Origin of the sequence: Roseateles sp., assembly GCF_039929605.1 — a bacterium.
Taxonomy (GTDB): Bacteria; Pseudomonadota; Gammaproteobacteria; order Burkholderiales; family Burkholderiaceae_C; genus Pelomonas.
Map to the genome: position 1 here is coordinate 1 of NZ_JBDSQX010000002.1, position 50,112 is coordinate 50,112.

Sequence of the window (50,112 nt, forward strand, 5' to 3'; positions counted from 1 at the left end):
GCCGTGCAGGTGCCGCCGCCGCCGCCGCCGCCACCGCCACCGCCACCGCCACCGCCACCGCCAGGCAAGGGGAAAGGGCTGCCGCCGGGCGGGTCGATGCAGGTCGCCTTCGTCGGGTCGCATTTGCTGCCGCCGCCGGGGAACAGGCTGGCGGACTGCGCGGCCGGCGCGGGCAGCAGGGCCGCGCAGGCCAGCAGCGCGGCGCCGAAGAGGGAGGGAGAAGGTCGCTGCATGAGGAGCCGATAGCAGAGCGGAAGGGGAGTAGTCACCGCCCCGAGGGCGTGCAGTCGGCCGCTGCGAGCGCGGGCCGGGAGGCGGCGGGGGCTGCGCACAGGCGCCGGATCTCGTCCATCTCTACGCGCGCATCGAAACCACTGGCGGCGCCGCCGGCCTTGAAGGCCTGGTAGACCTCCCGGCCCTTGCCCGCCCAGCGGTCCAGCGGCCGCAGCCGAGCCTCGCGGCGGTCCAGCAGGAAGACGCGGTAGCCGTCGAAGCCGTTGGCGATGCGTTCGCCATGCCAGGCGACGAGGTAGACCGTGGCATCGCCGGGCAGCGTGACGCGGCGGAACTCGGAGAACGCGAACTGCGCGTCCTCGCCATGGCCGACGAGTTCCAGCGAGGCCGGGCGGTCGTCACGGCGGGCGCTGACCGCGCCGACCCGCTGCCAGCCCGACGGCGGCTTGGCCAGATAGATCGTCGTCAGCACGTCGCTGTCACCGCCGCTGCTGAGCGGGTCGCGCACGGTGGCGACGAGGTCGCAAGCGCCGCTGCCGGACAGGTCGATCTCCTGCAGCGACACCTCCACGCCTTCAGCGCCCTTGGCCGCCAGCTGGCGCAGGTGCAGGCGCTCGTCGGCCGGCAGCGGTGGCTTGGTGGCGGCCTTGGCGTACAGCGGCGGCAGGCGCGTGGCCTGGGGCCTGCAGGCCGGCTCCGCTGCTGCGGCCACGGCGTTGCCGCCGAGCAGGGCTGCGGCGAGAAGGAGGGCGGAGTGGCGGGCGATGGGCATGGTCATGCGGTCAGGGAATCGTGAGGGTCTTCATTTCAAGGCCGCCGACGCCGCTGCCGGCGGTGCCGGGCGCGACGGTGGTGACGCCGGTGCCGAAGTCCTCGACACAGCGCAGCGACCGCCACTCGCCTTCGCCGTGGATGTCGCCGAGGAAGCGCTTGACGTAGTTGAAGCTGTCGCCGGCGCCCTTCAGCGTGGCCAGTGGTGCCTGCCAGTTGCCGCCGTTGTGCAGGCGGGCCACGCGCGCGGCGACCTCCTCGTCGTCGGCGGTCGGGTACCGGGCCAGCACACGGGTGAGGTTGTTCTGCATCAGCTTGCGACCCATGACCGTGAAGCGGTCGAAGTCCTGGAAGATGCCCATCAGCAGCGTGTTCATGGTGGCGTCGCTCAGGATGGCCGCAGTGACCATGGCCTGGCGCGCGTCGCCCAGCAGGCTGGTGCCGTTGGAGTTGGTGGGCGGCGAGGTCTTCAGGCGCACGATGTCCTCGTAGCCCCGCTCGCCCAGGCCGGTCTCGGCCGTGAAGAGGGCGCGGCGCGGCGCGGGCAGGTTGTCCCAGGCGGTGCCCGCCGCGGCGTAGGTGGGGGCCGCGGCGATCTGCGTGTTGAACCAGCGCAGCAGGTTGCGCCCGCGCGTGTCGGCGGCGTTCAGGTCGGCCAGCGACGTCGGCCCCATGCCGAGCTGGGTGCGCTCGGCGGCCGTGAAGGTGGCGTAGGCATTGACGAGTTCCGACACCAGCGTCGCACCGATGAACTGCGAGCGCCCGTAGGAGGCCACATAGGACGTGCCGCCACCGGCCGGCGCCCCGTTCGTGCCGACGCAGCGCGTCGCGTTGCAGGAGTAGTAGACGCCCGGACAGCCGTCGGCCGAGCAGTCCTTGTTGATGCGCTTGGGGCGGCCGGTTTCGTTCAGCTCGGCGGCGGCCTCGTAGGTGGAGATGCGCCGCTGCTCCAGCGAGGCGGCGCTACCGGCGCCGCAGGCCAGGATGCGCTGCTTACGCGCGGGGTCGGTGCGCGTCACGTCGATGTCGGTCTGCTCGGCGGCGAAGTGGATGGGCGGCAGCAGCAGCGAGTAGGCCGGGCAGGCGCCGGGGAAGACCGTGGCGCGGTCGGCGGGGATCAGGCTGGCGATCACGCTGGCCGCGCGGTCGTCGTCGAAGTTGGTGATCGTGAAGGCCGGCACGCTGATGCGGTGGTTGCCGTAGTGGTCGGTGAACAGGTCCGGCACACCGGCGCTGCCGCCCGTCCAGGTCTCGCTGGACTTGCTGGCGGTCAGGAAGTCGCCGTCCTTGTCGAACAGCAGGCCGGTGCCGTTGGCAGCGTACTCGTTGCGCTTGCGGCCCAGCGCGGTCGAGGCGTCGCCGCCGGCGCCGACCTGGTCGATGATGAAAGCCCAGCGCCCCTTCGTGAACCCCTGGTTGTCGCCCAGCGCGCGGCCGTTGGCGCCGGTCGTGATGGCGAAGTAGCGGATGCGCGCGGCGCCGTCCGGGTCGATGTAGAGGTCGGGCCGGCCGCCGGCATAGGCGTAGGTGTCCAGCAGATGGGCGCGGGTGACGCCGCGGACGGCGTCGGCGATGCCCTGCGGGTCGGGGCTGAGGAAGCGCCCGGTGCGCGGGTTCAGGAAGCGCGCGCCGTGATAGGCCAGCCCGGTGTCGTCGTCGTGCCGCTGGCCCACGTCGCGCAGCGGTTGTGACGCGGCGGCCAGCGCCTGCCCGTCGCGGGACGCCGACACCACACGGCCGGCCGGGTCGGTGTGCAGCTGCAGCACCGGCGCGCCGCGCCATGTCGCCAGCAGGCCCGCCCAGCCGCCCTGCGGCGCCAGGTCAAGCTGCGCCACCGGGCGCAGGCCGAGGTAGACATAGGCCCGCTGCGCGTGGCCGGCAGCGTCGGCCTGCGCGATGAGGCGGTGCTCCTCGTAGACGCTGACCTCCACGGTCGCGCGGCCATCGCGGCTGCGGCCGTCGTGCCGCCGCCGTAGTAGCTCAGCATGCCCTTCTGAAAGGCGGCCGTGATGCTGGCGATGCTGGCGTTGTTGACCGAGCCGGCGCGCGCCGCCTCGAAGGGGCCATGATCAGTTCACCTTGGCTGTGAAGCCCGCCGGGATGTCGACCGCTCCGGCGGGCAGGGGCTTGTTGCTTTCCAGGGCCACGGCGATGACGCGCACTTCCTGCGCGGCGCCGCCGGTCGACTCGAGGGCCCAGGGCAGGTTGAGCCAGTTCTTCGCGGGGAAGCGGTCCCACACGCAGCTGACGAGGTTGGCCGCGATGGCCGGGCCGCTGGCGACCGAGCAGCTCTCGCCGAGCACCGTCTTCTTGGGCCAGGCCGCCACCTTGTCGTCGCTGTCGATGGCCGTGGGCGTGAAGCTGGCGGCGCCGCGCGTGCCGAGGGCCTGCTTGGTGTCGAAGCGCAGGTCGTACTTGACGTTGTCCAGCCACAGCGTGCCGCTGTTGAGCTCCACCTTGGTGACGGCCGAGCAGTCGGGCGGCGTCTTGGGGACGGGGCCGCCACCGGCCTTGAGTTCGTCCAGCCAGCGTTGCAGGTCGTACAGGCTCAGGCCGTAGCCGGTGGTCTTCTCGGCGGCCTTGCCGTTGTCGTAGAAGCGTTCGATGAACTGCACGTCGATGCCGGCCATCAGCGACTCGTCGGGCTGCATGGGCGGCAGGCCGTAGTGGCCAAGGCGGTGCTCGTTGCACAGGTCCACCAGCCCCTGCACGACGGCACGGCCCATCCCGGGGCCGCCGCCGATGGCGTGCGTGGTCTTCTGCACCTTCAGGTAGGCGGTGCCGGCGTAGGGGTCGGTGACGACGTTGGGGGTGGTGACGGGTGGTGTTTCTGGCGAACCGCCGCCACCGCCGCAATGGGCGAGGGCCAGCGCCAGCGGCAGCAGCAGGAGTCGATGAGAGAACGGGGGGACGAAGAAGGGCATGGTCGACAGGCTGGGTTTCAATTCGGATCGATGCGCGAGCCGGGCCGCAGGCGCAGCCGCTCGGCCTCGCCGGCGGCGAGCTCCAGCGTCGTGCGCGCACCCAGGCAGGCGCTGAAGCGCCAGGGCGCGAGGGCCGGCACGACCTTCAGCACGAGGCCGTCGCGGTCGAGGTAGAGCACGTCGATGGCATAGCGCATGAAGCAGGTGTGCACGCTGGCGCAGGGCTTGATCGCCAGCGCCTCGCCGGGCTTCAGCCTCGGCAGCGCCAGCAGGCCCAGCAGCCGGGCGCGGAAGCTGTCGGCGTGCATGACGTGCAGCGTGGGGGTGGTCATGCCTGCTCCGGGTGGATGGAATGGTGAGGGCAATGTGGTTCACCTTTGGCGGCGCGACGTGGGTTCCAGCCGCGCCATCTCGCGCCGCAACGCGGCGATGTTGTCGCGGATGCGCAAGGCATTGGCCGCATCGGCGTTGCGCAACAACAGGCGCTCTTCCTGCGCAAGCTCCTGCGCGAGGATCTCCCCCCGTTCCTGATCCCGCGCCCGCTGGTCGGCCGCGCTGACCCGGGGCCGGGCAGCCGCAGCTACGGCGACGGGCGCAGGGGCTTCACAGTCGAACGGCGACGGGCCGCCGACGATCCATTCCACGCCGTTGCGCCGGCAATCGGCTTGCGCCGCGCCACCGAGAAAGACGGCGAGCAGCAGCAACGCAAGGGCTGGCCTCATTGGCCGTTCGTGACCGACACGCGGGCCAGCAGGCCCATCTGGTCTTCCACGGTGATGGGCATGTCCTTCATGCAGATGCCGTTGATGAACGTGATGCGAAAGCTGTCGCCGCTGTTCTGCACGACTGCCTTGTCCAGGCGCATGGCGTCCGGCACCGAGTTGGCCAGCTTGTAGGGTGGCGTGCCGCCGTAGACGTGGATCAAGGGACCGGTGCCGACTTCGCAGATGCCGGGGGTGCCCATCGTGACGGCGTCGACGGACAGGTAGAGCTGCTCCGGCGGGCCCGACTCGTTGCCGCCGCCGCCGCAGGCGGACAGGGCAAGCAGAGCGGCGAGGGACAGCATGGCGTGGGCTCGGGTCATGGACATGGTTGCGTGGAAAAGATGGTGATTACTGATAGGCGGGCGACTGCATCTCGACGATGGCGGTGCTCTCGATGGGCATACGGTCGTTCAGGAAATAGAGGCAATGCGGGTGGGCCAGCTTGTAGGCGGACTGCAGCACGGACACGTCACCCCACGCCTCGACGGCGCTGGAGCCCGAGCACATGACGCGCTTGATGATCCCTGCCATCAGCGGCACCTTGAGCTCGTAGCCGTAGACGACACGGATCTTGAGCAGGTTGGCGTCGCGCAGGTTCTGCTGCGACTGCGCGCCGACAGCGGTGGTGCGCCACTCGAGGTTGTCGTTGGGGATGTAGGTGGCCTTGACCTTGGGGTCCTTGACGCCGAAGTCCGCAAAGCTTTGCGGCGACGGGTTCAGGCGCGTCAGCTCGGCGCGCCTGTACGGGATCAAGTCATTGGCCTTGACGGAGACCAGCGCGAGCGCAAGGCGCTTGCTGTCATTGGTCTCGAAGTTGTTCTGGTGGAAAGGGATGAGGCCGCGGTTGAGCGCCGCGCGCATCGTTGCGACATCGGCGTTGTGCGTCGCGCCGACGCGGGCGGCCATGAAGGTGGCGTGGTTCAGCGTCAGCTTGGCCATGTAGACAAAGCCCGCCTGGATCAGCCCGAGCACCAGCAGCGCGGCCAGCGGGAAGACGATGACGAACTCCATCAAAGTGGCGCCGCGCTGGCGCCGTGCGTTGGGCTTCATGGCTTGGCACCTACTAGAAAGGGGACATGGGCGGTGGGCTGGCGGCGTCCACCCAGCAGCAGCGCGGCCAGCAACGCGACCGGCGCTACCGGTTGCAGACCGCGCCAGCGCACGAAGGGCGTCAAGCCCTGGCGGGTCGGCAGCAGTTCCACTTCGCGAGCGTGGCTCGTGTGGCCCTGCGGATCGACCAACTGCGCTGCCCGGCCCTCGGTGATGCTCAGCAGCCATTTGCCGGACTCCATCGCCCGCAGTCTCGCCAGGCCCAGCGCCTGACGCGCCGAGCGTGGGTCGCTGGACCAGTGGTCGCTGGCCAGGTGAAGCAGGCTCTCGGCTGTGGACGCCCGCTGGTCGGCAAAGGCCACCTCATGACACAGCAGCACGCCCAGCGTCGCGCCCTCCGTCACCAAGGGCTCGCCCAGCTCAGGGGGCCCGGCGCGGCGCGCGACGCGGCGCGTGTGGTTGAGCCAGCGGTCCGACAGCGGGGTCAGCAGCCCGGGCCAGGGCAGTTGCTCACCCACCGGGGCCAGCCGCTGTTTGGCGTAGATGCCGGCGGCCATCTCCCCGCCCGGCTGCGGCGTCAGCAGCAGCGCAACGTTCATCAGCGCCTGAGTGGACGCGGCGTCGGGATGCGGCAGCGCCGTACCGAGCAGCAGGCGCTGCTGGCGCGCTTCAAGAGCGGCGAGCAGGTCGCCCCAGACGCCTTCAGCGGTGGGCGGCGGGGGCTCCGGCAGGAAGACCTCGGGCGTGATGACCACGCTGCCGGCAGGAGCCCGGCGGATCGCGCGATGGATGGCGGCGAGCGCTTCGTCCCGCGCCTGCAGCGTCCAGTCGAACGGCCCGGCGGGCAAGGGGGGCGTTGAGACGATGGCGATGCTCAGGCCTTCGCCGGCCGGGGCGGTCCAAGACCAGGGCGAAGGGCAGACGAGGGCCAGCGCGAGCGCCGCCGCACCGGCTAGCCGTCGTGGCGCGGCCGCATGGGGCAGCGTGAATGCCAGCAGCAGCGCCCACAGCAGTGCCTCGAACAAGGCTGGGCCCAACAGCGGCAACCAGGTACTCAGGCCGGGCAGCGTGAGCAGCGGCAGGCTCAGGCTGCCGTAGCCACCGCCCCACCAGCAGAAGTCACGCGCCGCCATCCAGACCCACCAGGCCAGCGGCAGCGCCAGGGCTTGCGTGCTGCGGCCTGCCAACAGGCGGTGTGCACCCCAGGTAAGTACCAGCAAGCTACCGAGCGACAGAGTCCAGAGCAGCAGGAAAAGCAGCGCCGTTGCGGCCAGGCGATCCGGACCGGCCAGTTCGGGGGCCAGCACGGCCGTGATCCAGCCCATGCCGCCGGCCTGCCAGACGATCAGCGTCAGCGCAAACGATGCCCAGCGGCGCCGGCCCGCCAGGCGCTGGAAGTTCCATGCCGCCACAGAGGCACCCAGCAAAAGCAGCAAAGCGGTCGCCAGCGATGGGCCGGCGAGGTACGCGACCGCCATGAGCGCGCCGGCGACCAAGCCAGCCGCCAGGCCATCATGTCGCCGCCCATCGGCACCGATGCGCCAGCGCTCCCTGTGCCGCTCGCGGCGTGCATGGCTGTCGACTGTGTACTCCGAACCGCCCACTTATTCCCTGCTCCGATCGACTGACCCACAGCCGGCGCGCGAGTCTCGAGGCGTGCCCTCAGACCGGTCAATTGGAGATTTAGGGGGCATCCCATGAATAGCGGCAATGTTACTTTCTGACACGATGACGTTGGGAGTTAGGGGGATGTTCACAGAAAGATGCGCGGATATCGTTGCGTCCAGCAGGGGGTGTTTGGAATAACTCCGGCTCCTTGCCTTCATTTACCCGCAGTGTTCAGGAGATATTTCATGCGTATGACAGTGCTGACGTCCCGCCGCAATAAAAACCGTGGCCAGGGCATGACCGAGTACATCATCATCGTGGCGCTGATTGCCGTGGCCGCCATCGGTGTGTACAACCTGTTCGGGTCGACCGTACGCAACCAGACGGCCAGCATGGCGGCGGCACTGGGCGGCGACAGCGGTGCGGCTGGAGACGCCAACAAGGCAGCGACAAAAAATGGTAAGGCTGCTGCCGACGAGGCGGTCAAAGTCAAAGGCTTGGAAAACTTCAGCGACGCCGCCGCTGTCAAGCCCACGAAGTAAAGGTCTGGTTACCGCGCCCCTCGCGCCGGTTCAAAGGAGTCTGCAATGCATTCGCGTGTTATCAGAAAACAAGCCGGGCAAGGGATGACGGAATACATCATCATCGTGGCCCTGATCGCGATTGCCGCGATTGGGGTCTACAACCTGTATGGGCGCACGGCACGCCACCAAACAGCCGCCATGGCAGCATCACTGGGCGGAGATGCCGTTGACGCGCAATCCGCCAATAAGTCTGGCAAGACTGCCGGCGGTATGGCAGCCAAAGAAGCCGAAGCCAAAATCGGCCTTGAAAACTTCAGCGAGGCCGCTGCGACGAAATGAATTTGCCCAGAATATTTGTTTTAACCATCGGCTTATTGGTTGCCGGCCTTCAGGTGTTACCAGCAATCGCTGCAACGAATTATCAGGATCACCCGTTATTGAGCCGGATGGCGGGTTTTGAATTGCGCAGCAAAGATGTAAAAGACTTTGATGCTGTTAGTTTCGAAGCACGGGACGTCAGCGAAGAATCTGATAATCCCTATCGCGGCCCGACCTCGTTTGAGGGGCGCGTAACGAAAATGGACTATGCCCAAGAGCCGTCCAAAAGTTCAGAACTGGAAATCTATAGAAATTTCCAAACAGCGCTTGGAAAGCTCGGTGCCAAGCAATTGCATATTCCGTCTACGAACCGCAGCATTCGTCGGTACATACACGTATTTCAGGTTCCCAAACCCGGTGGTTCGCCAGTCACCGTTCTGCTACGCATCCCCTACGACGGTGGCTACACGTTGACGATCATCGAGCCACAGGCCATGGTGCAGTCCGTCAAGGCCGGCGAGCTGGCCAAGGAAATCGCAGCGGACGGCTGGGCCACGCTGTACATCAACTTCGATACCAACAAGTCCGAGTTGAAAGACGACGGCCAGGCCGCAGTGAAGGAAATCTCCGCGCTGCTGAAGCAGCAACCTGCGCTGCGGCTGTCCATCGAGGGCCATACCGACAACGTCGGCGACGCCGCCGCCAACCGCAAGCTGTCCCAGGCGCGCGCCGAGGCCGTGCTCGCTGCCGTCAAGGCGCAGGGTGTGGACGCCAAACGTCTGTCGGCCAAAGGCCAGGGCCCGGACATCCCGATCGCCGACAACCGCAAGGAAGATGGCCGCGCCAAGAACCGGCGCGTGGAACTCGTCAAGCTGCCCTGACCCCAACTGAAACCAGACGCGCCCGCCCAGCCATGAAAATCAACGCATCCGTTCGCTCCAGCATTCGGGGTCAGGCCGCAATTTGGTTGCTGGGAACCTTGGCTGCCAGTGCGGCGGTGATGTATGCCGTATTCAATACTGGGCAGGTAATCGTGGGCAAGCAGCGCGCCGTCAATACGGCGGATGCAGCCGCGCTTGCCGGCGCACAGGCCGAGGCGCGGCTGCTGAATCTGATGGCCTACGGTAATCGCGGCATCATCGCGAACGAAGTCCTGCTGGCCCAGATGTTGTCTTTGGAAAGCTGGACGCAATACGTCGGCCGCACGGCAGGGAATATCAAGACCGTACTGGACGTACTCAGCCTGATTCCACCGCTGACCGCCTTCGCGCAGACAGTCTCAAGAGTCATGGGACAGGCGCAGAATATTTCGGACAAGGGGCATGACGCACTTAAAAAGGTCATCGACGTCCTGATCCCTGCTCTGGAGGTTGCAAAGGGTGGCCTCAAAGGCGCTGAAGCGGCAATCAACAAGTTGGGTGGCGTCATTGCCGGCGATGCGGCAAAAAATATCGTCGCCGCTAACCGCACAAATTTCAACGGCCGTTGGGATTCTGGCGTGGCGTTGGCTAATACGGGCGCCGTTCATACGCTGACTCTGGCACAGAACAATCTTGACTGGATTGCATTCACCAAGCTGTACGACGGCAAGAACCGGGGCGACGCGCAATACATTCTCGAAAATTCCATCGACAACTTTACCCGTTATCGCCCCGGCCAGAGCTGGTTGAACGTTTCGCTCGACCTGCTTGGCGTCGGCATGGAAAAAAGCGGAGGCTCACGGCTTACGGGCGTTGATAAAGGTCTAGATCGCTGGGAATCACAAGATACTCTTGAGCAGTGGACGGCACCCCCGCTGGGCGTTTTTTGCAAAGGTAATTGCAAAACATATATTCCAATCGGCTGGGGGCGAAGCAACGCTGATGAAAAAGGGAAACTTGGCAGTGTCTGGTCCCCTAATCGAATTGCGCAGAAGTCTGCCTATAGCGGTGGCGGCAAACATGACGGCTGGTCCGGCGTGCCGGCGCTCTACGACATCAAGGAGAAATCCATCGATAAGCGCGAGAATCTCGGGATAGATTTCATCGTTGCAGTTTCCCGCGACGGTGCCAACGACTTCACGACGACTTCTGTCCCGATGGGCAGCCCACTGGCGACGTCTGTCGCAGGCTCGCCGGATATGCCGTTGAAGCAGCGGGCGGCTCAGAACACGGCGTTTTCGAAGGCGAGAGTATTTTTTGAACGTCCACGCCGAGGGCTTACTAACGATTTCACTGCTTCTGGCCTTTGGCGGCCCGACAGTGCCAAGGAGTATGGCTCGCTCTACAGCCCCTATTGGCAAGCGCGACTGCGTGACCTGACAACTGGTGAGAAAACCGTGCTGCTCGGCGCGATGGGGCTCACGCCGGATTACGTTCTCGTCACGCCTGGAGGCCAGTAATGAGGCTGGGCATATTTAGCCTGGTGCTGCTGTGGCCGCTCGTGGCCTGCAACGGAGCGTCGGATGCCACTGCGGCGGCTCCGGCCCCCTCCAAGGCTGCGGTGGTGCGGCCGGGAGAGACGCTGCGCATTGTCCGCCGCGTGCACCCCGACCCGGCCTGGATGCGCGAGCACCTGGAGGGCCGTCTCGACATGTGCATGGCCATGTTGCGGGCCAACGGGCAGGAGGGCGCGCCCCGCCCGCCGCTGCCAAGCGCAGCAGAAATTGCGAGCTGGGTGACCGTTGAGCAAGAAGAGATCTACGCGGGTGAGCAGGCGGCGAATTTTTCGACCTTGGCGCTCGTCTGGCCCGATCAAACGAAAGGCTGTCGCCTGATGCTTTTCAAGCAGTTGTCCGCAAAAACCGAGACGCTTTGCGGGGCAAGCTACGCCGGCTCGGCCCGAGCGGGAACCCCAGGCGAGCAGGGAACGACCAGCGATGCAAAGGCCCCGAACTTCAGTGGGGAGCAACTGGAGGGCGGACCGGAGGGCGCCAAGCAATGTCGGACGGACGCATCGAAGAAGCGCGACACGAGCGACCTTGCTCAGGGCGTCACGCGTGGCGGCCATCGCTGCTATTGGGTGGGCATGGACGGCACGCCTGGCACTGGGCCGGTGGAGCCGCGAGAGCGAGGCGTTCATGCCTGTGTTCATCCACGCTACTTCGACGGCACGCTGCCACAGGGCAAGGACGGGCTGACGCTGCGTTCGGTGCGCGTTTTCGGCCCGGGCGAGAAAGTCAACGACCACTTGAAGTTCGGCATGCCGGAAAGCGATGCCATGCGAATGGAGGCCGAGGTCGTCGAGGACGGCCAGGCCATCGCGCCGTCGCGATTCAGCCATGAGGCGGTGGAGGCCTACGTCAGACAGCCCCTGGTCGTGCCGGCGCAAGGAGACAACCATGCGAACAAGTAGGCCTGTTCAACGCGGTCAGGCAATGACCGAATTCATCATTGCGCTAGCGGTGCTGGTGCCCATGTACCTGGCCGTGAGCTACCTGGGTCGCTACGGCGATCTGCAGCAACGCGCTCAGCAGGCCAGCCGCTATGCCGCGTTCCAGCGTGTAGCGCAGCCAGACGCCAAGCAACTCAACGACAACACCATCGCAGATCAGATGCGCGCCCGCTTCTTCCTGACCTACGACGCGCTGGACAAGGGCGGCCGGTTGCGCAGTGACGACAGCGCCGCCAAGTTCAAGGACGACAAGAACCAGCCCGCGCTGTGGCGCGATCTTGCCGGCAAGGCGCTGCTCAAGGACCCATCGCAGGTGACGCTGCAATGGGCTGATGCTGGCGTCGGCGCTGCCAATGGGGCAGTCGACAAGGTGGCTACGTTGGTGGGCAAGCCACTGCCGCCGGGCCGCGCGGCCATGATTGAGCTGAACCTGTTCAACCGGATGGATCTGGCCAGCGCCAAGCCCGGCAACATCAAGATGGGTGCGACCACGGCCGCGCTGGGCAATGGGCTGGGAAGTGCGGGTTCGCAGGACACCGTGAACACGGTCAACAACGTCAACCTGGGCAGCGTCATTCCGTCAGCAGTGACGAGCGTGGTCGGCCTGGTCATCGGCCTGTTCGAGAAGGACTCCCCCGACTTCGGCTGCATCAAGCCCGACGTAGTCGCGGCCGGAGATTCCAAGACGACCCGGCTCGACGGTGCGCCCAACAACGGCACCTGCCTGCATTGAGGAGTGTGACGTGGGCCATGCGACAAGGGCGGCGGGGACCGCCTTGGGGATGTGCTTGCTCGCAGGTTCCAGCGCGGCGTGGGCCGACGACTGGCTGTCGCTGAGCCTGCCCCCGCGTACCGACGCCAGCTGGGTGATGCGCGACGCGCGCGTCAATGGCCTGCCCATGCAGGTGCAGGAGTTGAATTCAGAGCTACCGGTCGACGAACTGCTGGCCTTCTTCAAGCGCGACTGGCGCCGCTTCGGTGCCAGCGTTGCCCCGCTGGAGGCGGAGCAGGGTGCGTGGCGCAAGCTCACGTTGCAGCGCGAGCCGGTGCAGTTGGTCGTGCAGGTCCAGCGCAGCGGCCGCGGCGGCAGCCGCGCGCTGCTGAGCCAGATGAACTACCGCGACGTGCAGCGCGACTACATCCCGCGCAGCCTGCCCCAGCTGGCGCCGCTGCAGGTGACCCAGGTGTCGGACACCCGCGACGGCCCCAGGCGCAGCCAGCTTGTGCAGCTCGGCGGCGAGGCGAGCTTCGAGATCATCCAGCAGCGCCTGCGCCAGCACTGGAGCCGTGCCGGCTGGCGGCCAATCTTCGACCGCGCCACGCCCGGGCAGCGCCAATGGCTGGCGAGCTTCGAGAAGGACTTGAGCAGCGTCGACATCGTGCTCACCCAAGCCAGCAGCAACGAGCCACTGGCGCTGACCCTCAACCTGTTGGAGACCCAGCCATGAAAGCCCCGCGACAGCGCGGCCAGGCCGCCATCGAATACCTCGTCGTGGCAGCCGGCCTCGTGATGGCCCTGTTCGTCGTCGAGTTTGGCGGCCGCACCGGCGCCCAACACCTGGCCGATGCCGTGCGTCTCTTCTTCCAAAACCTGACCTACTTCCTGTCCCTGCCGTGAACCTTCCCCGCATCAACCAGAACTGGCTGCTCCTCCTGGTGGCTCTGCTGCTGGGCGGTGGCGCCGCCTTTCTCGGCAACCGCATGGTCCAGCGCCACATGCAGGCCCTGGACGAGGAGGCCAAGCGCGCCAACCAGCCCATCCCCGTCGTCGTCGCCAAGCGCGACCTGCTGCCGGGCGACCCGCTGACCGGCGAGAACTTCGCCGTGCGCCAAGTGCCACGCGAATTCGTCAACGCCGACGCGCTGACGCCCGACGTGTTCGGCCAGTTGGAGCACCAGCGTCTGGCTATTGGCATGAAGCGCGGCGACATGCTGCTGCCCGCGCATGCCGAGGGCCAGGGCGCCACCGTGTTCTCGGCGACGCTGAAGAACGGCCGCCGCGCGATGACCTTCGAGGTGGACACCGTCAACAGCGTGTCGGGCATGCTGCGCCCCGGCGACCGCATCGATCTGATGCTGAGCCAGCGCAGCAGCGGCGGCACGCAGGAGGAAGTGACGCGCACGCTGCTGTCCAACATGGTGGTGCTGGCCACCGACCAAAATCTCAAGCGCCGCGACGAGCAGACCGGCCAGGAACGCAGCTTCAGCACCGTGACGCTGGACCTGTCGCCCAAGGACGCGCAGCGCCTCATCGTCGCCAAGCAGGCCGGCCGGCTGACGGCGCTGCTGCGCCACCCGGACGACCAGGACCCCAACCCGACGCGGGCGATGACGGCAGCGGCGCTGTTCGGCGGCGCGCAGCGCGGCACCGGCGCGGGCGAGCCGCTGCAAGTGGAGTACATCGTCGGCGGCGGTGGCGGCGGCGGCGGCCCGGCGGCTGTGCAGAAGCAGGTGCTGGAGGCGCTGGGCCAGGTGCTGCAGCCAGGTGCCGCCGGCGCGCAGGCGCTCGCGCCGCAGCAGGCGCCGCAGCCTGCGGTGAGGCCGGCCCCGCAGCCCGTCCAACCGGCCCGGCCACTGTCGCCCGGCGCGCTGCCCAACAAGAGCGCGGCCCAGCCTTGAATCCCGTTGCCTCCCGCTTCCCCTTGCTTCCCCCGGTTTCCCCCGGCGATCCCCACCCTGGAGTGTTTTGTGCGTCCCAGTGATCTCTGTCGACCGTTGTTCGGTGTCCTTGCGCTCGCAGCGGCGCTGGCTGCGCAGGCGCAGCAGGCCCAGCCGCCCGCACCGCCCGTGCAGCAGGGCGCGCCCGCACCACGCGGTGGCACCGTGCAGGAGGTCGCCCCCGCGTCGGGCGCCGCCGTGGCCGCGCCGCGCGCTGCGGCCCCGGCGGTGCGCGTCGAGCCCGGCATGCCGCAGACCATCGCCATCGGCGACGTGACGACCATGCGCTATCCCGGCGTCGCCCGCATCGCGCTGGGCAACGGCTCGCTGCTGCGCGCCACCGTGGTGGACGACCGCGAGATCGTGCTGATCGGCGAGGCCACGGGCAACACGACGATGCACGTCTGGCTGCGCAACGGCCGCCAGTTCAGGCATCCCGTTGACGTGGTGCCGGCGCGGCCAGGCCAGGTCGCCGCCGAACTGCAGGCCATGATCAACGAGTTTCCCGGCCTGAAGGCGCGCCAGATCGGCGACCGCATCGTGCTGGAGGGCCGCCACCAGGATCGCGAGAGCGCCCTCAAGCTGCAGCGGTTGGCCGCCAGCTTCCCGCAGATCCTCAGCCTGGTGCCCGACCAGCCGCAGGACGCCGACCCGCTGCAGCTGGAGCGCATGATCCAGTTCGACCTGCGCGTCATCGAGGTCAAGCGCTCGGCCATCGAGCAGCTCGGCATCAAGTGGGCAAGCAACGCCAACGGCCCGGCCTTCGCCAGCAACTCCCTCATCTACGGCAATACGCCGTGGCGCCCGCCCAGCACAAACGGCTACCCGGCCGTCAACACCGCCAATCCAATCCGCAGCTACCTGGGCCTGGCGACGACGATCACATCGGCGCTGCAGTTCCTGGAGGAGCGCGGCGACGCGTGGACGCTGGCGGAGCCGCGCCTGAGCTGCCGCAGCGGCGGCTCGGCCACCTTCCTGGCGGGCGGCGAGATCCCCATCCCGGTGGCACAGGGCAATGGCGCCGTCGGCGTCGAGTACAAGGAATACGGCGTGCGGCTGGAGTTCAAGCCGGTGGCAGACCCCGACGAGAACGTCGACAGCACGCTGATGGTCGAGGTCAGCCAGCCCGACACGCGCAACAGCAACGGCGGCTTCATCGCCTTCACCACCAACCGCAGCCAGACCCAGGTGCGCCTGAAGGCCGGCGAGCCGCTGGTCATCGCCGGGCTGTTGCGCACGCGCGCGGAACGCAGCGACAGCACGGTACCGGGCCTCAGCCGCCTGCCATTGATCGGCGCGCTGTTCGGCGCCAAGGAGATGACGACCGAGAAGACCGAGCTGTTCGTCATCGCCACACCGCGCGTGCTGCAGCCGGGCGCGGTGGAGCCCGACGTCGGCACGGCCGCGGCCCAGGCGCAGCAACAGTCGCAGCGCGTCGAGCGCGAGCTGAAGACGCCGCAGTGGCGCCACGGCCTGCCCACCGCGCCGCCGCCGCCCGCCGAGGCGGCCAACCCGGAGCTTCGCTGATGCTGCACGTTCGCTTGGAAGCCCAGGGCAACGGCCGCGAACTGGCGCTGGCCGGCCCGCGCTGCATGATCGGCAAGGACGCCGGCTGCGACATCGTCATCCCCGGCTGGAAGGTCAGCCGCCGCCACGCGGAGCTGTTCGTCGCCAGCGACCGCGTCTACATCCGCGACCTGGACTCGACCTTCGGCACCTTCGTCAACGATGAGAAGGTCAGCGGCGCGACGGTCGTCGAGGCCAACGACCGCGTGCGTATCGGCATCCACGGCCTGGCCGTCAGTTGGGCCGGCGCGGGTGAGGGGGAGAACGCGGCCCACGCCGCGCCTGCTGCGGCCGCACCAGCGCCTGCCGCGCCGGCGCCGGCATCGCCCAAGGCCGCCGAGCCCGCAGCCGCGCCCGCCGACGCGACCTACCGCTACCGCCGCCTGCTGCATGAGCGCCTGCTCGAGGCCTTCGATGTCCGCCGCACCGACACCCACCGCATGGCCGACGACGAGCTGCGCGAGCTGACGGAACGGTTGATCGGCGAGCTGATGACCAAGCTCGGCGACGAGCTGCCCGACCACCTGGACCGCCGCGTGCTGCTGGAGCAGGTGCGCGACGAGGCCATTGGGCTGGGCCCGCTGGAGCCGCTGCTGGCCGACCCCAGCATTACCGAAATCATGGTCAACCGCTGCGACGAGGTGTTCGTCGAGCGCGCCGGCCAACTGCAGCGCTGGCCCGTCAACTTCACCAGCGACCGCGCGGTGCAGGGCATCATCGAGCGCATCGTCGCGCCCATCGGCCGGCGCATCGACGAGAGCTCGCCGATGGTGGACGCACGCCTCAAAGACGGCTCGCGCGTCAATGCCGTCATCCCGCCGCTGGCGCTGAAGGGCCCGTCCATCACGATCCGAAAGTTCAGCAAGCGCAAGCTCGATTCCGGCGACCTGCTGAAGTTCGCCTCGGCCAGCCCGGCCATGATCGAATTTCTGCGCATCTGCGTCGTGCACCAGAAGAACATGCTGATCTCCGGCGGCACCGGCTCGGGCAAGACGACGCTGCTGAACATCCTCAGCAACTTCATCCCGCACGAGGAGCGCATCGTCACCATCGAGGACGCGGCCGAGCTGCAGCTGCACCACAGCAACGTCGTGTCGCTGGAAGCGCGGCCCGCCAACGTCGAGGGCAAGGGCGCCGTGCCGATCCGCGAACTGGTGAAGAACTCGCTGCGCATGCGGCCGGACCGCATCGTCGTGGGTGAATGCCGCGGTGGCGAGGCGCTGGACATGCTGCAGGCCATGAACACCGGCCACGACGGCTCACTCACCACCGCCCACGCCAACAGCCCGCGCGACATGCTGGCCCGGCTGGAGGTGATGGTGCTCATGGCCGGCATGGACCTGCCGGTCACGGCCATCCGCGAGCAGATCGCCTCGGCGGTCGACATCGTCGTGCAGCAGACCCGCTTTGCCTGCGGCACGCGCAAGGTCACGTCCATCACCGAGATCACTGGCGTCGAGAGCGGCAAGATCCAGCTGCAGGAGGTGTTCGCTTTTGTGCAGACCGGCCGCGACGCTAACAACAAGACGGTCGGCAACTTCGTCGGCCGCGGCGCCGTGCCCGAGTTCTACGAGGAGCTCGCCGCCGTCGGCGTGCCACTGAAGATGGACATCTTTGACGACGTGCTGGCGTCGGGAACGCGCGTATGAGCGCCGCGCCGGGCCGCCCCAAGCAAGCTCATTCCCGCTCGGCGGAACAGCGCGCAGCGCGAAGGGTGCATCAATGAACGCCGCCGCAAGCTCGCTGGATCAGCTGCTGCTGGTGCTGCTCGTGCTGGGCACGGTGCTGGTGCTGCTGGTGTGGATGCGCGGCGCCTTCGTCGCTTGGCGGCAGCGCTTCACGGAGATGGCGCGCGTGTCGCTGGCCGACATGTTCGTCTTCATCGACCCGGCGGCGCTGTTCAGGCTCAACCTGGCAGCCTTTGTCGCGATGCCGCTGGTGACGTGGGTGCTGACGCAGTCGGGCTTCATCGCGCTGGTGGCGGCCGTGGCGGGCGCGGTGATGCCGCGGGTGACCTGGGGCGTGCTGCGCCGCCGGCGCATGGATCGCCTCATCGTGCAGCTGCCCGATGGCCTGACGATGATGGGCGGCGCGATGCGTGCCGGCGCGGGGCTGCAGACGGCGCTGGAGCTGGTGGTCAAGGAAAGCCCGGCACCGCTGTCGCAGGAGTTCTCAGTGCTGCTGCGCGAGCAGCGCCTGGGCTTGCCGCTGGAGGAGTCGCTGCGCGGCCTGGCCGAACGGCTGAAGACGGAGGACATCAACCTTTTCGTCTCGGCGCTGACGATCGCCAAGGAGGTCGGCGGCAACCTCTCCGAGATCCTCGAGCGGCTGGCCAGCACGCTGCGCTCCAAGGCCGTCATGGAGGGCAAGATCAAGGCGCTGACCTCGCAGGGCAAGCTGCAGGGCATCATCGTCGGCCTGCTGCCCATCTTCCTGGCCGGCGTGCTGTATGCGATGGACCCTGTCGCCATGCTGCCGATGTTCACCACCTACTACGGCTGGGGCACGATGGCCGCCATCGCCGTGCTGCTGCTGCTGGGCGGCGTGTTCATCCGCAAGATCGTGAGCATCGACGTATGAGCTTCCTCTTCGTGCTGTGCGCGGCGGGCTGTGTCAGCCTGCTGATCTACGCGGCCTGGCAGCTCTATGTGCAGCTCGGCAGCGCCGAGACCGTCTATCGCGACCGGCCGCCGCGCGGGTTCGAGGTGCTGTGGCCTGTCGTCAACATCCTGGGCAATAGCTTCGGCAACCTGATGAGCGCAGGCAAGCACGCCGCGCTGCTGGCGCGACTGAAGCGCGCGGGGCAGGAGTACTCGCTGACGCCGGAGCAGTTCATGGGCGGCAAGCTCGTCAGCGCCGTCGCTTTCGCCGTCGTGGGCCTGGTGCTGGCCAGCAGCTCGGCCAAGGGCGTCGGCGTGCTGCTGGGCGCATTGCTGGGCTTCGTCTACCCCGACATCTGGCTGCGCGACCACACGCTCAAGCGCAATTTGCTGATCCTGAAGTCACTGCCCTTTTTCCTGGACATCGTCACGCTGTCCGTCGAGGCCGGCCTGAACCTGACCGGCGCGCTGCAGAAGGCTGTGGACCGTTGTCCGCCCGGGCCGCTGCTGGTGGAGGTGAACCGTGTGCTGCGCGACATCCGCGGTGGCAAGCCGCGCGTGGAGGCGCTGCGGGCGATGGCCGACCGGTTGGACTACTCGCCGATGTCCAGCTTGGTGAGCGCGCTCGTGCAGGGCGAGCTGATGGGGTCCAGCCTGGGCCCGGTGCTGCGCGCGCAGAGCGACCAGCGCCGCACCGAGCGCTTCCTGCGCGCCGAAAAGCTGGCCATGGAGGCGCCGGTCAAGATGCTCGGGCCGCTGATCATGTTCATATTCCCCTGCACCTTCATCGTGCTGGGCTTCCCCATCGTCATGAAGTTCATGTCGTCGGGCCTGTGAACCTGGACCGGGACGGGCACCTCTTCGAGGTGGACGACGAGCACGCCTGGGTGCTCGACGACAACCACCGGTTGGTGATCGACGAAGTCAACGCCGGCTGACGTACGAAGGGCCCGCCACGCGAACGTGGCGGGCCCTTCTCGGGCGTTGCGGAGTCCGCAATGGACTCCGCTCGGTCCTCAGTCTGCGTAGATGCCGGCCGCCTTGATGACCGGCCCGATCTTGTTGATCTCGGCCTCGACGAACTTCTTATGCTCGGCCGGTGCCAGGCGAGCGTCGTTGACGATGACGGCGCCCAGGGCCTCCTCGCGCTTGTGGAAGTCGGCGTCCTTCAGCGCCGCGCGCAACGCGGTGTTGATCTTGTCGAGCACCGCTTTCGGCGTGCCCTTGGGCGCGTACAGGCCGTGCCACACCGCCAGGTTGAAGCCCTTGAGGCCCGACTCGTCGGCCGTTGGCAGCTTGGCCAGCGGGCCGCTGGGCAGTCGCTTGGCCGACATGACGGCAAAGGCCTTGACCTTGCCGGATTCGATCTGGCCGGTGGTGTTGGTGGTCTGGTCGCACATGATGTCGACCTGGCCGCCGAGCAGGTCGTTCATGGCCTGGGACGTGCCCTTGTAGGGCACCGTCGTCATGTCGATCTTGACGGCCTGCTGGAACAACAACCCGCATAAGTGCGACGCCGAGCCCACGCCCGCATTGGCGAGGTTGATCGTGCCCTTGTTGGCCTCCAGCCACTTGGTGAGTTCGGCGTAGTTGGTGGCTGGCAGCGTGGGGCGGCCGATCAGTGTCATCGGCACCTCGTTGACGAGGCCCAGGTATTCGAAGTCTTCCAGCGTCTTGTAGGGCAGCGTGCGGTACAGCGCCGGCGCGCTGGCGATACCGATGTGATGCAGCAGCAGCGTGTACCCATCGGGCGTGGCCTTGGCGACCTTGTTGGCGCCGAGCGTGCCACCGGCGCCGCCGACGTTCTCGATGATGACGGTGGTGCCCAGCGGCTTGCGCAGCGCCTCGGCGAGGTCACGGCCGACCTTGTCGGACGGGCCGCCCGCAGCGAAGGGCACGATGAGGGTGACGGGCTTGTCGGGGTATTCGGCAAGGGCGGGCAAAGCGGCCATCAGGCCGGCGGCGAGCAACAGGGTACGGCGCATCTGGAAAGTCTCCAACGGTTAGCGACGGTCCTCGATGAGTTTGCCGTCGTTGGGCAGGCTGCCGGGTGGTAGCAGGTCTATCAGGATACGCAGTTTGGTCACGTCTCGCGCGGTCTGCATCAGGCTTTCCACGAGTCCGGTGGGCGTGGGTTCGCACATTTCAACTTGCAGCACGACATGGTCCTGGGCCAGCTCGCCACTCACCACGAGGCGGGCGCGCCGCACCTCCGGGTGGCGCTTGACGATGTCGGCCACCTGGCCGGCGTGCACGAACATGCCGCGCACCTTGGCGGACTGGTCGGCCCGGCCCAGCCAGCCGCGCAGGCGCTGGTTGCTGCGGCCGGTCGGGCAGTTGCCGGGCAACACGGCCGACAGGTCGCCGGTGGCGAAGCGGATCAGTGGGTAGCCGGGGCTCAGCGTCGTCACGACGACCTCGCCGACCTCGCCTTCGGGCAGCGGCTCGCCCGAACCGGGGCGCACGATCTCGACGATGACGCCTTCATCGACAACCAGCCCGTCGCGCGCTGCGGTCTCGTAGGCGATGAGGCCCAGGTCGGCCGTGGCGTAACACTGGAAGGCCGCCACGCCGCGCTCCGCGAACCACGCCACCAGCGCCGGCGGACAGGCCTCGCCGCTGACCAGCGCGCGCTGCAGCCAGGGCAGCGGTTGGCCGGCGTCGGCGGCCTTCTCAAGCAGGATGCGCAGGAAGCTGGGGGTGCCGGCGTAGGCCTCGGGCTGCAGGTCGAGGACGGCCTGCAATTGCAGCTCGGTGTTGCCGATGCCGCCCGGGAAGCTGGCTGCGCCCAAAGCGCGCAGGCCGGCTTCCATCATGGCGCCAGCCGGTGTGAGGTGGTAGCTGAAGCTCACGTGCGCCAGCTGGCCAGCGCGGATACCGGCCGCGTGCAGCGCGCGCGCAACCCGCCAGGGGTCGGCGCCGTCGACATCGGGCTCGGGCTCGTACAGCGGGCCGGGCGACTGGAAGATGCGCCTGGGCATGCCGGCTGCAAAGCCGCCCAGGCGCAGGGCGCGCCGCGCGGCCTGGGCGGCGGCGAGGTTGCTCTTGCGCGTCAGCGGCAGCGTGGCCAGTGCCGCGCGCGAGGTGATGGCGGCCGCATCAACGCCTGCGAGCAACTCGGTGTAGGCCGGGCTGCTGGCCTGGGCGTGGGCGATCTGCGCTGGCAACGCAACCATCAACGCCGCCTCGCGCTCGGCCGGGTCGCGGGCCTCCAGTGCGTCGTAGAACGACGTGCTCACTCCTCGCCCTTCCAGCGCAGCAGCCGGCGCTTGATCTCGTCCTGCAGCTTGCGCGAATCGGGCGCCGACTTCAGCGTGAAGCTGTCCCACTCGGGCATGCTCGCCGGGCGTTTGGCGAGCTGGGCCTTGACCGTTGCGCCGTCCACGCTCAGCTTGAGCACGACGTTGCCGCCCAAGGTCCAGCCGTCGTTGCGTTCAGTCAACGCGTGCTGGTCGCGGATGAAGCGCTTCAGCGCCAGCAGCGTCGATTCCGCGTTGAACGGCGGGGGCGCGATGTCCCAGTTTTCATCACTCATGCGAGCCACCTCTTGCGACGTTTGTAGGACTTCACATCCTTGAAGCTGCGCCGCCCTTCCCCACCGACGCCGAGGTAGAACTCCTTGACGTCCTCGTTCTCGCGCAGGTCAGCGGCGGCGCCGTCCATGACGACACGCCCGTTCTCCAGGATGTAGCCGTAGTGGGCATAGCACAACGCCATGTTGGTGTTCTGCTCGGCGAGCAGGAACGTCGTGCCCTCGCGCTGGTTCAGGTCGCGCACGATCTCGAACACCTCCTCGACGATCTGCGGCGCCAGGCCCATCGACGGCTCGTCCAGCAACACCATCTTCGGGTTGGCCATCAGCGCCCGGCCGATGGCGCACATCTGCTGCTCGCCGCCGGAGGTGTAGGCCGCCTGGCTACTGCGGCGCGTTTTCAGGCGCGGGAAGTAGGTGTAGACCTTGTCCAGCGTCGCCGCGATTGCCCCACGGCCGTCCTTGCGCGTGTAGGCGCCGGTCATCAGGTTCTCTTCGATGGTGAGGTGGGCGAAGCAGTGCCGGCCTTCCATGACCTGCACGACGCCCCTGTTGACCATCGCTGCAGTTGACAGCTTCTCGATGCGTTCGCCGCGGAGTTCGATGCTGCCTTTGGTGACTTCGCCGCGCTCGCCTTCTAAAAGGTTGGAGACGGCGCGCAGCGTGGTCGTCTTGCCAGCGCCGTTGCCGCCGAGCAGGGCGACGATCTTGCCTTGCGGGACCTGGAGGGAGACGCCCTTGAGGACGAGGATGACGTGGTTGTAGATGACTTCGATGCCGTTGACGTTCAGGAAGGGGGTGGGGGTGGTCATGGCTGCGCGCCTCGCGTCGTGGATGCTTCTGCGGAGGAGCGGTGCCTGCTCGGTGCATTGCCGGGAGTCCCGCCCGGCGGCGGGGTAACTTTCTTCTGCGGGGCCAGAAGAAAGTCACCAAAGAAGAGGCCCTGAACCGCACACGACCGCGACGCCGCCATCAGCGGCGCGCGAAAACACGCGCTTGCGTTGCGGGACGACGCGACCCGCTGCGCTCTCGCTGCTGTCCCTGTGAAGAGCGCCGTCCATCGCACCTTCGCGCCCGTTAACGCCGGCTGCACGCCGGGCTCACCAGGAATGCAAATGCCGCGTCGCCCGAGCGACGCTGTCTTCGGTATTGCTCGTGAGCACGGCGTGCAGCCGCGCGTTAGGCGGGCCGCTGGTTCGATGAATGGTGCTGGTGACAAGGACAGCAGCGAGAGCGAAGCGGGTCGCGTCTGGGCGCGATCCAGTGCCAAGCCCGCCAAGCCGCTGGAGTGCGGATTCAGGGCCTCTTCTTTGGTGACTTTCTTCTGGCCCCGCAGAAGAAAGTTACCCGCCTGCCGGGGCGGACTCCCGGCAATGCACCGAGGAGCGCCAGTCCCAGTAAAACCACCAGATTCAACTGTCACCTCACAACCCCCATTAGCTCTGGCAATCCGCCGGCGTCCGTCGCGTCAACTTCTTTTCCGCCGCGTACTTGTCGGCGGCTGCCTTGACCATCGGCTTGATGATCTGGCCGTCCGCCTCGTACCAGTCGCTGCTGAAGTTCCACTTGGCGCCGTCCCAGGTGTGCACCCGCGCCCAGGTCGAGCCCTGGTGGTCATAGCAGCTCGTGCTGATCGGCCGGATCACGCCAGTCAGCCCCAGCGAAGCCAGCTTCTTGTCGTCCAACGCCAGGTTCTCCAGCCCCCAGCGCACCTGCTCGCCGCTCATGACCTTGCCCTTGCCGAAACGCTCCTGCGCTCGCCGCACCGCCTCCACGCCGAGCGCCTGGATGACCAGGCCGCGCGTGTAGAGCACCGAGCCGACCTCGTCCTTCGGCCCCGTGCCCTGGCCCTTGCCGTGCACGAGCTTCAGGATGTCCTGGATGACCTTGGGCGACTGGCCCGAGGTGTTGAGGTTCAGCGCGTTGTAGCCCTTGGCGCCCTCGCCCACGTCCTTCACGTCGGGCTCGGCACCCGACCACCAGACGCCATACATCTTGTCGCGCGGATAGCCCGTCGCCTGGGCCTCCTTCAGCGCGGTGGAGTTCATCACGCCCCAGCCCCACAGCAGCGTGTAATCGGGCCGGGCCTGGCGCACCTGCAGCCAAGCGCTCTTCTGCTCCACGCCGGGCGCGGTGACAGGGATCTTCACCAGCTCGAAGCCGTGCATCTTGGCGCGCTCTTCCAGCAGCGGGATGGGCTCCTTGCCGAAGGGGCTGTCGTGATAGATCAGCGCGATCTTCTTGCCCTTGAGCTTGTCCAGCCCGCCTTCCTTCTTGCCGAGGTGCTGGATGAGGATGTCGGCCGCCGTCCAGTAGCTGCCCATCAGCGGGAAGTTCCACGCGAACACGCCGCCGTCTGCCGATGCCGACAGGCCGTAGCCCAACGTGATCAGCGGGATCTTGTCGCCCGGCGCCTTGTCGGTCAGTGCGAACGTGATACCGGTGGACTGCGGGTCGAAGAGCGTGGCGCCGAACTGCCCCTTGCCCTTGAGCCGCTCGTAGCACTCCACGCCCTTGTCGGTGGCGTAGCCGGTCTCGCATTCCTCGAAGGTCAGCTTGACGCCGTTGACGCCACCATCACGCGCGTTGATGAGCTTGATGTAGTCCTGCTTGCCATTCGCCCAGGGCGTGCCGTTGGGTGAGTAGGCGCCGGTGCGATAGACCAGCAGCGGGAAGAACTGCTCCTTGGCTTGCGCCTCGGCGGAGGGCGTGGCAAGTTGCAGAGCGGCGAGGGCCGCGCAGGCGATGAAGGTCTTCATGGCGTTGTCTCCTGTCGTTGTGGGTATCAATGAGGGAAAGGCCAGAGCCTGAGCTTTTCTTTTGCCGTTGCCCAGAGCCGCGCAAGGCCGTGCGGTTCCTTGATGAGGAAGAAGACGATCAGCGCGCCGAAGATCATCAGCGCCAGGTGTGCGGCCGTGGCGGTGTCCATCGGCAACCCGGTCCAGTAGGGGATCTTGTCCAGTAGCAGCGGCAGCACGACGATGAAGGCCGCGCCGAAGAAGGCGCCCGAGATCGAGCCAAGCCCGCCGATGATGACCATGAACAGCAGGTCGAACGAGCGGTTGATGCCGAAGGCCGCCGGCTCCCACGAGCCCAGGTGCACGAAGCCCCACAGCGCCCCCGCCACGCCGATGATGAAGCTCGACACGGCAAACGCACTGAGCTTGGCCTGCATGGGGCGGATGCCAATGACGGCGGCCGCCACGTCCATGTCGCGCATGGCCATCCACGACCGGCCGATGTGGCCGCGCACGATGTTTTTGGTAGCCAGCGCGAACACGACGACGAAGGCCAGGCAGAGCAGATAGCGCGCCGCGGGCGACTCGACGCTGAGGCCAACGATGCTCAAGCCCGCGACGCTGACCGAGCCCGACGACGAGCCGTTGGTGACCCACGGCAGGCGCAGGCAGGCCCAGTCGACAAAGAACTGCGCCGCCAGCGTGGCGACGGCGAGGTAGAGCCCCTTGATGCGCAGCGACGGCAGGCCGAAGGCGACGCCAACGACTGTGGCGCCGAGGCCACCGGCCAGCAGCGACACGATCAGCGGCATGCCCTCGAATCGCGCCTGGCAGTTGTAGGCGACGTAGGCGCCCACGGCCATGAACGCGCCCGAGCCCAACGAGATCTGGCCGCAGTAGCCGACGAGGACGTTGAGGCCTAACGCCGCAAGCGAGAGGATCAGGAAGGGGATGAAGATGGCGCGCAGCAGGTACTCGCTGGAGACCATCGGCACGACGACGAAGGCAACAGCCAACAGCAGGGCAAAGGCGATGCGGTCCTGGCGGATCGGCAGGATCTGGCTGTCCGCCGGGTAGAAGGTTTTGAACTGGCCGTTTTCGCGGTAGAGCATGGCTCAGTGCCCTCCCATGTACTTCACGGGGTCGTTGCCGCTGTCCATCAGCTCGAAGCGCGCGAGCGGCACAACACGCGGTGGAATCGTGTGAGTGCGCGCGGGTGCGGGCTTGCAGTTTTCGTAACGCGACCACCTCAGGCTTCCAGTCAGGTAGTTCAACTGATATTCGGTCTCCGCAAAGGCGTCCTCACTGCATCGCTCGATGCGAAGCACGGCCGCATGGGCAACTACCCATTGGCCGCGGTGCAGCGATATCGTGTAGTCATATGACGAGGGTTCTGATGCACGCCCGCCGCCAACAAGGCGAACGCGGAATTGAGTGTCAGAAGGTGCATCTAGCTCGGCTGACTCAAACACGGTCCAGCGCCCGCCGCTCTGAATCATTGAGTGGGCTGCTGGCGCCATTGAACCGTCGGGGGAGGCACGCAAGATGAACGCGAAGGTGGATTCCTCGGAAGCATCTGGCCCCCGCGCGCGCACGAATCCAAACACGAACGCACCCGGAGCCGGCTTCAACCGGTGGGCCTCCTCGCAACTGAGCTTCGAGCGCGCCGGTGTCACCACACTGCAGCTCACGATGTCGGCGCCACCATCAAGGAGCGACTTGACATACGCAGGCACGCTCTCAAAACGGGTTCGCGCATCTGCCGACCCCGGCAGCAGACACAGCCATGCCAGAACTGCGCAGATGAGGGAACGCTCAAACGCGATCAATGATCTTCTCCCCGAACAGCCCCTGCGGCCTGACCAGCAGCACCACAAGCACCAGCACATAGCCGAACCAATACTCGATGCCGCCCCCGAGCATCGGCCCCAGGTAAGCCTCAGACAGCTTCTCGCCCACACCGATCAGCAGCCCGCCGACGATGGCGCCGGGCACGCTGGTGAGCCCACCCAGGATCACCACCGGCAGTGCCTTCAACGCGACCAGAGACAGCGAGAACTGCACGCCCAGCTTGCTGCCCCAGATCATGCCGGCGACCAGTGCGACGAAGCCGGCCACGCTCCAGACGATGACCCAGATGCGCGACAGCGGGATGCCGATGCTTTGCGCGGCCTGGTGGTCGTCGGCGACGGCGCGCAGGGCACGACCGGTCGCCGTCTTCTGGAAGAACAGCGACAACCCCGCGACCAGCGCCGCTGCGATCAGCGCCGCGTAGAGGTCTTCCTTGCTGACGAGAATGCCGCCCGGGAACGTCTGCTCGAACAGGAACATCGGGTCCTTGGGCAGGCCGATGTCGATCTTGTAGATGTCGTTGCCGAACAGGATCTGGCCCAGGCCTTCGAGCAGGTAGGCGATGCCCAGCGTGGCCATCAGCAGCGTGATGCCCTCCTGGTTGACGAGTTTTGAAAGCGCGAGCCGCTCGACCAGCCAAGCGACGACGACCATCACCGCCAACGCGCCGCCAAAGGCCAGCAGATTCACGACGATCTTGCCGTCCAGGCCCGTGTACTTCTGGATCCATTCCGCAAAGCGCGCCATCGCCAGCGCGGCGAACAGCACCATCGCGCCCTGGGCGAAGTTGAAGACGCCGCTGGCCTTGAAGATCAGCACGAAGCCGAGCGCGATGAGGGAATAGAGCATGCCCGCCATGAGGCCGCCGATGAGGGTTTCGAGGAAGGGGGCCATGGTCAGCACGCGACCTTGCAGAGAACACAGCCACAGAGGCACAGAGGCACAGAGGGACCTTCATCCCGCTGCCTCTGTGTCTCTGTGCCTCTGTGGCTTTGTTTGAATTTCATCTCAATGCCCTGCGCCGAGATACGCCCGGATCACGTCGTCATTGCTCCGCACATCGTCCGGCGCGCCGTCACCGATCTTCCTGCCGTAGTCCAGCACGACGACGCGATCCGAGATGTCCATCACGACGCCCATGTCGTGCTCGATCAGCACGATGGTCGTGCCGAACTCGTCGTTCACATCCAGGATGAAGCGGCACATGTCCTGTTTCTCCTCGACGTTCATGCCGGCCATGGGTTCGTCCAGTAGCAAGAGGCTGGGCTCCATCGCCAGCGCGCGGCCGAGGTCGACGCGCTTCTGCAGGCCGTAGGGCAGGCGGCCGACGGGCGTCTTGCGATAGGCCTGGATTTCGAGAAAGTCGATGACGCGCTCGACCGCCTCGCGCTGTTCGCTCTCCTCGCGTCGCGCCGGGCCGACGTGCAGCGCCTGCCAGAACAGGCCGCGCCGCATGCGCAGGTTGCGGCCCGTCATGATGTTGTCCAGCACGCTCATGCCCTTGAACAACGCGAGGTTCTGGAAGGTGCGCGCCACGCCCATCTCGGCAACCTGACGCGGGCTCATGTGCTTGAAGTTGCGGCCATGCAGGGTGATGGCGCCCTGCTGCGGCTGGTAGACGCCGTTGATGCAGTTCAGCATCGAACTTTTGCCCGCGCCGTTGGGGCCGATGATGGCGCGCACCTCGTGCTCGCGCACGTCGAAGCTGATGTCGGTCAGCGCCTTCACGCCGCCGAAGGCCAGCGAGATGTTCTTCACGTCGAGGACGATGTCGCCGATCTTCTTCATGCGGCCTGGCCCTTCACAGCCGGGAAGGTGCGCGCATCCATGATGCGCAGGTCGGCCGAGATCATCGACGTGCGGCCATCCTCGAACGTCACCTGCGTTTCGATGTACTGCGAGACCTTGCCGTCGTAGAGCGCATCGATCAGCACGCTGTACTTTTCCTGCACGGCGCCGCGCCTGACCTTGCGCGTGCGCGTCAGCTCGCCGTCGTCGGCGTCCAGCTCCTTGTGCAGCACCAGGAAGCGGCTGATCTGGCTGCCGGCCAGCAGTTCGTCCTGGGCCAGGTCGGCGTTGACCTTCTCCACACACTCCAGCATCAGCTGATAGACCTCGGCGCGCTGCGCCAGATCGGTATAGCCGGCGTAGGGCAGGTTGCGCCTCTCGGCCCAGTTGCCCACGGCCTCGAAGTCGATGTTGATGAAGGCGCAGACCTTCTCGCGGCCATCGCCGAAGCACACCGCCTCCTTGATGTGCGGGAAGAACTTCAGCTTGTTCTCGACGTACTTGGGCGCAAACATCGCGCCGTCGAAGAGCCCACCCATCAACCGGCCCACGTCCTTGGCGCGGTCGATGATCTTCAGGTGGCCGCCGGGCGTCAGGAAGCCGGCGTCGCCGGTGCGGTACCAGCCATCAGCGCCGAGCACTTCAAGGGTCGCGGCCTCGTTCTTGTAGTAGCCCTTGAGCAGGCCGGCCGAACGCACCAGCACCTCGCCGCTGTCGGTCAGCTTGATCTCCACGCCGTCAATCGGCACGCCCACCGTGTCGGCGCGGGCCTCGTGGTCGGGCTGCAGGCAGACGAACACGGCCGTCTCGGTGGAGCCGTAGAGCTGCTTGAGGTTGATGCCGATGGCACGGTAGAAGCTGAACAGGTCCGGCCCGATGGCCTCACCCGCCGTGTAGGCCACCCGCACACGCGAGAAGCCCAGCGTGTTGCGCAGCGGGCCGTAGATGAGCACGTCGCCTAACGCATAGGCCAGGCGGTCCAGCGCCCCGACCGGCTGGCGGTCCATCAGGCGCGGGCCGACGCGGCGGGCCAGCGTCATGCAGCGGTCGAACAGCCAGCGCTTGATCGCCGAGGCGTCCTCCATGCGGATCATCACCGTCGTCAGCAGGCCCTCGAAGACGCGCGGCGGCGCGAAGTAATAGGTCGGGCCGATCTCCTTCAGGTCGATGCTGACCGTGCTGGCGGACTCCGGGCAGTTGACGACATAGCCACAGGCCAGCCACTGCGCAAAGCTGAAGATGTTCTGGCCGATCCAGGCGGGCGGCAGGTAGGCCAGCACCTCTTCGCGCTCGGTCAGCTTGTCAAAGCGCTGGCCGGCCTGGGCGCGGTCGATCAGCGACGCGTGCGTGTGGATGACACCCTTGGGGTTGCCCGTCGTGCCCGAGGTGAAGAACAACGCCGCCACGTCGCCGGGCTGGCCGGCCGCGACCTTGGCGGCGAAGACCTCACCAGACCCAGCACGCCCCTGTTCGATCAGCGCATCCAGCGACGCCAGCACCGGCTCGACGTAATGGCGCAGGCCGCGCGGGTCGTCGAACCAGATGCGCGTGAGTTGCGGGCATTGCTCGCGCAGCTCAAGCAGCTTGTCGACCTGCTCCTGGTCTTCGACGACGGCAAAGGCGATCTCGGCGTTGTTGATCGGGAAGACGAACTCCCCCGCAGCCGCGTCCTGGTAGAGCGGCACCGGCACGGCGCCGAGGGCCTGCGCGGCCAGCATGCTGGCGTAAAGCCGCGGCCGGTTCTCGCCGATGACGACGAGATGCTCGCCACGCTTCAGGCCCGCAGCCGCCAGGCCCAGCGCCAATTCCTGCACCAGGGTCGCAAGCTGCACCCAGCTCAGCGTCTGCCAGACGCCGAACGCCTTCTCGCGCAGCGCCGGTGCGTCCGGCCGGCGGGCTGCATGGTCAAGCAAGAGCTTGGGAAAAGTCGTCAAGCCTGTCTCCGTTGCGCGGGTTCATGGCTTGGCCCGCGTCTGTGTGGCCCATTCTGAGCAGGACTTTGACGCCGATCTGTCCGTACGACGACAATTTGCGGGTCTTCACGGCCCAGACTTTCCCGCATGGCCGACACATCCCTGCGCCAACGCGCCCGCCGCGCCACGCCGACCGAACTGGAAGCCATCCCCTGGCTGAAGCTGCTCGATGGCGGTCAGCGCGAACTGGCCGTCACGACGCTGGAAGTGGCTGAGGCGGAACCGGGCGAACGCCTGTGCCGCATCGGCCGGCCGGCCACGTTCTGGTTCGGCGTCGTCGACGGCCTTTTGAAGATGAACAACGACGACTCGTTGGGTGCGGCCGTCACCTTCACCGGCATCCCGCCCGGCGGCTGGTTCGGCGAGGGCACGCTGCTCAAGCGCGAGGTCTACCGCTACAACATCCAGGCGCTGCGCCCGAGCGTCGTGGCCGGGCTGCCGCTGGAGAGTTTTCACGCGCTGCTGGACGGCAGCATCGCCTTCAACCGCTTCGTGCTGAACCAGCTGAACGAGCGGTTAGGGCAGTTCATCGGCGCGCGCGAGACGGACCGCATCCATGACCCGGACGTTCGCGTCGCCCGCAACCTCGCCGCGCTCTTCCACCCGACGCTCTACCCCGGCGTGGGCACCTGGCTGCGCATCACGCAGCAGGAGCTGGGCTATCTGGTGGGACTGTCGCGCCAGCGCGTGAACCTGGCGCTGCACCGGCTGGGTGCTGCGGAACTGATCCGCATCGAGTACGGCGGCCTGCGGGTGCTCGACCTCGCCGGCCTGCGGCGCTTTCCCGCTTGATCAGGCTGCGAACGCAATGGCTTCGGGCTCGGCGCGCGGCAGGCCGGCCCAGCGGTCGGCATCCAGCTCATAGAGCAGGGCCGCAGCACTGCCAGGGCCGTCGGCCAGCGTGCCCTTCAGGCGCAGGCCCAGGCATTCCAGCGTCTTGCGCGTGGGCGCGTTGTTGGGCAGCACGGCGGCGACGACGGTGCCTTCACGGCGCTGCTCGAAGGCCTGCTCAAAGGCGTACAGCGCCATCTCCGACGCCAGCCCGCGGCCCCAGGCCTGCGGCGTGATGCGGTAGTAAAGGTAGAGCCCGGCGTGGCCGGCCACGCTGCGGTGCATCAGGCCGCCAAAGCCGATCAGCGCCTCGGGCCTGTCGCGCTCGGCGATGGCCCAGTGGCCGAAGCCCCGCTTCTGCCAGTGCGCGATCCAGTGCTGCAGCTGCGCCTCGATGACAGCGGGGCCTTTGGGCGTTGCAGCGGCGCAGAAACGGTTGACGGCGGGGTCGGCGTACAGCGCGATCAGCGTTTGCAGATCGCTGTCCCGAGGCGGTCGCAACACCAGGCGGCTGGTGAGCATGGCCGCAGGCACGGCGGGAACAGGCACGCAGAACTCATTCGGGACCATGGGCGACGCTAGCTCGGTGAAAACCCTAGCAGGGTATCCGTGTGCCGCCAGCAGAGGAAGCCGCAGAGGCGGGAGTTGTCGCATTGCTGTCACAAATCGTGACGTGCGCCAGCCAGGGCGCCGTCACGATCGAACACAAAATAGGGCTAGTGGATTCCAAGTGGATGGTTCATCATGCCGCCATGCCTGCCACCCCCCTGCTCTCGCCCAAAGCGGCCAAGCCCGTCGATGAAAAGCTGACGATCAATATCGGCTGCGTCGACCTCGGTCAGATCGACCTGCTGGTGCAGGAAGGCTTCTATGCCAACCGCAGCGACTTGATCCGCACGGCCATCCGCAACCAGATCGCCACCCACGCGGAGGTGGTGCGCCAGGTCGTCACGCGCAAAAGCATCGTGCTGGGCATCCAGCAGTTCAGCGTGGCCGACCTCACCCAGGCTCTGGCGGCCGGCGAGAAGCTGCAGATCCGCGTGCTGGGCCTGGCCGTCATCGCGCCCGACGTCACGCCCGAGCTGGCGCTGGCCACCATCGAGTCGCTGACGGTGCTGGGAGCGCTGCATGCCAGCCCTGCCGTGAAGTCGGCCCTGGTCGGGCGGCTGCTGTAAACCCTTTATGAAAGTGCCCATGAACCCCCAGTTCTCTCAGCTGATGAAAACCGCCACCGCGCTGACGCGTTCCGGTGACCTGAAGGCCGCGATGGCAGCCATTGCCGGCGCCCTGAAGGGCGACGCGGCGGCAGCGACGCCTGCTACCGATGACAGCGTCATCGATGTACAGGCCCGCGTCATTCAGAACGACGTGCCCACCGGGCCGACATCGCCAACTGCGGTCAATGCGACCGAGCAATTCGTCACCGGCCACTTCAACCACCGCGCCGGTGCGCGCGACTACCGCCTGTTCATCCCGGCCACCCAGGCCGACAAGCCCCGCGCGCTCGTCCTCATGCTGCACGGCTGCACGCAGAACCCCGACGACTTCGCCAGGGGCACGCGCATGAACGCGCTCGGTGCCGAGTACAACGCGCTGGTGCTCTACCCCGCGCAGACGCGGCATGCCAATGCGCAGGGCTGCTGGAACTGGTTCAAGCACAGCCACCAGGGCCGGGACCGCGGTGAGCCGGCGCTGCTGGCCGCGATGACACGCCACATCGCCGAGACCCACGGCGTCGACCCCGCGCATGTCTACGTTGCCGGCCTGTCTGCGGGCGGCGCAATGGCCGCGATCCTGGCGGCGACGCACCCGGACGTCTTCGCCGCAGCCGGCGTGCATTCGGGCCTGCCCGCCGGCGCGGCCCGCGATCTGCCCGGCGCGCTGGCGGCGATGCAGGGCCAGGGCGGCAACGCCTCCGCGGGTGCTCCGACATCGAGCGTGCGCCTGATCGTCTTCCACGGCGATGCCGACACCACGGTTCACCCGGGCAATGCCGAGCGAGTTGCGGCGGCGCACGGCGGTGCGGCGATCCGCGTCGACGAGCAGGTGGGCCAGTACGGCACACGCGCGTGCACACGGCGGCTGCACATGGACGCGCAAGGCCGCGTCGTGACGGAGCAATGGCTGGTGCACGGCGCCGGTCACGCCTGGTCGGGCGGCAGCCCGGCGGGCTCGTATGCGGACGCCCGCGGGCCCGACGCCAGCGCAGAAATGATGCGATTCTTCTTTGAACGCTGAGCAGGGCGCGCAACTGCACCGTGCGATTCAATCCGGCCCCGTCATTGATTCAAGGGACACGTCGTTGCCCCTGCCCTGCAAAACCGGGTGCGAAGCGCCCATTTCGCGCGCCAGCCGGCACGCAGCGCCACGACGCCTAAACTGAGCCCTTACACCCCCTACCCCCTGCGACCCATGGACAGTCGAGAGAGCAGCCGGTTTTCGGCACCTCTTGCACATCGTGTTGCAGAGGACGCCGACTCCCGCCAGATTGCCGCCGCGATCAACGCGCTGTGGACGGACATCGAAGCCGCCCTGCAGCCCATCGTCGGTCGTCGCGGCGTAGCGGCCCTGTTCAATCGCACGCTGCATCTGGCGGCGGCCCGCCACGCCTGGCTCGCGCCGCTCAAGTCAGGCAGCGGTGACGCGGTCGATCTGGGTCAGCTGCCGGCGCTTTTCGCCGCGCAAGGGCCGTCGCAGGCCCGCGAGGCGGGCAACGCCTTGTTCGAGATTTTTCGCGAGCTGCTCGCCACCTTGATCGGCACCCCGCTGAGCGAGCGACTGCTCCAGCCCGCCTGGTCGAATTCTTCAAGCGCTGCCCCTGCGCAGGACCCCACGCCATGACTTCCAAAGTAACCATCAACAGCCTGTCGACCGGCGTGCCCGGCCTGGACGACTTGCTGGGCGGAGGGTTGCCGGAGTTCTCGTTCAACCTGATCGCCGGCCAGCCCGGCTGCGGAAAGACGACGCTGGCGCACCAGATCATGTTCTCGCTGGCCACCGAGCAGCGGCCGGCGCTGTACTTCACCGTGCTGGGCGAGCCGCCGCTGAAGATGCTGCGCTACCAGCAGCAGTTCGCCTTCTTCGACCATGCCGCCATCAACCGCAGCGTGCGCTTCGTCAACCTCTGCGACGAAGCGATGGCGGGCGATCTGGACAAGGTGCTGGCGCGCATCACGGAAGAAGTGGCCACCCACGAGCCGGCGTTGGTGTTCGTTGATTCCTTCCGCTCCGTCGTGCTGGCCGCTCACGGCGACGGCAATCAGCAGCACAACCAGCTGCAGCGCTTCATGCAGCAGCTCGGCATGCTGATGACGAGCTGGCAGGCCACCACCTTCCTGATCGGCGAGTACTTCACCGACAGCGACGCCAACCCGGTGTTCACGGTGGCAGACGGCCTGATCTGGCTGCGCCAGAACGTGCAGCGCAACGCCATGGTGCGCAAGATGGAGATCATGAAGATGCGCGGCCAGCCCTCGCTGCCCGGCCTGCACGCCTTCCGCATCACTGAAAACGGCCTGCAGATCTTCGTGCCACCGCACGGTGCAGCGGATGCCGCCAGCCCCAAGGCGATGGAAGACCGTGCCTCGATGGGCGTGCCCGGGCTCGACGAGATGATGAACGGCGGGCTGCCACGCGGCTATTCGCTGCTGCTGGCCGGGCCGTCCGGTTCGGGCAAGAGCATCCTGGCCGCAGCCTTCCTGAATGCCGGGGCTCGAAACGGCGAGACGGGCGTCATCGCGGCCTTCGAGCGGCGCCCCAGCCGGGCGCAAAACCAGGAGCTGGCGCAGCACATCAAGCAGGGCCGCATCGGCCTGGTGGAGAGCCACGCGACCGACATCTCCATCGAGGAGGTCGTCCACCTGCTGGTCAGGGAAATTCACCGCTTGAAGGCCACCCGCGTCGTCATCGACTCGCTGTCCGGCTTCGAGCTGTCCCTGGGGCCGTCGTTCAAGGAGGACTTCCGCGAATCGCTGCTGCGGCTGGTGGCCTCGCTGACCAGCCTCGGCGTGACGGTGCTGATGACCTCGGAGCTGGAGGACCGCTACACCGACCTGCGCTTCAGCCCCTACGGCACGGCCTTCATGACCGACGCGATCATCGTGCAGCGCTACATCGAGGTGGAGAGCCGGCTGCGGCGCGTGATGGCGGTGGTGAAGGTGCGGGACAGCGCCCACTCGGACGAACTGCGCGAGTACAGCATCGACGCCAGCGGCATCCGCCTCGGCACGATGCTTTCCGATCAGGAAGGCTTGCTGGGCGGTCGCCCGGCCACCCGACGCCGCGCCGTTACCGCCTCCGAAGCCTGACGCAGCTGTATGGAAACCAGCCCTGACGCTCGCAACACGGCACCGACGGCGCCGGAAGCCGAGGTGGGCACGCTGGAGCGCAAGACACGCGGCGCACGCGCCGAGCTGTCCAAGGTGTTGGCCGACCTGGCGCAGGCACAGGCGCAGCTCGACGGCCATCATGTGCAGCTGCTGCTGCAGGCGAACGAGCAACTGGTGATCGACGCAGTGCGGTCACGCACCATGGCCGAATCAGCGGCCCAGTTGGTGACCGAGCTGACGCGGTCCAGCGAACTCGACGTGCTGACGGGCCTGCCCAACCGGGTGCTGCTGTTCGACCGTTTCACGCAGGCGCTGACGCACGCCAAGCGTCGCGACAGCCGCCTGGCGCTGCTGTTCCTGGATCTCGACCAGTTCAAGCAGATCAACGACACGCAGGGGCACCCGGTCGGCGACGCGGTGCTGCGTGCGGTCGGGCACACGCTGAACGCCTGCGTGCGCGAGGTGGACACCGTGTGCCGCATGGGCGGTGACGAGTTCGTGCTGCTGCTGGCCGAGGTGGCCAACGTGGCCGACGCCGGCCTGGTGGCCGAAAAGCTGGTGGCCTCGCTGGCTCAGCTCACGACGGTGGAGGGCGTGGCCGTGCATGTTTCCGCCAGCATCGGCATTGCCGTGTACCCGGACGACGGCGCTGACGTCGAGCGCCTGACGGACTGCGCCGACCAGGCGATGTACCGCAGCAAGCGCGCAGGCGGCAATTGCTATCGCTTCTTCACCGCGCACGACTCGCATGCTGATCCGGCCCTGCCGGGCAAGCCCAGAGATGCGGGCGACTCACAGCTGCTGGAGGCGAACCAGAATCTGGTGCTGTCGGCCATGGCCGCCTCGGCCGTGGCGGAGCAGAAGGAGCTGCTGTTGAAGGATCTGCAGCACGCGGCCACCAACAAGGACGAGTTCCTCAGCGTGCTGGGCCATGAGCTGCGCAACCCGCTGGCACCGCTGGTGACCACGCTCGACGTGATGCGCCTGCGCGCAGGCGGCCACGAGACGGTCGAACACTCGACGATGCGCCGCCACCTCGGCCACCTGATGCGCCTGGTGGGCGACCTGCAGGACGTGGCCAAAATCGCCACCGGCAAGGTCGATCTGCGGCTGGCGGTGGTCCAGATCAGCGATGTCGCCACGGAAGCCATCGCGATGGCCAGACCGCTGCTGGAGCAACGCCAGCAACGCTTCAGCTTCAACGAGGCGCCGCAGCCCATGACCTGCCGGGGTGACCCGGTGCGCCTGGAGCAATGCATCGCCAACCTGCTGATCAATGCGGCCAAGTACACGCCACCGGGCGGCACCATCTCGCTGACGACGCGGCAGGACGGCGCGCACGCCGTCATCACCGTCAAGGACAACGGCCGCGGCATCTCCGCCGAGGCGCTGCCGGACGTGTTCAACCTGTTCTTCCAGGAACGTGGTGAAGCGCAACTGCGCGACGCGGGGCTGGGGGTCGGGCTGGCGCTGGTGCGCAGCCTCGTGGGCCTGCATGCAGGCAGCGTCGGCGCGCGCAGCGACGGCGTGGGCCTGGGCAGCGAGTTCACGATCCGCCTGCCCCTGCTGGCGGCGGAGGATGCCGAGCCCCTGCAAGCCGGCGCGTCAGCCCTCGACGAGGCAGCGCTGACGCCCCGCCGCCGCATCCTCATCGTCGATGACAACTACGACGCGGCCGACTCGCTGGCGCTGCTGCTGCGCCTGTACGGCCACGACGTGTGGGTGGCCACGCACCCGGTCGCTGCGCTGCAGATGGTGGCCACGGCGACCCCCGACCTCGCGCTGCTGGACATCGGCCTGCCCGGCATGGACGGTTATGAGCTTGCACGGCGCATCCGCCAGCAATATCCCGAGCTTCGCGTGGCCATGGTGGCCCTGAGCGGCTACGGGCGTGCGGTCGATTTCGAGAACAGCACGGCGGCCGGCTTCGATGCGCACCTGGTCAAGCCGGTACAGATCGACGAGCTGGAGCACGTCGTGCGGACCGTCCATTTCACGCCGCCTGCCTAGCCGGCCTCGACCTTCACGCGCTTGAATCGCGAACCGCCGCCGCTGTGGATGCTGACGGCGGACTTCGCGCAGCCGAAGCGCTTCGCCACCAGCGCAATCAGCTCGGCGTTGGCCTTGCCATCCACCGGCGGCGACTTCAGCCAGGCGGTCCAGGTGCCGTCAGGCTCCTGGACCAGTTCGGACCGTGACGATCCGGGCTTGGCCTTGAGCTGAAGGACCTCAGCCAATCAGCAGCGCGTTAACGCGCTTCACATAGGCGGCCGGGTCTTCCAGATGGCCGCCTTCGGCCAGCACGGCCTGGTCAAACAGCACCTGGGCCAGGTCGTCGAAGTGCTCGCTACCGTCCAGCTTCTTGACCAGCGCATGCTCGGCGTTGATCTCCAGCGTCGGCTTGCTTTCTGGCGCGGTCTGGCCGGCCTGCTTGAGCAAGCGCGCTAGGTGGCCGCTCATGTCGCCCTCTTCCACCACGATGCAGGCGGGCGAGTCGACCAGGCGGGTCGTCACGCGCACGTCCTTGGCGCGGTCCCTCAATGCCTCCTTGAGCTTGTCCAGCAGCGGCTTCAGGCTCTCTGCCGTCTCGTCGGCCTTCTTCTTCTCGTCCTCGTCCAGCAGCTTGCCCAGATCGACGCCGCCCTTGGCGACGGACTGCAGCGTCTTGCCTTCGAACTCGTAGAGGTGGCTCAGCATCCACTCGTCGACGCGGTCCACCAGCAGCAGCACCTCGATGCCCTTCTTGCGGAAGATCTCCAGCTGCGGGCTGTGCTTGGCGGCGGCGAGCGAATCGGCGGTGATGTAGTAGATGACCTCCTGGCCTTCCTTGGCGCGGGTCACGTAGTCGGCCAGGCTCACGTTCGCATCGGCGTGCGTGGAGGCGAAGCGGAACAGCTTGGCCAAGCGCTCCTGGTTGGCGTGGTCCTCGCCGATGCCTTCCTTCAGCACCTGGCCGAAGTCGGTCCAGAAGGCGGCGTACTTGTCCTTGTCGGCCTGCTCCTCGCTGTTGGCCAGGCTCTCCAGCATGCCGAGCACGCGCTTGGTGGAGCCTTCGCGAATCGCCTTCACGTCGCGGCTTTCCTGCAGCAGCTCGCGGCTCACGTTCAGCGGCAGGTCGGCCGAGTCGATCACGCCCTTGACGAAGCGCAGGTAGACCGGCATCAGCGCCTCGGCGTCGTCCATGATGAAGACGCGCTTCACGTACAGCTTCACGCCGCCGCGCTTGTCGCGGTTCCACAGGTCGAACGGCGCCTTGGCGGGGATGTAGAGCAGCTGCGTGTACTCGCTGCGGCCTTCCACGCGGTTGTGCGTGTAGGCCAGCGGCGCGTCGCTGTCGTGGCTGATCTGCTTGTAGAACTCTTCGTACTGCTCGGCCGTGACGTCGCTCTTGCTGCGCGCCCACAGCGCCGAGGCCTTGTTGACCGGCTCCCACTCGTCCAGCATGACCTGCTTGGCGTTGTCCGCGTCCCACTCTTCCTTCTTCATCAGGATGGGCAGCGAGATGTGGTCGCTGTACTTGGCAATCGTCGACTTGACGCGCCAGGTCTTCAGGAACTCTTCCTCGCCGTCGCGCAGATGCAGCACGACGTCGGTGCCGCGGCCGGGCTTGACGATGGTTTCCAGCTCGTACTCGCCGGTGCCTTCGCTGCTCCAGCGCACCGCTTGGTCCAGGGGCAGGCCGGCGCGGCGAGTCTCGACGGTGATGCGGTCGGCAACGATGAAGCCGGAGTAGAAGCCCACGCCGAACTGGCCGATCAGCTGGGCGTCCTTCTTCTGGTCGCCATCCAGCTTGGCCATGAACTCGCGCGTGCCGCTCTTGGCGATGGTGCCCAGGTGCGAGGCAGCCTCGTCGGCGCTCATGCCGATGCCGTTATCGCTGATGGTCAGCGTCTTGGCTTCTTCGTCGAAGCTGACGCGCACTTCCAGGTTGGGCTGGTCTTCAAACAGCGCGGCGTTGTCCAGCGCCTCGAAGCGCAGCTTGTCGCAGGCGTCGCTCGCGTTGCTCACCAGCTCACGCAGGAAGATCTCCTTGTTGGAGTACAGCGAGTGGGTGACGAGGTGCAGGATCTGCTTGACTTCGGCCTGGAAGGCGTGGGTTTGCTTGGTCATGGCAATAGACAATGTCGTGGGAATCTTGGGCAGCGCCCGATGGGCCCTGACATGAGGTCAGGTGCCGCAATTTTCAAGGCCGCGCCGAACATCAATCCAACAGCGTAAACGCATCTTCGAATGACAACCCCGCAGAACCTCGGACACGGCATCCAACGGTTGCCCAAAGTCTTTTCAAGCGACGTCTGCGCTCGTTTTATCCAGCAGGCCGAGTCTTTTGGCTTCGAGCCCGCCACCATCAACACCCTCAAGGGTGTGCAGTTGCTCACCGAGGTGCGCAACAACGACCGCGTCATTTTCGACAGCTTCGATATAGCCCTCGAAGTATGGAAACGGGTTGCGCTGGACCTACCACCGGTGTGGATGGCACGCAGTCTCGCCGGCTTGAACGAACGCTTCCGGTTCTACCGCTACACGACGGACCAGAAGTTCGACTGGCATGTCGACGGCAGCTTCGAGAGAAGCAACGGCGAGCGCAGCCTGCTGACGATCCTGATCTACCTGGGCGGCCAGTATGAAGGCGGGGAGACCACGTTCGACATCAACGGGGAACTCGTCAGCGTCCGCGGCGAGGAAGGCGACGCCGTCGTCTTCCCACACCGGTTGCGCCATCGAGGCTCGATGGTCACGGCGGGCACGAAATACATGCTGCGCAGCGACGTCATGTACTACCCGCTGGTGGGCGCCGGCCGGTCCGAATTCCCCAGCCAGGACGCCCTGCGCAGTTCCGCCAACTGACGCCTACGTCAGCCCCGGTGCGCCTTGACTGCTTCGCTCAGCACATCCAGCACGGCCAGCGAGTCGTCCCAGCCCAGGCAGGCGTCGGTGATGCTCTTGCCGTATTCCAGCTTGGCCGGGTCGTCCTTGCCGGGCGTGAACTTCTGGGCGCCGTCGTGCAGATGGCTCTCCACCATGACGCCGAAGATGCTCTTGCCGCCCTCGCGTATCTGCCCGGCGATGTCGCGCGCCACGTCCACCTGGCGCTGGTGCTGCTTGCTGGAGTTGGCGTGCGAGCAGTCCACCATCAGGCGCTGCGGCAGCTTGGACTTGACCAGATCGGCGCAGGCCTCGGCCACGCTGGCCGCGTCGTAATTCGGCGCCTTGCCGCCGCGCAGGATGACGTGGCAGTCGGCATTGCCGCGCGTCTCGACGATGGCAACCTGGCCGTTCTTGTGGACCGACAGGAAATGGTGGCCGCGCGCCGCCGCCTGGATGGCGTCGGTGGCGATCTTGATGTTGCCGTCGGTGCCGTTCTTGAAGCCGATGGGCGCCGACAGGCCAGAGGCCAGCTCGCGGTGCACCTGGCTCTCGGTCGTGCGCGCACCGATGGCGCCCCAGGAGATCAGGTCGCCGATGTACTGCGGCGAAATCACATCCAGGAACTCGCTGCCGGCCGGCACGCCCAGGCGGTTGATTTCCAGCAGCAATTGGCGCGCGATGCGCAGGCCCTCGTCGATGCGGTAGCTCTCGTCCAGGTAGGGGTCGTTGATCAGGCCCTTCCAGCCCACCGTCGTGCGCGGCTTCTCGAAGTAGACGCGCATGACGATTTCCAGCGTGTCGGCGTACTTCTCGCGCTCGATCTTGAGCTTGCGGGCATAGGCCAGCGCCGCGTCGGGATCGTGGATGGAGCAAGGGCCGATGACGACGAGCAGGCGGTCGTCCTGGCCGCTCATGATCTTGCGGATGCGCTGGCGCGTCTGGCCGATCAGGCCTTCCATCGCCGTGCCGCGGATGGGGAAGAAGCGGATCAGGTGCTCCGGCGGCGGCAGCGGCGTGACGTCAACGATGCGCTCGTCATCGGTCGCGCTGGTCTTGTCGTCCTGGGAGTACCAGCGCTGGGCTTCGGGTTCGACGGAAGAGACTTTGGCGTTCACGGAAGGGCCTTTCAGAAAGCAAAAAACCGCCGGGCTTGGCGGCCTCGGCGGTTTGCAGGGAGTCTGGGTTCAGCGCGCGCGCTCAGGACTCTCCACCGCCGGGGCAGGGGAAAAACCAGAAGCTAAAAAAAGTAGCGCGGGACATGCGCCGCAATGTAGCAGGCCGGCCGGCCCATGGCTTCGCATGCGGGGAAGGCGCACTACGCGCGCTAAGCGACCCGAAGCTCTTCACGCAAGACCTTGCGCAGCTCTTCCACAGTCAGCGGATGCGCGTCGCGAGCGCTGCCTTGCATGACCTGTCGCAGCGCGGCGTTCACCAGCGTCTGGTAGCCGCAGCCGGCTTGCTCGGCCTGATCCCGGAAGTGCGCCAGCACGTCATCGTCAAGCATGATGGTGATGCGGGTCTTGCCTGCGGACGGCAACACCGCGCCCCGCTTGGCCTTGCTGAAGTCGTATTGGTCACGCACCGTAAGCCTCCGATTCGCCTCTACTGGCCTTGCGCGCGGAAATCAGGCGAATGCGTTCGCCGCGCTGCGTGTGAACCACGACAAGCACCCGCCCCAGGTCGTCCATGCCCATCGTGATGAAACGCTGCTCGCCTTCGGCGTTCGGGTCTTCCATCGTCAGCGCCATGGGGTCACGCAAGGCCTGCTCGGCACTGCCAAACCGCACGCCGTGCTTGCGCCAATTGGACTGCGCCTTGACAGGGTCAAACTCGATGTCCACGCGGACAAATATGCATCAAATATGCATAAATGGCAACCGGCGTCAGGCCGTGCCACCCACCGTCAGCCCTTCGATCCGCAACGTCGGCTGGCCCACGCCCACCGGCACGCTCTGGCCTTCCTTGCCGCAGACGCCGACGCCGGTGTCCAGCGCCATGTCGTCGCCGATCATGGTGACGCGGGTCAGCGCGTCCGGGCCGTTGCCGATGATGGTGGCACCCTTGACGGGGTATTGGATCTTGCCGTTCTCGACCCAGTAGGCCTCGCTCGCCGAGAACACGAACTTGCCGCTCGTGATGTCGACCTGGCCGCCGCCAAAGTTGGTGGCGTACAGGCCCTTCTTGATCGAGGCGACGATCTCCTTCGGGTCGTCCTTGCCGCCGAGCATGTAGGTGTTGGTCATGCGCGGCATGGGCACGTGGGCGTAGCTCTCGCGGCGGCCGTTGCCGGTGGGAGCAACCTTCATCAGGCGGGCGTTCATCGCGTCCTGGATGTAGCCCTTCAGGATGCCGTCCTCGATCAGCACGTTGCGCTGGCTGGCGCAGCCCTCGTCGTCGACGTTCAGCGAGCCACGGCGGTCCGGCAGCGTGCCGTCGTCGAGCACCGTCACGCCCTTGGACGCCACACGTTGGCCGATGCGGCCGGCGAAGGCACTCGACCCCTTGCGGTTGAAGTCGCCCTCCAGCCCATGGCCGACGGCCTCGTGCAGCAGCACGCCGGGCCAGCCCGGGCCGACGACGACGACCATCTCGCCCGCCGGCGCGGGGCGGCTTTCGAGATTCGTCAGCGCCGCATGCACGGCCTGCTCGACGTAGCTGGCGATCATCTCGTCGGTGAAGTAAGCCAGGCCGAAGCGCCCACCACCGCCGCCCGAACCCACCTCGCGGCGGCCATTGCTCTCGGCGATGACCGTGACTGACAGGCGCACGAGCGGGCGCACGTCGGCGGCGATGGTGCCGTCGGCGCGGGCGATCAACACCACTTCGTGCTCGGCGGCCAGGCCGGCCATGACCTGGGCGACGCGCGGGTCCTTGGCGCGGGCCATCTTCTCGGCGCGCTCCAGCAGCGCGACTTTTGCCGAGCTGTCGAGGCTGGCGATGGGGTCGGACACGCCGTACAGCTCGCGGCTGCCGGCCACGCGGCCCTGGCTGGGCACCTTGACCTTGCGGCTCTGACCCGCAGCGGCGATCGTCCGCACGGTGCGGGCGGCGTCCAGCAGCGAGTCCAGCGAGATGTCGTCCGAATAAGCGAACGCGGTCTTCTCGCCCGCCACGGCGCGCACGCCGACGCCCTGGTCGATGCTGAAGCTGCCGCTCTTGACGATGCCCTCCTCCAGGCTCCAGCCCTCGGCGCGCGTGGTCTGGAAATAGAGGTCCGCGTCATCGACGCGGTGCTCGGTGATGAGGCGCAACGCCTGCGTGAGCGAGGCCTCGGTCAGACCGAAGGGCTCCAGCAGTTGCGAGCGGGCGGTGGCCAGGCGGGCCAGGGTGGGTTCGACGGCGATCATGGGTTGATTCTAGGAAGTCGCGAGTCAGGCGTTGGAAGACATGGACATGTCCGGCTACTCGGATCGTGTCGGCGGCCTGCCGAGCACCCGATGAAGACGTCTCACCAAGCCCTGATCGCCCTGCTGACCCTGCCGAGAACAAGGCCAAGGCCGACGGCACGATGACGGCCAAGGAGCGCCGCCGCCTGAAACGCCTGCTAACAAATCCGTCGCCGGCCGGCGACTCTAGGGATGTCCCCGGACCGGGAGCAGGCCGAGCATGCAGCGCTTCCGCACCACGCTGGAGCGTTGTATGAAGCTGCTTGCAATCGTCACTCTGGCAGTGGCCGCCGGGTCGGCCCCCGCCGCCACACTGATCGGCTCGGCCTTCGAGCAACCCGTCTTCTTGGCGTCCACTGCGAGCGACTCGCGGCTTTTCGTCGTCGAGAAGACGGGGCGCGTCAAGGTGCTGGGCAGCAGCGACCCGACCGCCTGGCTCGATCTGTCCACCCAGGTCAACACCGACGGCGAACGCGGTCTGCTGGGCCTGGCCTTCGACCCCAATTTCTCCACCAACCAACGCATCTACGTCGACTACATCGACAAGACGACGCTGGCCACCGTCGTCGCGAGCTACACGCTGGGCGCCAACGGCAAACCCGACACGTCGACGGCCAAGACCATCATCTCCATCGACCAGGTGGGCGGGTTCAGCAACCACAAGGCCGGCTGGATAGGCTTCAGCTCGGCCGACCCGGGCAATCTCTACATCGCCACGGGTGACGGTGGCAGCGCCAACGACCCCAACGGCAACGCGCAGAACCTGAACAGCAACCTGGGCAAGCTGCTGCGCATCACGCCGAACGCCGCCGGCAGCTACACGGTGCCGACCGACAACCCCTTCGTCGGCGTGGCGGGCAACGACGAGATCTGGGCCTATGGCCTGCGCAACCCCTACCGCAACAGTTTCGACCGCGCGACGGGCGACCTGTGGATCGCCGATGTCGGCCAAGGTGCGCGCGAGGAGGTTGACTTCGCCGCAGCCGCTTCGGGCCTGGGCCGCGGCGCCAACTACGGCTGGCGCCTGCGCGAAGGCACGATCGCCACGCCCGGCGTCGGCGGCGCAAAGCCTGCCGACAACGTCGACCCCCTCTACGACTACGGCCGAGACCTGGGCGGCTCCATCATCGGCGGCTATGTCTACCGCGGTGGGGCGGACGCCAGCCTGCAGGGAAAGTACATCTTTGGCGACTACCTCTCCGGCAGCATCTGGGCGCTGAGCGGCGGGACGGCGACCGCGCTGGTCTCGCCTTTCGGCCCCGGCGAGCTGACCAGCTTCGGCGAAGGCAGCGATGGCGCCTTGTACGCGCTCGGCATCAACGGCAGTGTCTACCTGCTGGCGGCCGCCGTCCCCGAGCCCGCACCGGCCGCGCTGCTGGCCGTGGGCCTGATGGCCTACAGCCTCATTCGTCGCCGCCGCGCTTGAGCGCCAGACCGGCGTCATAGAGCCGGTTGCGCGGCACGCCGGTGATCTGCGCGGCCAGGGTCACGGCCTGCTTCAGCGGCAGCTCGGCGACGAGAAGCGCCAGCACGCGCAGGGGCTCGGCCGGAAGTTCGTCGTCCGCCACCGGCTGAGGGCGGCGCGCATGAACCACCAGCACGAACTCACCGCGCAGGCGTTGCGAATCGGCCGCCAGCCAGCCGGGCAGCGTCTCAGCCTCGGCGGTGTGGATGCTCTCGAACTGCTTGGTCAGCTCGCGGCAGACCGTCACGCGGCGTGCGGGCGCCAGTTCAGCCAGCAGCGCGATCAGCTCGGCGATGCGGTGCGGCGCCTCGAACACGACCTGGCTCTGGCTCTCCACGGCCAGCACGGCCTGCAACACGGTGCGGCGCTCGCCCGCCTTCGTCGGCAGGAAGCCCGCGAAGGCGAAGCTGGTCGCGGCCGTGTCACCGGCGACGGAAAGCGCCGTCACCGTGCTGCTCGGCCCAGGCAGCGGCAGCACGCGGTAGCCGGCGGCCACGACGGCTTGCACCAGCACCGCGCCGGGGTCGGAGATGGCCGGCGTGCCAGCGTCCGACGCATAGGCCACCCGCTCCCCGGCCGCCAGCCGCGCGATGACCGTGGCGCTGGCTTCGCGCTCGTTGTGCTGGTGCAGCGCGATCAGCGGCTTGTGCAGGCCGAGGTGGCGCAGCAGCCCACCGCCCATGCGCGTGTCCTCGCAGGCCAGCGCGTCGACCAGGCTCAAGGCATGGATGGCGCGCAAGCTCAGGTCCGCGAGGTTGCCAATCGGCGTTGCGACGAGATAGAGCGTGGCGGCTGGATACTGCTGGCCGCCGGCTGCGGCCGCGGCGGCTTGGCAAAGCAATGAGGCGTCAATGTTCAACTGGGGCTCTCGATCAAAACCGGATACCAAGACGCGCGGTGATGCGGCGGAGGACGCAGCGCTGGCGCATTTGCAACGCGCCGGCCTGCGCCTGCTGGAGCGCAATTATCGAGTCGGCGCCGGCCCCAGCCGCCGCGCTGGCGAGGTCGACCTGATCATGGCCGACCGCGACGGCACCCTCGTCTTCGTCGAAGTGCGGGCGCGGGCCGATGCCTCGCACGGCGGCGCGGCCGCCAGCGTCACCGCCAAGAAGCAACAGCACCTGATCTACGCCGCCCAGCACTACCTGCTGCGCTACGCCAGCCCGCCGCCTTGCCGCTTCGACGTGGTGGCACTCGATGGAATTCAGCTGACCTGGCTGAAAGCGGCCTTCGATGCAGGCTGACTATGATCCCGCCCTGATGATCGAACAGCGAATACAGCAGCAATTCTTCGAGAGCGCCGACCTGCTCTACCAAGCCGCCGAGCAACTGGCCCGGCCCCTGGCGATGGCCGCGCAGATGGTGGTGGACGCCATCACCGGCGGCAACCGCATCCTGTGTGCCGGCCAGGGCCTGGCCAGCATGGACGCCGACTACCTGGCCGCCCGCCTGGCCGGCCGCTTCGAGCAGGACCGCCCCGGCCTCGCCGCCTGGAGCCTGTCGGCCCAAGCCCGCGATGGCGCCGGGCCGGACCTGACCCGGCTGCTGCAGGCTCACGGCCACCCGGGCGACGTGCTCATCATGATCGAGCCGCTGCGCGAACAGCGCGACGCCTGGCAGCCCATCCTGGCCGTGGCCCACGCGCAGGAAATGAGCATCGTCGCGCTGACGGCCCAGCCCCCGGGCTCGGCGGACGAGTGGCGCGGCGTGCTGCTCGACACCGATATCCAGATCCGCGTCAGCCACGGCCGAGAGCCGCGCGTTGTCGAAGCCCAGCGCGTGCTGTTGCATGCGCTGGCCGACGCCGTCGACCTGCAATTGCTCGGCAGCGATGAATAACCTTTTCGATGGAATCCTGATGAAGAAGCTCACTCTCACGCTGACCGCCGCCGTCCTCGCCAGCACCCTGGCCACCGGCTGCGCGCCGCTGCTGATCGGCGGCGCGATGATGGGCGGCGTCAGCGTCGCCACCGACCGCCGCACCTCGGGCGCGCAGCTGGAAGACGAGACCATCGAGGTCAAGGCCGGCGCCCGTGTGCGCGAGCAGCTCGGCGAGAAGGTGCACGTCAACGTCAACAGCTACAACCGCGTCGCGCTGATCACCGGCGAGGCCAACTCGGAAGAGTCTCGCGCAGCGCTGGACGGCGTCGTCGGCGGCGTGGAGAACGTGCAGAAGGTGCTGAACGAAGTCGTCGTGACCGCCGCCAGCTCGCTGGGCAACCGCTCCAACGACGTCATCATTGCCGGTAAGGTCAAGGCCAAGCTCATCGACGCGCGTGACCTGCACAGCAATGCCTTCTACGTCGTCGTCGAGCGCGCCCAGGTCTACCTGATGGGCCGCGTGACCGAGCGCGAGGCCGACCGGGCAACTGAGATCTCGCGCCAGATCGGCGGCGTGCGCAAGGTGGTCCGCGCGTTCGAGATCATCAGCGAAGAAGAGCTGGCCCGAACCCTGCCGAAGAAGTCGTGAGCCCCTCGCTCAAGCGCCTCAGAGGCGCTTGATGAGCGACGACGTGTCCCAGCGGCTGCCGCCCTGCGCCTGCACGTCGGCGTAGAATTGGTCCACCAGCGCCGTCACCGGCAGGCGCGAACCGTTGCGGCGGGCCTCGTCGAGCACGAGGCCGAGGTCCTTGCGCATCCAGTCGACCGCGAAGCCAAAGTCGAACTTGCCCTCGACCATGGTCTTGCCGCGGTTGTCCAGCTGCCAGCTCTGCGCGGCGCCCTTGCCGATGACGTCGAGCACCTGGGCCATGTCCAGGCCGGCGTTCTGGCCGAAGCGCACGGCCTCGGCGAGGCCTTGCACGAGACCGGCGATGCAGATCTGGTTGACCATCTTGGCCAGCTGACCCGAGCCCGTGCCGCCGAGCAGCGTGACGGCCTTGGCGAAGGCGAGCGCGAGCGGCCTGGCTGCGTCGAACGGCGCTGCGTCGCCGCCGCACATAACCGTCAGCGCACCGTTGACGGCACCAGCCTGGCCGCCAGAGACCGGCGCGTCGATGAAGTGCAGGCCTTGCAGGGCCGCCACCGAATGCAGCTCGCGCGCCACCTCTGCCGAGGCCGTCGTGTGATCGACGAACACGGCGCCGGCCGCCATGCCGGCAAAGGCGCCTTCATCGCCCAGCACGACCGAGCGCAGATCGTCGTCATTGCCGACGCAGCAGAATACGAACTCCGCGTCCTTCGCGGCCTCGGCCGGCGTCGCGGCAAAGGCACCGCCGTATTCCTTGGCCCAGGCCTCGGCCTTGGCCGTCGTGCGGTTGTAGACGGTGACCTGGTGGCCGGCTCGGGCCAAGTGGCCAGCCATCGGATGGCCCATGACGCCCAGGCCGAGGAAGGCGACGCGGCGGGAAGGAACGGGGTCGTAGCTGCGAGAAGTCATGTGAGAGGGGTCAAAGAATCGTCAGGTGTTCGGTGCCGGCGGACAGCTCACCGCCGCGGGCGCGCTCGCTATTCAGCTTGATCTGCAGCCGCAGGTCGTTGACGGAGTCGGCGTTGCGCAGCGCGTCTTCGTAGGTCACCTTGCCGGCCTCGTAGAGGTCGAACAGCGCCTGGTCGAAGGTCTGCATGCCGAGCTCGCGCGAGCGCTTCATCAGCTCCTTGATCTCGGTGATCTCGCCCTTGAAGATCAGGTCGGAAATCAGCGGCGTGTTGAGCAGCACCTCGACCGCCGCGACCCGGCCCTTGCCTTCCTGGCGAGGCAGCAGCCGCTGCGAGACCAGGCCCTTCAGGTTGAGCGAGAGGTCCATCAGCAGTTGGGCGCGCCGCTCCTCGGGAAAGAAGTTGATGATCCGGTCGAGCGCCTGGTTGGCGCTGTTGGCATGCAGCGTGGCGAGGCAGAGATGGCCCGTCTCGGCAAAGGCGACGGCGTGCTCCATCGTCTCGCGGTCGCGGATCTCGCCCATCAGGATGACATCGGGCGCCTGGCGAAGCGAGTTCTTCAAGGCGATGCCCCAGCCGTCGGTGTCGATCCCGACCTCGCGCTGGGTGATGATGCAGTTCTTGTGCGGGTGGACGAACTCGACCGGGTCCTCGATGGTGATGATGTGCCCGAAGGAGTGCTCGTTGCGCCAGTCGACAATGGCCGCGAGCGACGTGCTCTTGCCCGAGCCGGTGGCGCCGACGAAGATGACCAGGCCGCGCTTGGTGAGGGCGACGTCCTTCAAAACGTGCGGCAGGTTCATGCTGTCGATCGTCGGAATCACCTGCGGGATCGTTCGCATGACGAGGCCGACGTTGCCCTGCTGGACGAACGCGTTGACGCGGAAGCGGCCGATGCCCTGGGGCGCGACCGCGAAGTTGCATTCCTTCGTTCTCTCGAACTCCGCCGCCTGCTTGTCGTTCATGATCGCCCGCGTCAGCGCCAGCGTGTGCTGTCCGGTGAGGGGCTGCGGTGACACCTTGGTGACCTTGCCGTCGACCTTGATCGCGGGCGGGAAATCGGAGGTGAGAAAGAGGTCCGAGCCGTTGCGCGAGACCATCAGGCGCAGCAAATCGTTGACGAACTTCGATGCCTGGTCGCGTTCCATTTGGGCCTCGTGGGGGATCAGCCGGGAAAGTTATCGGGGAACTTGGCCTTGGAGCGGGCTTCCGACGGCGAAACGATGTTGCGCCGCACCAGGTCGGCGAGGTTCTGATCGAGCGTCTGCATGCCCATGTTGTTGCCGGTCTGGATCGACGAGTACATCTGGGCGACCTTGTTCTCGCGGATCAGGTTGCGGATCGCCGCCGTGCCGAGCATGATCTCGTGCGCCGCCACCCGGCCGGCGCCGTCCTTGGTCTTGCAGAGCGTCTGCGAGATGACGCCGATCAGCGACTCGGAGAGCATGGCGCGGACCATTTCCTTTTCCGCCGCCGGGAACACGTCGACGATGCGGTCGACGGTCTTGGCGGCGCTCGACGTGTGCAGCGTGCCGAACACCAGATGGCCCGTCTCCGCGGCCGTCAGCGCCAGGCGGATCGTCT

At 67.2% G+C, this 50,112-nt stretch carries 53 protein-coding genes and 1 pseudogene; 24 read left to right on the forward strand and 30 right to left on the reverse strand.

What is annotated here, in order from left to right:
• The 9 genes and pseudogenes from ABIS05_RS00125 to ABIS05_RS00165 form a co-directional block, all read right to left on the reverse strand.
• A pseudogene (locus ABIS05_RS00125) lies at window positions 1-233 on the reverse strand (hypothetical protein); the annotation flags it as partial.
• A 32-nt stretch (window positions 234-265) separates the two neighbouring features.
• Window positions 266-1,012: a hypothetical protein gene (locus tag ABIS05_RS00130; RefSeq protein ID WP_348012244.1), complete on the reverse strand. Its 747-nt coding sequence runs from the start codon at window positions 1,010-1,012 to the stop codon at window positions 266-268.
• A gap of 4 nt (window positions 1,013-1,016) precedes the next feature.
• Window positions 1,017-2,936 carry an RHS repeat-associated core domain-containing protein gene (locus tag ABIS05_RS00135; protein WP_348012245.1) on the reverse strand — a complete coding sequence of 640 codons (1,920 nt, stop codon included), beginning with the start codon at window positions 2,934-2,936 and terminating at the stop codon, window positions 1,017-1,019.
• A gap of 138 nt (window positions 2,937-3,074) precedes the next feature.
• Window positions 3,075-3,929 carry a hypothetical protein gene (locus ABIS05_RS00140; protein WP_348012246.1) on the reverse strand — a complete coding sequence of 285 codons (855 nt, stop codon included), beginning with the start codon at window positions 3,927-3,929 and terminating at the stop codon, window positions 3,075-3,077.
• A 17-nt stretch (window positions 3,930-3,946) separates the two neighbouring features.
• Complete coding sequence (locus tag ABIS05_RS00145; protein ID WP_348012247.1) at window positions 3,947-4,261, reverse strand: DUF192 domain-containing protein; 315 nt, start codon at window positions 4,259-4,261, stop codon at window positions 3,947-3,949.
• Between the two features lie 39 nt (window positions 4,262-4,300).
• Window positions 4,301-4,633, reverse strand: coding sequence for a hypothetical protein (locus ABIS05_RS00150; RefSeq protein ID WP_348012248.1), 333 nt, complete (start codon window positions 4,631-4,633; stop codon window positions 4,301-4,303).
• A 14-nt stretch (window positions 4,634-4,647) separates the two neighbouring features.
• Complete coding sequence (locus ABIS05_RS00155; protein ID WP_348012249.1) at window positions 4,648-5,019, reverse strand: hypothetical protein; 372 nt, start codon at window positions 5,017-5,019, stop codon at window positions 4,648-4,650.
• 22 nt (window positions 5,020-5,041) lie between these two features.
• Window positions 5,042-5,743: a TadE family protein gene (locus ABIS05_RS00160; RefSeq protein ID WP_348012250.1), complete on the reverse strand. Its 702-nt coding sequence runs from the start codon at window positions 5,741-5,743 to the stop codon at window positions 5,042-5,044.
• Window positions 5,740-7,221 (reverse strand): nitrilase-related carbon-nitrogen hydrolase, encoded by a 1,482-nt coding sequence (locus ABIS05_RS00165; RefSeq protein WP_348012251.1) that lies wholly within the window; start codon window positions 7,219-7,221, stop codon window positions 5,740-5,742. Before ABIS05_RS00165 ends, ABIS05_RS00160 begins: the two co-directional genes overlap by 4 nt.
• Before the next feature lie 381 nt (window positions 7,222-7,602).
• On the opposite strand from ABIS05_RS00165, the gene ABIS05_RS00170 reads away from it, so the two are divergent.
• The 13 genes from ABIS05_RS00170 to ABIS05_RS00230 all read left to right on the forward strand — a co-directional run bounded on the left by ABIS05_RS00170 (window position 7,603) and on the right by ABIS05_RS00230 (window position 19,226).
• Complete coding sequence (locus ABIS05_RS00170; protein ID WP_407074872.1) at window positions 7,603-7,893, forward strand: Flp family type IVb pilin; 291 nt, start codon at window positions 7,603-7,605, stop codon at window positions 7,891-7,893.
• A gap of 45 nt (window positions 7,894-7,938) precedes the next feature.
• Window positions 7,939-8,214 (forward strand): pilus assembly protein, encoded by a 276-nt coding sequence (locus tag ABIS05_RS00175; protein WP_348012253.1) that lies wholly within the window; start codon window positions 7,939-7,941, stop codon window positions 8,212-8,214.
• The gene (locus ABIS05_RS00180) at window positions 8,211-9,074 is read left to right on the forward strand and encodes an OmpA family protein (RefSeq protein WP_348012254.1); all 864 of its coding nucleotides are present in this window, start codon (window positions 8,211-8,213) and stop codon (window positions 9,072-9,074) included. Before ABIS05_RS00175 ends, ABIS05_RS00180 begins: the two co-directional genes overlap by 4 nt.
• Window positions 9,075-9,106: 32 nt before the next feature.
• Window positions 9,107-10,573: a pilus assembly protein TadG-related protein gene (locus ABIS05_RS00185; protein WP_348012255.1), complete on the forward strand. Its 1,467-nt coding sequence runs from the start codon at window positions 9,107-9,109 to the stop codon at window positions 10,571-10,573.
• Window positions 10,573-11,526 carry a hypothetical protein gene (locus ABIS05_RS00190; RefSeq protein ID WP_348012256.1) on the forward strand — a complete coding sequence of 318 codons (954 nt, stop codon included), beginning with the start codon at window positions 10,573-10,575 and terminating at the stop codon, window positions 11,524-11,526. Before ABIS05_RS00185 ends, ABIS05_RS00190 begins: the two co-directional genes overlap by 1 nt.
• A 22-nt stretch (window positions 11,527-11,548) precedes the next feature.
• The gene (locus ABIS05_RS00195; protein ID WP_348012257.1) at window positions 11,549-12,298 is read left to right on the forward strand and encodes a hypothetical protein; all 750 of its coding nucleotides are present in this window, start codon (window positions 11,549-11,551) and stop codon (window positions 12,296-12,298) included.
• Window positions 12,299-12,353: 55 nt separating this feature from the next.
• On the forward strand, window positions 12,354-13,013 hold the full coding sequence (locus tag ABIS05_RS00200; RefSeq protein WP_348012258.1) for a hypothetical protein: 660 nt from the start codon (window positions 12,354-12,356) through the stop codon (window positions 13,011-13,013).
• Window positions 13,010-13,183, forward strand: coding sequence for a hypothetical protein (locus ABIS05_RS00205; protein WP_348012259.1), 174 nt, complete (start codon window positions 13,010-13,012; stop codon window positions 13,181-13,183). The genes ABIS05_RS00200 and ABIS05_RS00205 overlap by 4 nt, the downstream gene beginning before the upstream one ends.
• A complete protein-coding gene (gene cpaB / locus ABIS05_RS00210) occupies window positions 13,180-14,184 on the forward strand; it encodes a Flp pilus assembly protein CpaB (protein WP_348012260.1) in 1,005 nt (334 codons plus the stop codon). Before ABIS05_RS00205 ends, cpaB begins: the two co-directional genes overlap by 4 nt.
• 96 nt (window positions 14,185-14,280) lie before the next feature.
• On the forward strand, window positions 14,281-15,750 hold the full coding sequence (locus ABIS05_RS00215; protein ID WP_348012261.1) for a pilus assembly protein N-terminal domain-containing protein: 1,470 nt from the start codon (window positions 14,281-14,283) through the stop codon (window positions 15,748-15,750).
• The gene (locus tag ABIS05_RS00220) at window positions 15,750-17,438 is read left to right on the forward strand and encodes an ATPase, T2SS/T4P/T4SS family (RefSeq protein WP_348012262.1); all 1,689 of its coding nucleotides are present in this window, start codon (window positions 15,750-15,752) and stop codon (window positions 17,436-17,438) included. The genes ABIS05_RS00215 and ABIS05_RS00220 overlap by 1 nt, the downstream gene beginning before the upstream one ends.
• A 73-nt stretch (window positions 17,439-17,511) precedes the next feature.
• Window positions 17,512-18,369: a type II secretion system F family protein gene (locus ABIS05_RS00225; protein WP_348012263.1), complete on the forward strand. Its 858-nt coding sequence runs from the start codon at window positions 17,512-17,514 to the stop codon at window positions 18,367-18,369.
• Window positions 18,366-19,226 carry a type II secretion system F family protein gene (locus ABIS05_RS00230; RefSeq protein ID WP_348012264.1) on the forward strand — a complete coding sequence of 287 codons (861 nt, stop codon included), beginning with the start codon at window positions 18,366-18,368 and terminating at the stop codon, window positions 19,224-19,226. Before ABIS05_RS00225 ends, ABIS05_RS00230 begins: the two co-directional genes overlap by 4 nt.
• Window positions 19,227-19,405: 179 nt before the next feature.
• Here ABIS05_RS00230 and ABIS05_RS00235 read toward each other — a convergent pair whose 3' ends face one another.
• The 10 genes from ABIS05_RS00235 to ABIS05_RS00280 form a co-directional block, all read right to left on the reverse strand.
• Entirely contained in the window at window positions 19,406-20,374 is a 969-nt protein-coding gene (locus tag ABIS05_RS00235; RefSeq protein WP_348012265.1) for a tripartite tricarboxylate transporter substrate-binding protein, read from the reverse strand.
• Window positions 20,375-20,392: 18 nt separating this feature from the next.
• Window positions 20,393-21,628 carry an AMP-binding protein gene (locus ABIS05_RS00240; RefSeq protein ID WP_348012266.1) on the reverse strand — a complete coding sequence of 412 codons (1,236 nt, stop codon included), beginning with the start codon at window positions 21,626-21,628 and terminating at the stop codon, window positions 20,393-20,395.
• Window positions 21,625-21,924, reverse strand: a complete 300-nt coding sequence (locus ABIS05_RS00245; protein WP_348012267.1) for a hypothetical protein — start codon at window positions 21,922-21,924, stop codon at window positions 21,625-21,627. Before ABIS05_RS00245 ends, ABIS05_RS00240 begins: the two co-directional genes overlap by 4 nt.
• Window positions 21,921-22,733, reverse strand: coding sequence for an ABC transporter ATP-binding protein (locus tag ABIS05_RS00250; RefSeq protein WP_348012268.1), 813 nt, complete (start codon window positions 22,731-22,733; stop codon window positions 21,921-21,923). The genes ABIS05_RS00245 and ABIS05_RS00250 overlap by 4 nt, the downstream gene beginning before the upstream one ends.
• A 624-nt stretch (window positions 22,734-23,357) precedes the next feature.
• Window positions 23,358-24,680, reverse strand: coding sequence for an ABC transporter substrate-binding protein (locus ABIS05_RS00255; protein WP_348012269.1), 1,323 nt, complete (start codon window positions 24,678-24,680; stop codon window positions 23,358-23,360).
• 26 nt (window positions 24,681-24,706) lie between these two features.
• Window positions 24,707-25,771 (reverse strand): branched-chain amino acid ABC transporter permease, encoded by a 1,065-nt coding sequence (locus tag ABIS05_RS00260; RefSeq protein WP_348012270.1) that lies wholly within the window; start codon window positions 25,769-25,771, stop codon window positions 24,707-24,709.
• A gap of 3 nt (window positions 25,772-25,774) precedes the next feature.
• On the reverse strand, window positions 25,775-26,488 hold the full coding sequence (locus ABIS05_RS00265; protein ID WP_348012271.1) for a hypothetical protein: 714 nt from the start codon (window positions 26,486-26,488) through the stop codon (window positions 25,775-25,777).
• On the reverse strand, window positions 26,475-27,404 hold the full coding sequence (locus ABIS05_RS00270; protein ID WP_348012272.1) for a branched-chain amino acid ABC transporter permease: 930 nt from the start codon (window positions 27,402-27,404) through the stop codon (window positions 26,475-26,477). The genes ABIS05_RS00265 and ABIS05_RS00270 overlap by 14 nt, the downstream gene beginning before the upstream one ends.
• A 114-nt stretch (window positions 27,405-27,518) precedes the next feature.
• Window positions 27,519-28,298 (reverse strand): ABC transporter ATP-binding protein, encoded by a 780-nt coding sequence (locus tag ABIS05_RS00275; protein WP_348012273.1) that lies wholly within the window; start codon window positions 28,296-28,298, stop codon window positions 27,519-27,521.
• A complete protein-coding gene (locus ABIS05_RS00280; protein ID WP_348012274.1) occupies window positions 28,295-30,232 on the reverse strand; it encodes an AMP-binding protein in 1,938 nt (645 codons plus the stop codon). The genes ABIS05_RS00275 and ABIS05_RS00280 overlap by 4 nt, the downstream gene beginning before the upstream one ends.
• A 126-nt stretch (window positions 30,233-30,358) precedes the next feature.
• Here ABIS05_RS00280 and ABIS05_RS00285 point away from each other — a divergent pair, with 126 nt between their 5' ends.
• Entirely contained in the window at window positions 30,359-31,063 is a 705-nt protein-coding gene (locus tag ABIS05_RS00285) for a Crp/Fnr family transcriptional regulator (RefSeq protein WP_348012275.1), read from the forward strand.
• On the opposite strand, the gene ABIS05_RS00290 is transcribed toward ABIS05_RS00285, so the two are convergent.
• Entirely contained in the window at window positions 31,064-31,651 is a 588-nt protein-coding gene (locus ABIS05_RS00290) for a GNAT family N-acetyltransferase (RefSeq protein ID WP_348012276.1), read from the reverse strand.
• A 203-nt stretch (window positions 31,652-31,854) separates the two neighbouring features.
• Here ABIS05_RS00290 and ABIS05_RS00295 point away from each other — a divergent pair, with 203 nt between their 5' ends.
• The 5 genes from ABIS05_RS00295 (at window position 31,855) to ABIS05_RS00315 (ending at window position 37,440) form a co-directional block, all read left to right on the forward strand.
• Entirely contained in the window at window positions 31,855-32,277 is a 423-nt protein-coding gene (locus ABIS05_RS00295; protein WP_348012277.1) for a CopG family transcriptional regulator, read from the forward strand.
• Window positions 32,278-32,296: 19 nt separating this feature from the next.
• Window positions 32,297-33,340, forward strand: a complete 1,044-nt coding sequence (locus tag ABIS05_RS00300; RefSeq protein ID WP_348012278.1) for a PHB depolymerase family esterase — start codon at window positions 32,297-32,299, stop codon at window positions 33,338-33,340.
• Window positions 33,341-33,514: 174 nt separating this feature from the next.
• Window positions 33,515-33,943, forward strand: coding sequence for a hypothetical protein (locus ABIS05_RS00305; RefSeq protein ID WP_348012279.1), 429 nt, complete (start codon window positions 33,515-33,517; stop codon window positions 33,941-33,943).
• Window positions 33,940-35,409, forward strand: coding sequence for an ATPase domain-containing protein (locus ABIS05_RS00310; protein ID WP_348012280.1), 1,470 nt, complete (start codon window positions 33,940-33,942; stop codon window positions 35,407-35,409). The genes ABIS05_RS00305 and ABIS05_RS00310 overlap by 4 nt, the downstream gene beginning before the upstream one ends.
• Window positions 35,410-35,418: 9 nt before the next feature.
• Window positions 35,419-37,440, forward strand: coding sequence for a diguanylate cyclase domain-containing protein (locus tag ABIS05_RS00315; RefSeq protein WP_348012281.1), 2,022 nt, complete (start codon window positions 35,419-35,421; stop codon window positions 37,438-37,440).
• On the opposite strand, the gene ABIS05_RS00320 is transcribed toward ABIS05_RS00315, so the two are convergent.
• A complete protein-coding gene (locus ABIS05_RS00320; RefSeq protein WP_348012282.1) occupies window positions 37,437-37,667 on the reverse strand; it encodes a DUF167 domain-containing protein in 231 nt (76 codons plus the stop codon). The genes ABIS05_RS00315 and ABIS05_RS00320 overlap by 4 nt on opposite strands.
• A complete protein-coding gene (htpG, locus tag ABIS05_RS00325; RefSeq protein ID WP_348012283.1) occupies window positions 37,660-39,540 on the reverse strand; it encodes a molecular chaperone HtpG in 1,881 nt (626 codons plus the stop codon). The genes ABIS05_RS00320 and htpG overlap by 8 nt, the downstream gene beginning before the upstream one ends.
• Before the next feature lie 120 nt (window positions 39,541-39,660).
• Between htpG and ABIS05_RS00330 the strand changes: the two genes are divergently transcribed.
• Window positions 39,661-40,278 carry a 2OG-Fe(II) oxygenase gene (locus ABIS05_RS00330; protein ID WP_348012284.1) on the forward strand — a complete coding sequence of 206 codons (618 nt, stop codon included), beginning with the start codon at window positions 39,661-39,663 and terminating at the stop codon, window positions 40,276-40,278.
• Between the two features lie 8 nt (window positions 40,279-40,286).
• Here ABIS05_RS00330 and ABIS05_RS00335 read toward each other — a convergent pair whose 3' ends face one another.
• The 4 genes from ABIS05_RS00335 to tldD form a co-directional block, all read right to left on the reverse strand.
• Window positions 40,287-41,414 carry a 3-deoxy-7-phosphoheptulonate synthase gene (locus ABIS05_RS00335; protein WP_348012285.1) on the reverse strand — a complete coding sequence of 376 codons (1,128 nt, stop codon included), beginning with the start codon at window positions 41,412-41,414 and terminating at the stop codon, window positions 40,287-40,289.
• 209 nt (window positions 41,415-41,623) lie between these two features.
• A complete protein-coding gene (locus ABIS05_RS00340) occupies window positions 41,624-41,881 on the reverse strand; it encodes a BrnA antitoxin family protein (protein WP_348012286.1) in 258 nt (85 codons plus the stop codon).
• The gene (locus tag ABIS05_RS00345; protein ID WP_348012287.1) at window positions 41,874-42,140 is read right to left on the reverse strand and encodes a BrnT family toxin; all 267 of its coding nucleotides are present in this window, start codon (window positions 42,138-42,140) and stop codon (window positions 41,874-41,876) included. Before ABIS05_RS00345 ends, ABIS05_RS00340 begins: the two co-directional genes overlap by 8 nt.
• A gap of 42 nt (window positions 42,141-42,182) precedes the next feature.
• Window positions 42,183-43,646 (reverse strand): metalloprotease TldD, encoded by a 1,464-nt coding sequence (gene tldD, locus ABIS05_RS00350; RefSeq protein WP_348012288.1) that lies wholly within the window; start codon window positions 43,644-43,646, stop codon window positions 42,183-42,185.
• Window positions 43,647-43,938: 292 nt separating this feature from the next.
• Here tldD and ABIS05_RS00355 point away from each other — a divergent pair, with 292 nt between their 5' ends.
• Window positions 43,939-45,111, forward strand: coding sequence for a PQQ-dependent sugar dehydrogenase (locus tag ABIS05_RS00355; RefSeq protein WP_348012289.1), 1,173 nt, complete (start codon window positions 43,939-43,941; stop codon window positions 45,109-45,111).
• Here ABIS05_RS00355 and rsmI read toward each other — a convergent pair.
• Window positions 45,089-46,009: a 16S rRNA (cytidine(1402)-2'-O)-methyltransferase gene (gene rsmI / locus ABIS05_RS00360; RefSeq protein ID WP_348012290.1), complete on the reverse strand. Its 921-nt coding sequence runs from the start codon at window positions 46,007-46,009 to the stop codon at window positions 45,089-45,091. The two genes, ABIS05_RS00355 and rsmI, sit on opposite strands and share 23 nt — an antisense overlap.
• Here rsmI and ABIS05_RS00365 point away from each other — a divergent pair.
• From ABIS05_RS00365 to ABIS05_RS00375, 3 genes are read left to right on the forward strand one after another with little or no spacing between them, the layout of a single operon-like run.
• Window positions 46,002-46,394 (forward strand): YraN family protein, encoded by a 393-nt coding sequence (locus tag ABIS05_RS00365; RefSeq protein WP_348012291.1) that lies wholly within the window; start codon window positions 46,002-46,004, stop codon window positions 46,392-46,394. The two genes, rsmI and ABIS05_RS00365, sit on opposite strands and share 8 nt — an antisense overlap.
• Before the next feature lie 16 nt (window positions 46,395-46,410).
• Window positions 46,411-46,989 (forward strand): SIS domain-containing protein, encoded by a 579-nt coding sequence (locus ABIS05_RS00370; RefSeq protein WP_348012292.1) that lies wholly within the window; start codon window positions 46,411-46,413, stop codon window positions 46,987-46,989.
• Between the two features lie 19 nt (window positions 46,990-47,008).
• Window positions 47,009-47,620 carry a BON domain-containing protein gene (locus ABIS05_RS00375; RefSeq protein WP_348012293.1) on the forward strand — a complete coding sequence of 204 codons (612 nt, stop codon included), beginning with the start codon at window positions 47,009-47,011 and terminating at the stop codon, window positions 47,618-47,620.
• An 18-nt stretch (window positions 47,621-47,638) separates the two neighbouring features.
• Here the strand turns inward: ABIS05_RS00375 and ABIS05_RS00380 are convergent, their stop codons facing one another.
• The 3 genes from ABIS05_RS00380 to ABIS05_RS00390 all read right to left on the reverse strand — a co-directional run.
• Window positions 47,639-48,529: an NAD(P)-dependent oxidoreductase gene (locus tag ABIS05_RS00380; RefSeq protein WP_348012294.1), complete on the reverse strand. Its 891-nt coding sequence runs from the start codon at window positions 48,527-48,529 to the stop codon at window positions 47,639-47,641.
• A 10-nt stretch (window positions 48,530-48,539) separates the two neighbouring features.
• Entirely contained in the window at window positions 48,540-49,676 is a 1,137-nt protein-coding gene (locus ABIS05_RS00385; RefSeq protein WP_348012295.1) for a PilT/PilU family type 4a pilus ATPase, read from the reverse strand.
• Between the two features lie 17 nt (window positions 49,677-49,693).
• Window positions 49,694-50,112 (reverse strand): ATPase, T2SS/T4P/T4SS family (locus ABIS05_RS00390; RefSeq protein ID WP_348012296.1); only part of this gene is annotated, 419 nt, incomplete at its 5' end.

Bases quoted from the DNA above. Each gene is read 5' to 3' on its own strand.
- ABIS05_RS00130 (WP_348012244.1), bottom strand. From the start codon at position 1,012: ATGACCATGCCCATCGCCCGCCACTCCGCCCTCCTTCTCGCCGCAGCC.
- ABIS05_RS00140 (WP_348012246.1), bottom strand. From the start codon at position 3,929: ATGCCCTTCTTCGTCCCCCCGTTCTCTCATCGACTCCTGCTGCTGCCG.
- ABIS05_RS00145 (WP_348012247.1), bottom strand. From the start codon at position 4,261: ATGACCACCCCCACGCTGCACGTCATGCACGCCGACAGCTTCCGCGCC.
- ABIS05_RS00155 (WP_348012249.1), bottom strand. From the start codon at position 5,019: ATGTCCATGACCCGAGCCCACGCCATGCTGTCCCTCGCCGCTCTGCTT.
- ABIS05_RS00160 (WP_348012250.1), bottom strand. From the start codon at position 5,743: ATGAAGCCCAACGCACGGCGCCAGCGCGGCGCCACTTTGATGGAGTTC.
- ABIS05_RS00165 (WP_348012251.1), bottom strand. From the start codon at position 7,221: ATGGCGGTCGCGTACCTCGCCGGCCCATCGCTGGCGACCGCTTTGCTG.
- ABIS05_RS00170 (WP_407074872.1), top strand. From the start codon at position 7,603: ATGACAGTGCTGACGTCCCGCCGCAATAAAAACCGTGGCCAGGGCATG.
- ABIS05_RS00175 (WP_348012253.1), top strand. From the start codon at position 7,939: ATGCATTCGCGTGTTATCAGAAAACAAGCCGGGCAAGGGATGACGGAA.
- ABIS05_RS00180 (WP_348012254.1), top strand. From the start codon at position 8,211: ATGAATTTGCCCAGAATATTTGTTTTAACCATCGGCTTATTGGTTGCC.
- ABIS05_RS00185 (WP_348012255.1), top strand. From the start codon at position 9,107: ATGAAAATCAACGCATCCGTTCGCTCCAGCATTCGGGGTCAGGCCGCA.
- ABIS05_RS00190 (WP_348012256.1), top strand. From the start codon at position 10,573: ATGAGGCTGGGCATATTTAGCCTGGTGCTGCTGTGGCCGCTCGTGGCC.
- ABIS05_RS00195 (WP_348012257.1), top strand. From the start codon at position 11,549: ATGACCGAATTCATCATTGCGCTAGCGGTGCTGGTGCCCATGTACCTG.
- ABIS05_RS00205 (WP_348012259.1), top strand. From the start codon at position 13,010: ATGAAAGCCCCGCGACAGCGCGGCCAGGCCGCCATCGAATACCTCGTC.
- ABIS05_RS00220 (WP_348012262.1), top strand. From the start codon at position 15,750: ATGCTGCACGTTCGCTTGGAAGCCCAGGGCAACGGCCGCGAACTGGCG.
- ABIS05_RS00225 (WP_348012263.1), top strand. From the start codon at position 17,512: ATGAACGCCGCCGCAAGCTCGCTGGATCAGCTGCTGCTGGTGCTGCTC.
- ABIS05_RS00230 (WP_348012264.1), top strand. From the start codon at position 18,366: ATGAGCTTCCTCTTCGTGCTGTGCGCGGCGGGCTGTGTCAGCCTGCTG.
- ABIS05_RS00235 (WP_348012265.1), bottom strand. From the start codon at position 20,374: ATGCGCCGTACCCTGTTGCTCGCCGCCGGCCTGATGGCCGCTTTGCCC.
- ABIS05_RS00245 (WP_348012267.1), bottom strand. From the start codon at position 21,924: ATGAGTGATGAAAACTGGGACATCGCGCCCCCGCCGTTCAACGCGGAA.
- ABIS05_RS00250 (WP_348012268.1), bottom strand. From the start codon at position 22,733: ATGACCACCCCCACCCCCTTCCTGAACGTCAACGGCATCGAAGTCATC.
- ABIS05_RS00255 (WP_348012269.1), bottom strand. From the start codon at position 24,680: ATGAAGACCTTCATCGCCTGCGCGGCCCTCGCCGCTCTGCAACTTGCC.
- ABIS05_RS00260 (WP_348012270.1), bottom strand. From the start codon at position 25,771: ATGCTCTACCGCGAAAACGGCCAGTTCAAAACCTTCTACCCGGCGGAC.
- ABIS05_RS00270 (WP_348012272.1), bottom strand. From the start codon at position 27,404: ATGGCCCCCTTCCTCGAAACCCTCATCGGCGGCCTCATGGCGGGCATG.
- ABIS05_RS00275 (WP_348012273.1), bottom strand. From the start codon at position 28,298: ATGAAGAAGATCGGCGACATCGTCCTCGACGTGAAGAACATCTCGCTG.
- ABIS05_RS00285 (WP_348012275.1), top strand. From the start codon at position 30,359: ATGGCCGACACATCCCTGCGCCAACGCGCCCGCCGCGCCACGCCGACC.
- ABIS05_RS00295 (WP_348012277.1), top strand. From the start codon at position 31,855: ATGCCTGCCACCCCCCTGCTCTCGCCCAAAGCGGCCAAGCCCGTCGAT.
- ABIS05_RS00300 (WP_348012278.1), top strand. From the start codon at position 32,297: ATGAACCCCCAGTTCTCTCAGCTGATGAAAACCGCCACCGCGCTGACG.
- ABIS05_RS00305 (WP_348012279.1), top strand. From the start codon at position 33,515: ATGGACAGTCGAGAGAGCAGCCGGTTTTCGGCACCTCTTGCACATCGT.
- ABIS05_RS00310 (WP_348012280.1), top strand. From the start codon at position 33,940: ATGACTTCCAAAGTAACCATCAACAGCCTGTCGACCGGCGTGCCCGGC.
- ABIS05_RS00315 (WP_348012281.1), top strand. From the start codon at position 35,419: ATGGAAACCAGCCCTGACGCTCGCAACACGGCACCGACGGCGCCGGAA.
- htpG (WP_348012283.1), bottom strand. From the start codon at position 39,540: ATGACCAAGCAAACCCACGCCTTCCAGGCCGAAGTCAAGCAGATCCTG.
- ABIS05_RS00330 (WP_348012284.1), top strand. From the start codon at position 39,661: ATGACAACCCCGCAGAACCTCGGACACGGCATCCAACGGTTGCCCAAA.
- tldD (WP_348012288.1), bottom strand. From the start codon at position 43,646: ATGATCGCCGTCGAACCCACCCTGGCCCGCCTGGCCACCGCCCGCTCG.
- ABIS05_RS00355 (WP_348012289.1), top strand. From the start codon at position 43,939: ATGAAGCTGCTTGCAATCGTCACTCTGGCAGTGGCCGCCGGGTCGGCC.
- ABIS05_RS00365 (WP_348012291.1), top strand. From the start codon at position 46,002: ATGTTCAACTGGGGCTCTCGATCAAAACCGGATACCAAGACGCGCGGT.
- ABIS05_RS00370 (WP_348012292.1), top strand. From the start codon at position 46,411: ATGATCGAACAGCGAATACAGCAGCAATTCTTCGAGAGCGCCGACCTG.
- ABIS05_RS00375 (WP_348012293.1), top strand. From the start codon at position 47,009: ATGAAGAAGCTCACTCTCACGCTGACCGCCGCCGTCCTCGCCAGCACC.
- ABIS05_RS00380 (WP_348012294.1), bottom strand. From the start codon at position 48,529: ATGACTTCTCGCAGCTACGACCCCGTTCCTTCCCGCCGCGTCGCCTTC.
- ABIS05_RS00385 (WP_348012295.1), bottom strand. From the start codon at position 49,676: ATGGAACGCGACCAGGCATCGAAGTTCGTCAACGATTTGCTGCGCCTG.